General features: G+C 46.0%; 46 protein-coding genes (2 of these 46 running past the window's edge). 30 read left to right on the forward strand and 16 right to left on the reverse strand.

The window, feature by feature from the left end; translation table 11 throughout:
* The 4 genes from fliD to MH215_RS21485 all read left to right on the forward strand — a co-directional run.
* Positions 1–36: the 3' end of a flagellar filament capping protein FliD gene (gene fliD, locus MH215_RS21470; RefSeq protein WP_239293231.1), read on the forward strand. Its footprint begins 1,920 nt before the window's first position; the window shows 36 of its 1,956 coding nt (coding positions 1,921–1,956); its start codon lies off the left edge, out of view; it ends in the stop codon at positions 34–36.
* Between the two features lie 17 nt (positions 37–53).
* Positions 54–464 (forward strand): flagellar export chaperone FliS, encoded by a 411-nt coding sequence (gene fliS / locus MH215_RS21475; protein WP_239293232.1) that lies wholly within the window; start codon positions 54–56, stop codon positions 462–464.
* Positions 457–798, forward strand: coding sequence for a flagellar protein FliT (locus MH215_RS21480; RefSeq protein WP_239293233.1), 342 nt, complete (start codon positions 457–459; stop codon positions 796–798). The genes fliS and MH215_RS21480 overlap by 8 nt, the downstream gene beginning before the upstream one ends.
* A 175-nt stretch (positions 799–973) precedes the next feature.
* Complete coding sequence (locus MH215_RS21485) at positions 974–2,098, forward strand: hypothetical protein (protein ID WP_239293234.1); 1,125 nt, start codon at positions 974–976, stop codon at positions 2,096–2,098.
* Positions 2,099–2,219: 121 nt separating this feature from the next.
* Here MH215_RS21485 and MH215_RS21490 read toward each other — a convergent pair whose 3' ends face one another.
* Both MH215_RS21490 and MH215_RS21495 read right to left on the reverse strand, forming a co-directional pair.
* On the reverse strand, positions 2,220–2,531 hold the full coding sequence (locus MH215_RS21490) for a hypothetical protein (protein ID WP_239293235.1): 312 nt from the start codon (positions 2,529–2,531) through the stop codon (positions 2,220–2,222).
* Positions 2,531–3,688 carry a hypothetical protein gene (locus MH215_RS21495; RefSeq protein ID WP_239293236.1) on the reverse strand — a complete coding sequence of 386 codons (1,158 nt, stop codon included), beginning with the start codon at positions 3,686–3,688 and terminating at the stop codon, positions 2,531–2,533. The genes MH215_RS21490 and MH215_RS21495 overlap by 1 nt, the downstream gene beginning before the upstream one ends.
* A gap of 287 nt (positions 3,689–3,975) precedes the next feature.
* Between MH215_RS21495 and MH215_RS21500 the strand changes: the two genes are divergently transcribed.
* The 5 genes from MH215_RS21500 (at position 3,976) to MH215_RS21520 (ending at position 11,346) form a co-directional block, all read left to right on the forward strand.
* The gene (locus tag MH215_RS21500; protein WP_024631599.1) at positions 3,976–4,173 is read left to right on the forward strand and encodes a cold shock domain-containing protein; all 198 of its coding nucleotides are present in this window, start codon (positions 3,976–3,978) and stop codon (positions 4,171–4,173) included.
* 600 nt (positions 4,174–4,773) lie between these two features.
* Positions 4,774–5,337 (forward strand): ribosome hibernation-promoting factor, HPF/YfiA family, encoded by a 564-nt coding sequence (gene hpf, locus MH215_RS21505; RefSeq protein ID WP_056693699.1) that lies wholly within the window; start codon positions 4,774–4,776, stop codon positions 5,335–5,337.
* Between the two features lie 993 nt (positions 5,338–6,330).
* The gene (gene secA, locus MH215_RS21510; protein ID WP_239293237.1) at positions 6,331–8,835 is read left to right on the forward strand and encodes a preprotein translocase subunit SecA; all 2,505 of its coding nucleotides are present in this window, start codon (positions 6,331–6,333) and stop codon (positions 8,833–8,835) included.
* Positions 8,836–9,199: 364 nt separating this feature from the next.
* Positions 9,200–10,313 (forward strand): peptide chain release factor 2 gene (gene prfB / locus MH215_RS21515; protein ID WP_156395365.1). Its coding sequence is split into 2 segments (ribosomal slippage): positions 9,200–9,271 and positions 9,273–10,313, totalling 1,113 coding nucleotides; the frame shifts between segments, so codons are not numbered across the junction.
* 121 nt (positions 10,314–10,434) lie between these two features.
* A complete protein-coding gene (locus MH215_RS21520) occupies positions 10,435–11,346 on the forward strand; it encodes a YitT family protein (protein ID WP_239293238.1) in 912 nt (303 codons plus the stop codon).
* Between the two features lie 298 nt (positions 11,347–11,644).
* Here MH215_RS21520 and cls read toward each other — a convergent pair whose 3' ends face one another.
* On the reverse strand, positions 11,645–13,093 hold the full coding sequence (cls, locus tag MH215_RS21525; protein WP_239293239.1) for a cardiolipin synthase: 1,449 nt from the start codon (positions 13,091–13,093) through the stop codon (positions 11,645–11,647).
* Positions 13,094–13,476: 383 nt separating this feature from the next.
* Here cls and argC point away from each other — a divergent pair, with 383 nt between their 5' ends.
* The 7 genes from argC to argH all read left to right on the forward strand — a co-directional run bounded on the left by argC (position 13,477) and on the right by argH (position 22,546).
* A complete protein-coding gene (argC, locus tag MH215_RS21530) occupies positions 13,477–14,526 on the forward strand; it encodes an N-acetyl-gamma-glutamyl-phosphate reductase (RefSeq protein ID WP_239293240.1) in 1,050 nt (349 codons plus the stop codon).
* Between the two features lie 117 nt (positions 14,527–14,643).
* Positions 14,644–15,885 carry a bifunctional glutamate N-acetyltransferase/amino-acid acetyltransferase ArgJ gene (gene argJ, locus MH215_RS21535; RefSeq protein ID WP_239293241.1) on the forward strand — a complete coding sequence of 414 codons (1,242 nt, stop codon included), beginning with the start codon at positions 14,644–14,646 and terminating at the stop codon, positions 15,883–15,885.
* Between the two features lie 206 nt (positions 15,886–16,091).
* Positions 16,092–16,931 (forward strand): acetylglutamate kinase, encoded by an 840-nt coding sequence (gene argB / locus MH215_RS21540; protein ID WP_239293242.1) that lies wholly within the window; start codon positions 16,092–16,094, stop codon positions 16,929–16,931.
* A gap of 92 nt (positions 16,932–17,023) precedes the next feature.
* The gene (locus tag MH215_RS21545) at positions 17,024–18,286 is read left to right on the forward strand and encodes an acetylornithine transaminase (RefSeq protein ID WP_239293243.1); all 1,263 of its coding nucleotides are present in this window, start codon (positions 17,024–17,026) and stop codon (positions 18,284–18,286) included.
* Positions 18,287–18,507: 221 nt separating this feature from the next.
* On the forward strand, positions 18,508–19,476 hold the full coding sequence (gene argF / locus MH215_RS21550; RefSeq protein WP_239293244.1) for an ornithine carbamoyltransferase: 969 nt from the start codon (positions 18,508–18,510) through the stop codon (positions 19,474–19,476).
* Positions 19,477–19,578: 102 nt separating this feature from the next.
* Positions 19,579–20,817, forward strand: a complete 1,239-nt coding sequence (locus MH215_RS21555) for an argininosuccinate synthase (protein ID WP_145051390.1) — start codon at positions 19,579–19,581, stop codon at positions 20,815–20,817.
* A 325-nt stretch (positions 20,818–21,142) separates the two neighbouring features.
* A complete protein-coding gene (gene argH / locus MH215_RS21560; RefSeq protein WP_239293245.1) occupies positions 21,143–22,546 on the forward strand; it encodes an argininosuccinate lyase in 1,404 nt (467 codons plus the stop codon).
* A gap of 133 nt (positions 22,547–22,679) precedes the next feature.
* Here the strand turns inward: argH and MH215_RS21565 are convergent, their stop codons facing one another.
* The 7 genes from MH215_RS21565 to allC all read right to left on the reverse strand — a co-directional run bounded on the left by MH215_RS21565 (position 22,680) and on the right by allC (position 32,221).
* Positions 22,680–24,035 carry an allantoinase gene (locus tag MH215_RS21565; protein ID WP_239293246.1) on the reverse strand — a complete coding sequence of 452 codons (1,356 nt, stop codon included), beginning with the start codon at positions 24,033–24,035 and terminating at the stop codon, positions 22,680–22,682.
* Between the two features lie 103 nt (positions 24,036–24,138).
* Positions 24,139–25,533, reverse strand: coding sequence for an NCS1 family transporter (locus MH215_RS21570; protein ID WP_239293247.1), 1,395 nt, complete (start codon positions 25,531–25,533; stop codon positions 24,139–24,141).
* Between the two features lie 322 nt (positions 25,534–25,855).
* Positions 25,856–26,716: a fumarylacetoacetate hydrolase family protein gene (locus MH215_RS21575; RefSeq protein ID WP_239293248.1), complete on the reverse strand. Its 861-nt coding sequence runs from the start codon at positions 26,714–26,716 to the stop codon at positions 25,856–25,858.
* Positions 26,713–28,065, reverse strand: a complete 1,353-nt coding sequence (locus MH215_RS21580) for an amidase family protein (protein WP_239293249.1) — start codon at positions 28,063–28,065, stop codon at positions 26,713–26,715. Before MH215_RS21580 ends, MH215_RS21575 begins: the two co-directional genes overlap by 4 nt.
* On the reverse strand, positions 28,062–29,471 hold the full coding sequence (locus MH215_RS21585) for a uracil/xanthine transporter (protein ID WP_239293250.1): 1,410 nt from the start codon (positions 29,469–29,471) through the stop codon (positions 28,062–28,064). Before MH215_RS21585 ends, MH215_RS21580 begins: the two co-directional genes overlap by 4 nt.
* A 259-nt stretch (positions 29,472–29,730) precedes the next feature.
* Positions 29,731–30,951 (reverse strand): pyridoxal-phosphate-dependent aminotransferase family protein, encoded by a 1,221-nt coding sequence (locus tag MH215_RS21590; RefSeq protein ID WP_239293251.1) that lies wholly within the window; start codon positions 30,949–30,951, stop codon positions 29,731–29,733.
* A gap of 25 nt (positions 30,952–30,976) precedes the next feature.
* Positions 30,977–32,221 carry an allantoate deiminase gene (gene allC, locus MH215_RS21595; protein ID WP_239293281.1) on the reverse strand — a complete coding sequence of 415 codons (1,245 nt, stop codon included), beginning with the start codon at positions 32,219–32,221 and terminating at the stop codon, positions 30,977–30,979.
* Between the two features lie 171 nt (positions 32,222–32,392).
* Here allC and MH215_RS21600 point away from each other — a divergent pair, with 171 nt between their 5' ends.
* A complete protein-coding gene (locus tag MH215_RS21600) occupies positions 32,393–34,024 on the forward strand; it encodes a PucR family transcriptional regulator (protein ID WP_239293252.1) in 1,632 nt (543 codons plus the stop codon).
* Positions 34,025–34,195: 171 nt separating this feature from the next.
* Here the strand turns inward: MH215_RS21600 and MH215_RS21605 are convergent, their stop codons facing one another.
* On the reverse strand, positions 34,196–34,984 hold the full coding sequence (locus tag MH215_RS21605) for an alpha/beta hydrolase (RefSeq protein WP_239293253.1): 789 nt from the start codon (positions 34,982–34,984) through the stop codon (positions 34,196–34,198).
* A gap of 221 nt (positions 34,985–35,205) precedes the next feature.
* Between MH215_RS21605 and MH215_RS21610 the strand changes: the two genes are divergently transcribed.
* From MH215_RS21610 to MH215_RS21620, 3 genes are all read left to right on the forward strand, one after another.
* Positions 35,206–35,838, forward strand: a complete 633-nt coding sequence (locus tag MH215_RS21610) for a YhbD family protein (RefSeq protein ID WP_239293254.1) — start codon at positions 35,206–35,208, stop codon at positions 35,836–35,838.
* 13 nt (positions 35,839–35,851) lie between these two features.
* Positions 35,852–36,679 (forward strand): polymer-forming cytoskeletal protein, encoded by an 828-nt coding sequence (locus MH215_RS21615; RefSeq protein WP_239293255.1) that lies wholly within the window; start codon positions 35,852–35,854, stop codon positions 36,677–36,679.
* 143 nt (positions 36,680–36,822) lie between these two features.
* Positions 36,823–38,391, forward strand: coding sequence for an MDR family MFS transporter (locus MH215_RS21620; protein ID WP_239293256.1), 1,569 nt, complete (start codon positions 36,823–36,825; stop codon positions 38,389–38,391).
* 183 nt (positions 38,392–38,574) lie between these two features.
* Here the strand turns inward: MH215_RS21620 and MH215_RS21625 are convergent, their stop codons facing one another.
* Positions 38,575–40,008 (reverse strand): VanW family protein, encoded by a 1,434-nt coding sequence (locus MH215_RS21625; RefSeq protein WP_239293257.1) that lies wholly within the window; start codon positions 40,006–40,008, stop codon positions 38,575–38,577.
* 252 nt (positions 40,009–40,260) lie between these two features.
* On the opposite strand from MH215_RS21625, the gene ftsE reads away from it, so the two are divergent.
* From ftsE to MH215_RS21650, 5 genes are all read left to right on the forward strand, one after another.
* The gene (ftsE, locus tag MH215_RS21630) at positions 40,261–40,947 is read left to right on the forward strand and encodes a cell division ATP-binding protein FtsE (RefSeq protein WP_056693908.1); all 687 of its coding nucleotides are present in this window, start codon (positions 40,261–40,263) and stop codon (positions 40,945–40,947) included.
* Complete coding sequence (gene ftsX, locus MH215_RS21635; RefSeq protein WP_056693638.1) at positions 40,937–41,854, forward strand: permease-like cell division protein FtsX; 918 nt, start codon at positions 40,937–40,939, stop codon at positions 41,852–41,854. Before ftsE ends, ftsX begins: the two co-directional genes overlap by 11 nt.
* 189 nt (positions 41,855–42,043) lie before the next feature.
* Positions 42,044–43,336, forward strand: a complete 1,293-nt coding sequence (locus MH215_RS21640) for a murein hydrolase activator EnvC family protein (RefSeq protein ID WP_239293258.1) — start codon at positions 42,044–42,046, stop codon at positions 43,334–43,336.
* 136 nt (positions 43,337–43,472) lie between these two features.
* Entirely contained in the window at positions 43,473–44,945 is a 1,473-nt protein-coding gene (locus tag MH215_RS21645) for a S41 family peptidase (protein ID WP_239293259.1), read from the forward strand.
* Positions 44,946–45,009: 64 nt separating this feature from the next.
* On the forward strand, positions 45,010–46,335 hold the full coding sequence (locus MH215_RS21650; RefSeq protein ID WP_056693631.1) for a PDZ domain-containing protein: 1,326 nt from the start codon (positions 45,010–45,012) through the stop codon (positions 46,333–46,335).
* A gap of 133 nt (positions 46,336–46,468) precedes the next feature.
* Here the strand turns inward: MH215_RS21650 and MH215_RS21655 are convergent, their stop codons facing one another.
* Both MH215_RS21655 and MH215_RS21660 read right to left on the reverse strand, forming a co-directional pair.
* On the reverse strand, positions 46,469–47,170 hold the full coding sequence (locus MH215_RS21655) for a response regulator (RefSeq protein WP_082560318.1): 702 nt from the start codon (positions 47,168–47,170) through the stop codon (positions 46,469–46,471).
* Positions 47,171–47,189: 19 nt separating this feature from the next.
* Positions 47,190–48,488: a sensor histidine kinase gene (locus MH215_RS21660; RefSeq protein ID WP_239293260.1), complete on the reverse strand. Its 1,299-nt coding sequence runs from the start codon at positions 48,486–48,488 to the stop codon at positions 47,190–47,192.
* 248 nt (positions 48,489–48,736) lie between these two features.
* Here MH215_RS21660 and MH215_RS21665 point away from each other — a divergent pair, with 248 nt between their 5' ends.
* The 4 genes from MH215_RS21665 (at position 48,737) to MH215_RS21680 (ending at position 53,902) form a co-directional block, all read left to right on the forward strand.
* Entirely contained in the window at positions 48,737–49,672 is a 936-nt protein-coding gene (locus MH215_RS21665) for an ABC transporter ATP-binding protein (protein ID WP_056693626.1), read from the forward strand.
* A gap of 12 nt (positions 49,673–49,684) precedes the next feature.
* Positions 49,685–50,875: an ABC transporter permease gene (locus MH215_RS21670; protein WP_056693623.1), complete on the forward strand. Its 1,191-nt coding sequence runs from the start codon at positions 49,685–49,687 to the stop codon at positions 50,873–50,875.
* A complete protein-coding gene (locus MH215_RS21675; protein ID WP_056693619.1) occupies positions 50,868–52,046 on the forward strand; it encodes an ABC transporter permease in 1,179 nt (392 codons plus the stop codon). Before MH215_RS21670 ends, MH215_RS21675 begins: the two co-directional genes overlap by 8 nt.
* Positions 52,047–52,204: 158 nt before the next feature.
* Complete coding sequence (locus tag MH215_RS21680; protein WP_056693617.1) at positions 52,205–53,902, forward strand: molecular chaperone HscC; 1,698 nt, start codon at positions 52,205–52,207, stop codon at positions 53,900–53,902.
* A 161-nt stretch (positions 53,903–54,063) separates the two neighbouring features.
* Here the strand turns inward: MH215_RS21680 and MH215_RS21685 are convergent, their stop codons facing one another.
* Together MH215_RS21685 and MH215_RS21690 are read right to left on the reverse strand one after the other, a co-directional pair.
* Complete coding sequence (locus MH215_RS21685) at positions 54,064–54,882, reverse strand: flagellar motor protein MotB (RefSeq protein WP_056693614.1); 819 nt, start codon at positions 54,880–54,882, stop codon at positions 54,064–54,066.
* Positions 54,866–55,663 carry a flagellar motor protein gene (locus MH215_RS21690; RefSeq protein ID WP_056693610.1) on the reverse strand — a complete coding sequence of 266 codons (798 nt, stop codon included), beginning with the start codon at positions 55,661–55,663 and terminating at the stop codon, positions 54,866–54,868. Before MH215_RS21690 ends, MH215_RS21685 begins: the two co-directional genes overlap by 17 nt.
* 170 nt (positions 55,664–55,833) lie before the next feature.
* On the opposite strand from MH215_RS21690, the gene uvrB reads away from it, so the two are divergent.
* On the forward strand, positions 55,834–57,671 hold the 5' portion of the coding sequence (gene uvrB / locus MH215_RS21695; protein ID WP_239293261.1) for an excinuclease ABC subunit UvrB. The gene runs 154 nt beyond the window's last position; 1,838 of the gene's 1,992 nt are visible here — the first part of the coding sequence; its start codon is at positions 55,834–55,836; its stop codon lies beyond the right edge, outside the window.

Consider the following 57,671-nt stretch of genomic DNA (forward strand, 5'->3'; position numbering starts at 1 on the left):
TCGTCTAGCCTCTTTTCCAGTTTAGGACAATCTTAATATAAAGGGTGAGACTTTTGATTACATCTCCTTATGATAAATACCGTCAATCTTCAGTTCAGACTTCGAATCCGGCGCAATTGGTCATTATGTTGTATGATGGGGCAATTCGTTTTGTGAAGACAGCTATTGATGGATTGACGCACAAGGATAATGAGAAGACAAGTCTGAATTTGGGGAAAGCCCAGACAATCATTAGTGAATTAATGAGCACCTTGGATCGCTCATATGATGTTTCCAAGAATTTGTATTCATTATATGAATATACGAATTATTTGCTTGTAGAAGCAAATATCCGCAAAGATGTTGCCAAGGCCGAAGAGGCCGTAGGATATTTAACGGATCTTCGTGAAACATGGCTACAAGCTTCCAAGATTGCTGCAGGACAGGAAGTATCTCCTGTTTCTACTGAAAGTGCTCATGGATAGATTAACGTATATCGCTCAGCTAGAACAACTGACGAGCACAATCATGGATGTATTATATGAAGCGAATTATGAACAACTTGAAGCATTCGTTGATGAACGTCAGGTAATCGTTAATGGGCTTCTGGAGCAATTCTCTTTAGAGCCTGCAAGTGTGACAGAGAAGATAGAAATCGAACAGCTTTTAGGCAATGATCAAGAAATTGTGGCACGTATGAATGTTCTGCGACTGGAAGCGCAGGACTGGCTGCATAAGCGTGGGCAGGCTAAGACTCAGCGCAATGCATATGAGTCTGGTTATACGCCTGATAGTTTTTTGATGGACAAGAAGAAATAATAAGCTTACAAAGACCTTCATACATCACTTGATTAAGATGAGTATTTGCTTATTCAAGTGAGATGCGTGGAGGTTTTTTTTTTTTTGATGTAATAATTTGTTTTAAAAGGAGGAAATATGTAAAATGATGTGGAATTACTTATATGTATTAAAAATACATAAAAGGAGAATTGATATGAAAAAAGTAATTTTAGCAGCATCTAAGTGTTTACTTGGTTTTACACTAGTAAGTGGACTGTTAAGTGGAACAACGTGGGCGGAATCTGTAGGAGCAAACGAAGAGAATCTGAATGCAGTTCAAATTGAGCTACCTAACGATCTATCTCAATTAGAGATTCCTGATGTAGCGAGTTCTTCAACGAAAGGATTTGCCAGAGGGAAAAAGATAGATGTTAATCGTCCCGAAGTTTCTATCTTGTCGAATTTTAATGTGACAGGAGACCGCATTAGTTTTAGTGACAGCTTAACAGCAACTGATCCAGCAGATTTTTGGTTCTTTAATGTTCCAACTGATCGTACAATTTTGACTCAATTACGTTCCAATAATGCTAATTACAGAGTTGACTTATACTCCATTGATTGGAATACTGGTACAGCTACTCCAACACCATTCTGGGGCAAGGCTGGAGAAGTGAAATTTGCAACAGATTTAGCTGCAGGGGATTGGGGACTCCGAGTTACGTCTACGGGGACTGTAGGTGATGCGTACAGTATTCATGCCAATATGGCTAATCCTTCTGTCATCTCTGATCCGAGTAACCCGAACAAAGTTGCAAAACTTACTTCCTATTCTGAGAACTTAATCTCGGCAGTAATGGAGTATCCGAATGGCGATATCTTTGTTAACGGAGATAAAATCGGAAATACATCTGCTGTGAGCAATATTAATTCACATCTTACTTGGGCAAGAGAGTACACCTTTACAGATAGTGGTGCTCATTCATCCATTAATCATGATATTGATGATGTCAGAATCAAAGGTGTTACAATTCCATTTAAGTATACTTCTCAGTATGTACAATCTGATAATGCTGTTTTTATAACTTTAGACAAGGGAACGTTATTTACTTCATTCCGTTCTAACTTTGTCTCCGGGGTTCCTACTGCAAGCTGGAGCACTTTTGATGATGTACAAGGTAGAACAACACCTCGCAGACTAGATGAAATTGATATGTTTGGTGATCCAGACTTATTGGTTTATGATTTGGATAAGAAAAAAGTTATTGATTTTGCGAGCAGTCTAAACTATTGGTATGCAAAAGGAATTGAGCCTTTCCCTTCGGTTGTATATTATAGATAAGTTAATTCTTATGTAATCACATGGCCAAAAGTCGGTCCAAAGAATGATTGATTTAATACAAAGAGCTCATCGTAAACACTTTACGATGAGCTCTTTTCTCTAGCTGATGTTAGAGGTCAGATTATTCCATGCTCATATCGACAAGCAATTCCCCAGAAACCACTCGATCCAAATGCCACCACCACTCCTCCAGAGGCTTACTTGTATCATTGAAAGAGTATACTGGTTTCATATAGTTATAAAGATCTTCACTACGATTAAGTAACATTTGATCATATTTATGAAGTAATTGCTGATCAGTTTGCTCCAGTTCATCTCTATTTCTATGAAGATCACTACGAATGCCAAAAGTATCCAGGTATTCGAAAGGGCTCACTTCAAGCTCATCTTCCATATCAATTCCATAGAGTTGAATCAATTTTTTGTAATTCATTATTCCACATCCTTAATTTTACCTATAAATTTGGCATTGATTTCTTCCTCAAGATATTTAGTGTAACCCCGATCCGGAGGAAAGGCAGTTTCCATTTTACCATCTTCGCCTACCATAACAATCCATGTTTTATCACCAAAGATATAATACTTTTGTGGGAAATCGGGTTGTGAGTACTCATACAGATCATTCTCTTTATTGTTGATATTTTCAGTGATCTTGGAGTTATAGTCTTCAGTAGTCCAATCTTCGGGTATGTGTTCCTTTTTAATTCTTTTAGTTAAGTGTCTTTCAAGAAGTTCTTCTGATTTCCACGCAGGTCCGTGTTCCTCTATTTGACTAGTTATATTACTTACGTTCGCAGTTGTTTTTGGATCGATTTTGTTATATGGTTGTTCAGTTTTGTTTGATTCACCCGATGAACCACCGGATGAATCATCATGTTTGTTATGCTTTGGCATGCCTAACTTTCTTCCAACAAGAAACATCGCTGCTTGAGTAGTTAACCCGCCCGAATAATACTTCCAGCCCTGCTCGTCTAACTTCTCTTTCTGCTGATTATATGATTGTTCGGCTATTTCTCGCGCATCTCCGAAATTAAAGGTGAAGTTCCACCCGAACTTTATAACATTGCCAATATCAACAGCTGTTCCGATAGTATTGCTGTATAACATATTTGCGGCTGTTTCGAAAGGATGCTTGATAACATTCTCTCCAAATGCTGTCCATTCCTCTACTTTTGAACTGAATTGGTCTGAAGCACCTTGGGTAAAACTATCCTTAGTTGAATTCGGATCATAACCCAATCGATCCATTAAATTAGAGGCATTGGTTATGTGTTGTAATTGATACATTTGCTCAAGAGTTAAATTTCCGTATAATTCAACATTACCTGAATCAGTATTCTGGAATCTGTCCACAACGGTTTCTAGTGTCGTAGAGACATGCCCGATCGAATCTAGGATAGAATACATTACTTTCTCAGCACGAGCGTAATCAGATAATAATCTTTCCGAAGTAACCCCTTGAAAATCAGATTGGATCTGAATTAAAATGTTTCGGTGAGTTATTAATATATGTTCTAATTCATCTTTTCGTATTTTAAAATGGTGAATGGTCTCCTTCATTTGATCTATTGGAATTTTTATTCTGGTCATAACAAGTACTATTCTATTAAGACTAAAGATTTAATTTTTCTAATTTATAGACATGGAAAAATAAAATTTTGTATACCTTCCAGAGGGTAGAGTTATGTTTGAAAAAAGTGAGTTCGGGACATTATTACAGCATTCATCACAATCTCTGATTAATCTACAAAAAATACCAAGAAAACATTTTCTTTACCAATTGACAATGGATAACTTTGGATGGTATCATCTGAATTGTGGGCAGAGGTTAAGGCCGAAAGCTTCACTTCATTTGATGACGAAGGGAATGTTAGTGCATGCAAGGTAAAGTAAAATGGTTCAACGCAGAAAAAGGTTACGGTTTCATTGAAACTGAAGACGGCGGCGACGTATTCGTACATTTCTCCGCAATCCAATCCGAAGGCTTCAAAACTTTGGAAGAAGGTCAATCTGTTGAATTCGACATCGTCGAAGGCGCACGTGGACCGCAAGCAGCTAACGTAATCAAATTATAATCATCCGGTTAATCCGACCTACATATACGGTTAGATGGTTACCAATTGAATTATCGCTAGCATAAGGCTCTGGATGTCCAGAGTCTTTTTTTTGTTTTACTAGAATTGCGAACGATTACGGACTAGATTCGTTGACATTACTAAAATTTATTTGAAAACATGAAAGATTGGAAGCGGATTAATTTCTCTAGTTTCTCTATTTCTTTACCTATCAGCAGTTCCTAGAAAATAAGAATTCATAAATTCGGTGGTACTTCTATTAGGAGATTTTCTCTCGTCCTAGTGGTCAGCATATCTATTAGCTTATCTTTTTAAAACGTGGGGTTATTTTAGTAGATTCATGATGCCGAATTAACTTCATTTTACATATACGATTAAAGCGGCGCTAAATCGGTTAATAACATCATCAAGCGCCTAATAAGACTTTCCATGTAAATAAGCGATTATGGCTAAAAATGATGAAATATCGCGAAATATGGCGTTAAACCCATGTTGGTAGATGTGGCTGGAGTAGATGTCATTATTCGGTCACCGGGAGTTTTTACATGGCGCTTACATTCGTGTTATAATGAAGTGGCAAAGTAAAAGGAGGAGTGCCCTATGAATTTAAGTATTCGAGGTCAACAAATCGAGGTTACCGATGCTTTGAAAGATTATGTCGACAAAAAGTTGAGTAGACTCGAGAAGTATTTCGATGCACCCCTTAACTCTGACGGTGCTGTTACACTGAGCACGACTAGAGGCCTGCATACGGTAGAGGTGACGATCCCACTCAAAGGCATTGTACTCCGTGCAGAAGATGAGAGCGATGATATGTATGCTTCCATTGACGCAGTGGTGGACAAGCTGGAACGTCAGATCCGCAAACATAAAACAAAAGTCAATCGTAAGTACCGTCAAGAAGGCAGCCTGAAAACTCTCTTTGTCGAAGACCCATCAGGTACAGTGGCTACCGCTGAACTGGATGCAGAACCCGACGATGATGATTATGAAGTGGTAAGAACCAAACGGTTTATGTTAAAACCGATGGACGTGGAAGAGGCAATCCTCCAAATGAACATGGTTGGCCACAATTTCTTCGTTTTCTCTAACATCGATAATGAAGAGGTCAGCGTTGTATATAAACGGAACGATGGCAAATACGGTTTGATTGAGCAAGGCTAATCTTACCTTCCATATGAAGTTTTACGAATGAGTGAATAATGAATGATTCGAATAACATGTGAATGAAGAAATATCCGATAAATGAATATAACGAGGAACAGACTGGAACAACGTAGTTCCGGTGCTGGACTGAAAAAGAGCCTCCATCCTTACGGGATGGGGCTCTTTTGTGTCTAAAGAGATCATAGAGATCGCGTAAGCGCACTGCTTAGGCTTAGGGAAGAAAAAGGTTCGTGAAACTATTTGTCATGTTGTTGCGTTTAATAGATTATACGTGATTTAGTGCAATCCATCTTTAGGTGTCTCAATTAAGGCTGGGAATAGAACCAAAAGATTCATTGATTAAAAAAGTTCAATTTGTGGATTCACGAATGTTTTGATTTATTGAACACAGTGATGGAACATCAGACGGTGAACTTATGGAAGCCGATACTACTGTTCAGATCCAACGTGTTTAATCGACGATGCTTCAAAGTGGAATGAATATCTAAGATTTCCAGTAAAAAATGGGATTATGGCGGTTATTCGCAAAAAATAGAATAGGTGAAGAGTCCGCTTCCGCTAACGGCTATGATTTTTGGCACTTTTTGTCCACGGTTATGTGGCTAGAACTTCAAAGAAGTGTGCTGTGGCGTGTTGCGGCGTCCCTTACAAACTGTTACAATTTATACAAAGAGAATCATTGTCCTGATGAAGAATTGTCAACGAATGATCGCTAATCATAATCAATGACAGGCACAGCACCATGAACATGATTCGCAAGGCTCGGAATCCAGCTTATCTCATAATCTGGTTCCTGGTTGAACACCGAATCACTTCATGAGAACGCTTGGCAAGCCTGGAGTTGATTCAACTAATATTATTTTCACTCTTATAATTTGAAAACAAATTATATCGTTTGTCACCCCCGGGCAAGTGGATGCAATATCCATCCGATGGTGTCGCACGGCGGCAGCAGGGGGTCTATTCTGTTTTGCACGAAAGGGGTATACCATGCTAGGACTTGTCAAAAAGATCTTCGGCGACATGAACGAACGTGATGTTAAACGTCTGATGAAGACGGTCGATGTGATCAATAAACTGGAACCACAATTTCAGGCATTGTCTGATGAACAACTGAAATCCAAAACGGAGGAATTCCGTGCCCGCATTGAGAAGGGTGAAACAACGGATCAGCTTCTCCCAGAAGCATTTGCAACCGTGCGTGAAGCATCCCGTCGAGTTCTCGGTAAACGTCACTATGACGTACAGATGCTGGGTGGTATTGCTCTGCATGAAGGCCGGATTTCCGAGATGAAAACGGGTGAAGGTAAAACATTGGTAGGAACACTGCCTGTATACCTGAACGCGCTCATGTCCAAAGGGGTTCACGTGGTTACAGTCAATGACTACTTGGCACAGCGGGATAGCGAAGAGATGGGACAGATCTATGAGTATATGGGCATGACTGTAGGTATTAACCTGAGTGGTATGGATCATGCGTTGAAGCAGCATGCGTATGCATGTGATATTACGTACGGAACGAATAACGAATTTGGCTTTGACTATTTGCGTGACAACATGGTGCTCTACAAAGAACAAATGGTACAGCGTCCATTGTTCTTCTGTATCATCGATGAAGTGGACTCCATTTTGGTCGATGAGGCGCGTACGCCACTGATCATCTCCGGACAAGCACAGAAGTCTACAGACTTGTATTATGCAGCAGATCGCTTTGTGAAACGTCTCGTTCCTGAAGAAGACTTCACAGTAGATATTAAAGTGAAATCCGTAGCCTTGACTGAGGCGGGTGTGGCAAAAGCAGAAAAAGCCTTTGGCATTGAGAACTTGTATGACCACGCCAACGTAACGCTCAACCATCATATCGTACAAGGTCTGAAAGCGAACGTGATCATGCGTCGTGACGTGGACTATGTCGTGAGTGACGAAGAAGTCATGATCGTCGATGAATTCACAGGACGTTTGATGTCTGGACGTCGTTACAGCGATGGATTGCACCAAGCAATCGAAGCGAAGGAAGGCATCGAAGTACAGAACGAGAGCATGACACTTGCGACGATTACATTCCAGAACTATTTCCGTATGTATCGTAAGCTTGCTGGGATGACAGGTACAGCGAAAACCGAGGAAGAAGAGTTCAAGAAAATCTACGGCCTCGAAGTATTGCAAATTCCAACAAACCGTCCTAACAAACGTGATGATATGGCGGATGTTGTTTATAAGAGCATTGATGGTAAGTTTAAAGCGGTTGTAGAAGAGATCGTAGAACGTCACAGCAAAAACCAGCCAGTGCTGGTGGGTACCGTGTCGATCGAGAACTCAGAGCGCCTCTCGGATATGCTGAAACGCCGTGGTGTACGCCACCAAGTACTGAATGCCAAGTACCATGCGGAAGAAGCAGAGATTATCTCAGGAGCTGGACAAGCCGGTGCAGTAACGATTGCAACCAATATGGCTGGTCGTGGTACGGACATTATCTTGGGTCAAGGTGTGGCTGAGGTTGGCGGTCTTCATATCATTGGTACAGAGCGTCATGAATCACGCCGGATTGATAACCAACTTCGTGGACGTGCAGGACGTCAAGGTGACCCGGGTTCAACACAGTTCTATCTGTCACTGGGTGATGAACTGATGAGACGTTTCGGTGCAGACAATGTATTGAACATGATGGAGCGCCTGGGCTTCGAAGAGGATCAACCGATCGAGAGCCGGATGATTACACGTGCAGTGGAGTCGGCACAGAAGCGGGTTGAAGGTAATAACTTTGACGTACGTAAAGTCGTTCTCCAATATGATGATGTCATGAACCAACAGCGTGAAATTATATATAAACAGCGTCGTGAGGTGCTGGAATCCGAGAATATTAAACAAATCGTTATGGATATGATCAAGCCATCCATTGAACGTATTGTAGAAGCTCACTGTAGCGACGATATTCCGGAGAACTGGGAACTGCAAGAAGTTGCGGATTATATGAACAGCAAATTGCTCGACGATGGCTCTGTTACCAAAGATGACCTGTGGGGCAAGGAAGCTGAAGAGATCATTGAGTACCTGTTCGAGAAAGTACAGGACAAGTACAACGGCCGCGAAGAGCGTATAGGTGAAGAGATGGTTCGTGAGTTCGAGAAAGTGGTTGTGCTTCGTGCAGTAGACAGCAAGTGGATGGATCACATTGATGCCATGGATCAATTGCGTCAAGGTATTCACCTTCGTGCATACGGTGGTACAGACCCACTGCGCGAATATCAATTTGAAGGCTTCGAGATGTTCCATCAGATGATTGCTTCGATTCAAGAAGAAGTAGCGACATATGTGATGAAAGCACAAATCGAGAGCAACCAAGAACGTCAAGCTGTTGTTGAGGAAAGTCAGATCTCGACCAGCGGCGAACCTGCTGAGAAGCGCCCGGTGAAAGTGTCCGACCAGATCGGACGTAACGATCCGTGTCCTTGCGGCAGCGGCAAAAAGTTCAAACATTGCCACGGTCAAGAATAGTATGTAAAAATATATAGGTTTAAAATAATTTTTTTACATGAGAAACGAAGAGGACAGAGAAAACCTGAAGAAGCAGAGCGTTCGGCTGAAAGCTTTCTGCAAGAAAGCTACATCGGAAGCATAAGCTATCACCGGATTTCCCCTTTTAGAAAAGGGATCAAAGAAATCTGGGGATAACAGCGATCGGAAGGTTGTTCTGTCATTGAAGTGACTAATGTAAATAGGATTTAGTTTGAACCTAAATCAACGAATGTCCTATGGCTCCTTGCAGTCAGGTATACTTTTGAATTGGAGCACATGATGCTCGGTTCAATCGAATATTCTGATAGCGAGGAGCTTATCTTAATGAAAAGAGGAATCCGATATGATCGATCCAAGCGTGAAGCAAGATCTGCGTGAAATAGGCAAAAAACTAACAAACCTTAGGGGGTCTCTTTGACTTAGATCTGAAGCAAGAGATGATTGAGAACTTTGAGGTGAAGATGTCCGCTCCTGATTTTTGGGATGACAATGAGAAGGCACAAGCAGTCATTGCTGAAATGAATGCGGTGAAGGGGTCTGTTGATCAATACACCAAACTGCAGCAGGATTACGATGATGCTCTAATGATGGTGGAACTCGCTGATGAAGAAGGCGATGAGGATCTAGCCGCAGAGGTTGGCAATAGCGTAACAGCCATCGTAAGCAAGCTTGATGAGTTCGAGCTTCAACTATTACTGAACCAGCCATATGACAAGATGAATGCTATCCTAGAGCTTCATCCAGGCGCAGGTGGAACAGAGTCGCAGGACTGGGGACAGATGTTGCTTCGTATGTACACCCGTTGGGCTGAGAAGCGCGGCTTCAAGGTCGAGGTTCTCGATTACCTTCCTGGAGAGGAAGCTGGGATCAAGAGTGTTACACTGTCCATTAAGGGGCACAACGCCTACGGTTATTTAAAAGCCGAGAAGGGTGTGCACCGACTGGTGCGAATCTCACCATTTGACTCATCCGGACGTAGACATACCTCGTTTGTCTCCTGTGATGTGGTTCCTGAGATTGATGATACGATTGAATTGGATATCCGAACAGAAGACCTCAAGATTGATACGTATCGTGCGAGTGGTGCGGGTGGACAGCATATCAATACCACCGACTCTGCCGTGCGGATTACTCACCTTCCAACAGGTGTGGTTGTAACGTGTCAGAACGAACGTTCACAGATCAAGAACCGTGAGCGTGCAATGACGATGCTCCGTTCGAAATTGTATGAGCGTAAAATTGAAGAGCAAAAACAACAGCTGGATGAAATCCGAGGAGATCAGTCGGATATTGCTTGGGGCAGCCAGATTCGCTCCTATGTGTTCCATCCCTATAGTATGGTAAAGGATCACCGTACGAGCGTAGAAACAGGGAACACAGGAGCAGTAATGGACGGCGACCTCGATGCATTCATCGATGGTTATTTGCGCAGCCAGATTAAAGTGGAAACCGATTAAACAAAGTTCCTGTATGGACTGGATACGTGTAGGCGTATGCTGGTGTATACAGGGGCTTTTTTTTGAACGTGCACAAGTCATTTTACATTAATTGATGAGACAAAAGGAGAACATGATCACCATGCAACAGCAACAACCATCACATCAATACCCCCATCGCAAGAAGAGGCTAGCAACCTTGATTCCTCTGAATGGGCCATGGCGGAACGTTGTGGATACAGCATCTATTATTTTGGGTTCGTTTCTTATTGCGGTAGCATTTAATTTATTTTTATTACCGAACCAGATCGCATCAGGCGGGGTATCCGGTCTTTCGATTTTGGGAGATGAGTGGCTCGGGCTTGAACCAGCATATACACAGTGGGCTATTAATATTCCACTTCTAATTGCAGGCTTCCTCTTAATCGGTAAGCAGTATGGTATCCGGTCTGTACTGGGCAGTATCGTTCTACCGCTGTTTGTTTATCTGACGAAAGACTGGTCGATACCCACGGCGAACCCATTGCTAGGCTCTCTGTATGGAGGGATCGGGGTTGGACTCGGTATTGGGATCGTCTATCGGGGTAGAGGGTCAACGGGTGGTATGAGCATACTGGCAAGGATCGTGCAAAAATATAGCGGACTGAGTTATTCTATTTGCGTTGTGATTATGGACGCTACGGTCATTATTATGGCTGCCTTTGTACTGTCATTAGAACAATCCTTATATGCACTAATTGGCTTGTACGTCACGGGGAAAGTTATTGATGCTGTTGAAATGGGACTCGGCTACTCCAAGGTGGCTTACATTATCTCTAACCAGATCGAACCGATTACTAAAGTCATTCTTGAAGATCTAGATCGTGGATTGACGAAGCTGGAGGCTAAAGGCGGGTATACCGACGATCAGCGGACTGTATTAATGGTTGTAGTTGGGCAAAATGAAGTGCCAAGACTCAAAACATTGATCCGGTCGGTGGATCCATCGGCTTTTGTCATTATTAGCAATGCACATGAAGTTCTTGGTGAAGGTTTTAAGAGAGAAGAGACGTGAGCCAACTGGCGAACGGTTCAGCGATCTATGTTGAGTGAATTATGAATTCGAATACTGATATCGCACAAACTAATATCGCATATAAAAAGGGACATCCTGCACCAGTTTGACTGGGGTGGAATGTCCCTTTCTTCAATCTTAAGCGTTTCACACATTACCTATAGAGCGTACAATCGGTGTATGAGCTATTTTTTTACATTTACACACACTATAGATTGCACACCACACCACATCACATCACATCACATCGAATCCGATATTAAGCACCATACACATGATAGATGCTTGCTGCCACTTGCTACAGAATAGGTGACAGAAGACGAGATATCGCTTCTTTGAAGCGGATTTTGATGCTCCGTTTGTTGTACTCTTCCATCGTCAGCTCACGGGATACAAGAAGATCATGCTCGAAGGTTTGCACAAGAGCAGTTGCAATCGTCTCATCATACATAAAGGCGTTCACTTCAAAGTTCAACCGGAAACTACGATAATCAATGTTCGCTGTACCAACGGACGCCACCATGCTGTCTATGATCAGTGTTTTGGCATGAATGAAGCCGTTATCGTAGACAAAAGCCTTCGCTCCGACCTTCAACAGCTCACCGATATATGAAAGTGTGGCCCAATATACGAAGGCGTGATCCGGTTTGTTCGGAATCATAATACGTACATCTATGCCAGATAGGCAGGCAAGCCTTATAGCCTCGAAGACACTCGCATCAGGGATAAAATAAGGTGTCTGAATGAGGATGGAATGTTTCGCTCCATTGATCATTTTCAGATAACTGTTCTTGATATGCTCCGTTTCAGCATCAGGGCCGCTGGAGACAATCTGCATTGCGATCGTTCCTGTTCCCTCGATATGAGGAAAGTGTGCCGGAACATAAGGTGTATCATGCTGCTTCGATGCCTCATTCCAATCGAGAAGGAACCGTGTTTGCAATGCATGAACCGCATTACCCGTAATTCTGAGATGTGTGTCACGCCAATATCCAAACTTGGAGTTCAAGCCTAGATACTCATCACCTACGTTAAAACCGCCAGTATAACCAAGGTTCCCGTCAATAATGACCATTTTTCGATGATTCCGATAGTTCATACGCAGATTAATCAAGCTGAATTTGGATGGGAAAAAGACCTCCACTAGACCGCCCGCTTCGCGCAGCTCTTTGAAAAATCGATTCGATACACGCCGCGATCCAAGCGCATCATACAGCAATCGAACCTTGATGCCTTCTTTCGCTTTGCGAATGAGCGTATCACGAATACGTTTACCCAGGCGATCCCCCCGGTAGATGTAATACTGCACATGCACATGATCCTGTGCAGCTTCGATATCATCCAGTAATCGTTGAAATTTATCCGTGCCATCGGTGATAATCTCGACCTCGTTATCCTCGGTTAACAAAGCGCCATTTTGCTTCAGGTTCATGTAGATCATATCCTGGCTGTTCTCGGTCACTTTGTTGTGAAAAGGTGTTCGATTGCTCTGCAATTGGTCAAGCTGTGCCTGAATACGTTCCTCCAGCCCAAGCTTCTTGCGATCTTTCCACTGGAAGAGGCGGTAACGAGTCAGGTTCTGCCCTGTCAAAAGATAAAGTACAAACCCGAGCACGGGAATAAAATTCAGGACGAGCAGCCAGGCCCAGGACGAACTCGCATCCTTACGCTCGAAGAATACGACCGCTGCCGCAAAAATAATATTCAAACCCAGGAGTACAATAAGTAAGATGGATTCAATATGCACTATAGACCCCCATGTCTCCAAAATGTCTTGTCAGAACTCATTACAGGAAGACCTTCATTATGAATGAGGTTCTGTATGTAATCTTCCTATATAAGAGGTTGTTCAAAAAGTCCCTTTTTGATGCCGGAAACAGGCGCTCATGAACCCCCACTACTACGTATTTTAGCAGAAGTATTCAGGTTCGTCCCCTGCTACTCTAAAGATATGTTCGGGATTGATGAAAATCCATGTAAAATTGATGGTAGAGTGTTGTATTTATATAACTAGAGTCGTATAATAATACACAAATATGCATAGAAGCGACGGAAATATCATGTGTGTGCCTTACCTTAGGGCATGAGCATGGTTGAAGTAGCGCATACAACGGGATTGGGGGAGCGAGAGTGAATAACAAATTAAGAGTGGCAATCGTCGGTTCCACCGGCTACGGCGGGGTGGAACTGATTCGTTTTTTACAGCATCATCCGCATGTTGAAATTACTTCGGTAATCTCTTCATCCAGCAGTGGGGAGTCTATTGCAGATGGATTTCCGCATTTGACGGGTGTGATTAACAGGCCACTTGATGGCGTGGATCCAGTGGAGATCGCAGGACGTGCAGACCTTGTATTCACAGCGACTCCGTCCGGTGTAAGTGCGAAGCTTGTTCCTGGCCTGCTGGAAGCAGGGCTGAAGGTCATAGATCTGTCTGGTGATTTCAGAATCAAGGATGGAGCGGTGTACGAAGAGTGGTATAAACATCCGGCTCCTTCAGACGAACTATTACAACAAGCGGTATATGGTATGTGCGAATTGTACGGTGAAGAAGTGAAAGAGAAAGCATTCATTTCGAACCCGGGCTGTTACCCAACAGCGACATTGCTCGGATTAGTCCCTGCGGTGCAAGCTGGTTGGATTGATCCTTCAAGCATCATTATTGATGCGAAGTCGGGGGTATCTGGGGCGGGACGGGGAACGAATCTGGCATACCATTATGCAGAGATGAATGAGAATTTTAAAGCCTATAAATTAAATAAACATCAACATATCCCAGAGATTGAACAAGTGTTAGGTCATGTTGCTGGATCGCCAGTAACCGTTACGTTTACGACACAGCTTGTGCCAATGACACGCGGGATTATGAGCACCATGTATGCAAGTTTAGTTGGAGAACATACAGATAGAGAACTGGTAGATCTTTACAGTCAGTTTTATGAAAATAGACCTTTTGTGCGTGTACGTGAGCCAGGAATTTGGCCATCAACGAAAGAGGTCACTGGATCGAACTACTGTGATATCGGATTCTCCGTTGATCCACGTACAGGCCGCTTGACGATTGTTTCTGTCATTGACAACCTGGTAAAAGGTGCATCCGGCCAAGCGATTCAAAATTTGAACCTGATGATGGGATGGGAGGAAAACCTCGGGCTGAACATGACACCAGTATATCCATAAGATGAAGGTGTATTAGAGAGCGGTAAGCTGCTCTTTTGACACGCATCCAGTGGGAATACGGAGTTATGTTAAGGCGGACAATCGGTCTATGGCCGAACGCGAGACGGGGGATAATATATGGGAACAAACGTAGGGCAACAGTCATTTACAATAATTGAGAACGGAACGATTGTAACTCCGAGCGGATTCACTGCCGGCGGACTGCACTGTGGATTGAAAAAAACATCACGTAACGACATCGGAGCTATTCGCTGCGAAGTGCCAGCAACTGCTGCTGCAGTATACACAACGAATGTGTTCCAAGCCGCTCCGCTGAAAGTAACACGTGAGAGCTTGAGCAATGGACGCCTTCAAGCAGTTATCGTTAATAGCGGCAATGCGAATGCATGTACAGGTCAGCAAGGTGAAGAAGATGCGTATGCAATGCGTTCGGCGGCTGCGCGCGAACTTGGTGTAGCGGAGGAAGATGTGGCTGTTGCTTCTACAGGGGTCATTGGTGAGTTGCTGAAGATGGACGCGGTTCATTCGGGCATTACGGCACTTCCGGCACAACTGGGTAGTGAAGCCAATGAAGCGGAGCAATTTTCACAAGCGATTCTAACGACGGATTTGGTGAAAAAAGAAGCCTGCGTCTCCGTTGTTGTGAACGGTAAGACGGTTACGATTGCAGGAGCAGCCAAAGGATCAGGTATGATTCATCCGAATATGGCTACCATGCTGGCATTCATGACCTCTGACGCGGTCATTGGTGCTGAAGCGTTGCAGCGCTTGCTGCGCCAAGCAACGAACCACACGTTCAATATGATTACGGTAGATGGAGACACCAGCACGAATGATATGCTCGTGGCGATGTCCAGCGGATATGCAGGGAACGAAGAGCTTACAATGGATCACCCGGATTGGGATGCGTTTGCGGCTGGCTTTACGTATGTGTGCGAAGTGCTGGCTAAGGCCATTGCACGAGACGGTGAAGGTGCAACGAAGCTGGTTGAGGTTCAAGTTACAGGTGCAGTAAGCGATGAATCTGCACAGACGATTGCGAAAACTGTTATTGGTTCAAGCTTGGTAAAATCGGCTATGTTTGGCGCGGATGCAAACTGGGGGCGGATCATTGCAGCAGTGGGACGTGCGGGACAACCGGTTAACCCGGATACGGTGGATATTCGTCTCGGAGACATCTCCGTACTTGAGCAGTCTCGTCCAGTCGCATTTGACGAAGAAGCAGCATTAGCGTACTTACAGACGGAAGCCACGGTTCGCATTATTGTTGATCTGAACCACGGCGAAGGAACAGCGATCGCGTGGGGTTGTGATCTGACATATGACTATGTACGAATTAACGCAGCATACCGCACGTAAAAGCAACAACTAACCTTTACATGGTAACGGAGAATGCAGAACCAATCTGTAGAAGCGAAGCGTTCCCCTTTGTCTCCGGATTTTCCCCTTAGGAAGGGGATCAGAAAAATCTGGAGACAACAGCGATCGAAGGATGGTCTGCAGTCGAAGTGGTCGAGTGTAACAGTTATATAGTTCATTTACAGAATTAGAAAGGAGCCATGCTCATGAACTCGACATTACAGAATGAAGAGACTGGAATCGAAGCTGGAGCCGAGAAGCAGATGTTCGTTATGAAATGCGGAGGCAGCACACTTGCGGCGTTGCCTGAATCCTTTTTTGCTGATCTACGTGATCTTCAATCTCAAGGAACTCAGCCTGTGATCGTACATGGTGGAGGTCCTGCAATCTCAGAGAACCTGGCGAAGCTGGGCATTGATACGGAATTTGTAAACGGCTTGCGTAAGACGACGGAGCCTGTACTGGATGTCGTAGAGATGGTGCTGGCAGGTAGCATCAACAAACAAATTGTACGTTTAATCCAACGTGTGGGTGGGCGTGCACTCGGATTATCAGGAGTAGACGGTGGCTTGATTCAAGCAAAACCTGTCATCAACCATGCAGAGATTGGTTGGGTTGGCGATGTGACTAGTGTTCAAGCGGAGATTATCCAAGGTGTTGTGCAGATGGGCTATATGCCTGTCATCGCGCCGGTGGGCGTGGATGCCTCGGGTCAACGCTATAACATCAATGCCGATACAGCGGCAGGTGCAGTAGCTTCTCACTTGGGTGTCAGCAGAATGATCGTAGTCACTGACGTTCCGGGGATTATGAAGAGTGTGAACGGGGAGAAAAAAGTATTACCATCCGTCTCCGTACAGGAGATTGAAGATATGATTCAAACCGGTGAAATATACGGCGGTATGATTCCTAAAGTGCGAGCGGCTATCGCTTGTATTCATGGGGACGTGCGTGAGGTTGTCATCGTAGACGGTAGCGAGCCGCAGATTTTGAGCCGTGTGTTACAAGGAGAAACGATCGGAACACGAATTATCCGGATGCAGTAAGGTGTTTATATATATGCTTGTCAAAAAAGATCCTTCGTAATCCAAAGTGGACTTTTTGAAAACCTCTATAAGGAATGGGAGTGTGAAAGGTGATGGCAAATAACAAAGAACAGGCAGGCACCGGCACAGCAGTAGCGGGCACGTCTGCAACAGGAGCGGCATCAGCGGCTCAGACAGAAAGCTCTCTTTTTCAAACCTATGCACGTTATCCTATTAGCTTAGTTAAGGGAAAAGGTAGCTGGCTGTGGGATGATCAGGGCAACCGTTATCTCGACTTCATGTGCGGATTGGCTGTAACGAGCCTGGGTCATGCACCAGAGAAGGTTGGCGCTAAGCTCAAAGCACAGATTGATGAACTATGGCATGTATCTAATCTGTTCCAGATTCCAGGTCAAGAACGTGCAGCAGCTATATTGACAGCGAATACGTGTGCAGATGCAGTGTTCTTCTGCAACAGTGGTGCCGAGGCGAACGAAGCAGCGATTAAACTAGCTCGTCGTTATCACCAAAAGGTGAAAGGCGCAGACCGTTACGAGGTCATTACCTTTGCGCAATCCTTCCACGGACGGACACTAGCTACATTAACAGCGACAGGACAGGATAAGGTAAAAGAGGGCTTTTTGCCATTGCCAGCGGGATTTGTTACTGTTCCATTCCATGACAATGCAGCACTTGAAGCTGCGATTGGGCCACACACGGCTGCGATTATGCTGGAAATGGTGCAAGCTGAGGGTGGTGTGCATCCAGTTAAACCTGAATTCTTGCAGTTTGTAAAACAGCTGTGCGAGAAGCATGGATTGTTATTGATTGTGGATGAGGTACAGACAGGAATGGGGCGTACCGGTAAATTGTTCGCACATGAACATTACGGCATCGAACCAGATATTTTCACTGTAGCTAAAGGCATCGGTAGTGGTTTCCCTGTGGGGGCAATGCTGGGTAAAGGTTATCTGAAAGATGCCTTTACCGCTGGCAGTCACGCGACCACATTTGGGGGTACGCCGCTGGCTTCCTCGGTTGTCATTGCAACCATCGAAACGATGCTGGAAGATAAATTGCCTGAACGTGCAGCTGAGATGGGCGAATATCTGATGAGCTCACTGAGAGAGCGTTTGGCGGGCAATTCTTTTGTTAAAGAAGTTCGTGGATTAGGCTTATTGGTCGGCATTGAATGTGAAGAGGCTGTAGGCGATATCGTTATTGCTGGACAGAAGCGTGGTATCTTGTTTGTATCTGCAGGACCTAACGTTATTCGTTTACTTCCGAACTTGTATGTGAGCAAAGAAGAGATCGATGAGGCTGTTTCCTTGGTGGCAACACTCATTGAAGAGCATGTAGCAGCGAAGAACGCCTAATCCATACGGATAGGTTCAGATATCATTGATACTTTCAGAAAAATTCCTACTCCGGGGTCATGAACGGCTCCGGTGTAGTATTCAGATGATGAATTTCCTGTAGCCGCGTGTTCATGCAGCATAAGTAGGTCGTTAGCGGTCATGATGGGAAATAATCAGGCTATCATTAACTTCTGCACACGCGGGTGCAGGGAACCGGAAATAAGGAGGATGTTATTAACATGACACAAGTTCAATCAACTGAGAAGATCCAGAAGATCGATCTAAGAGGTCGGGACTTTATTGAGTTCACCGATTATACGGCAGAAGAAATTCGTTATTTACTCGACCTTGCAATTGAGATCAAAGGCAAGCAAAAAAACGGTGTGCCTTTTCAGCCTTTGAAAGGTAAAACAATCGGACTGATTTTTGAAAAATCATCTACACGTACACGTGTATCTTTTGAAGTGGGTATGTTCCAGCTAGGTGGGCATGCACTCTTCCTGAGCAAAAATGATATCCAACTGGGTCGCGGCGAAACGACGCATGATACGGCTAAAGTATTGTCCCGGTATCTTGACGGCATTATGATCCGTACCTTTGGGCACCATAATGTAACTGAGTTGGCAGAGCATGCAGATATTCCAGTCATCAATGGATTGAGCGATGCGGCGCATCCATGCCAAGTGCTGGCGGATTTCCAAACGGTGCTGGAGCACAAGGGTAAGCTTGCAGGTCTCAAAATGGCTTACGTCGGAGACGGCAATAACATGGCTCACTCCCTGATGCTTGGCGCAGCTAAGATGGGGATGCATGTAGCTGTAGCGACTCCTGAAGGTTATGAGGCTGACAGTGCGATCGTAGAACAAGCACGCAGCATTGCACAGGAGAGCGGATCACAGGTTGTGGTGACGTATAGTGCCGAAGAAGCGGTCAAAGATGCGGATATCGTGTACACGGATGTGTGGGCGAGCATGGGCTTTGAGGAAGAGCAGAAGATTCGTGAGCAAGCATTTGCTGCGTATCAGGTGAACGAAGAATTGATGAAGGTTGCGAAGCCGGACTACATGTTCCTGCACTGCCTCCCGGCTCACCGTGGAGAGGAAGTAAGCGCAGGCGTAATCGATGGGCCGAACTCCTTGATCTTCGATCAAGCAGAGAATCGTCTGCATGCACAGAAAGCGTTAATGGCTGCGTTAATGAGCGAATAGCCGAGATTTGCGTGAATGGGTTGATTTTAGACGCGGATTTCGCGATGATAGATTAAATATTATTTTTAGTGAGTAACTGAACTTGGGGAGGACCTATTAGACATGGCTAAGGAAAAAATCGTACTCGCCTATTCCGGCGGGTTGGACACATCTGTAATTTTGAAATGGTTGAAAGAGACTTATGACGCTGAGATCATTGCATTTACAGCAGATATCGGTCAAAAGGATGAATTGGACGGCTTGGAGGAAAAAGCACTGGCAACAGGTGCTTCCAAAGTATACATCGATGACCTGCGCGACGAGTTCGCAAAAGACTTCATTTACCCTATGTTCCAAGCGGGCGCGCTGTATGAAGGGCAATATTTGCTCGGTACAAGTATCGCACGTCCTTTGATTGCTAAACGTATGGTGGACATCGCTCGTGCAGAAGGTGCTACAGCGATTGCTCACGGTGCGACAGGTAAAGGGAATGACCAAGTTCGCTTTGAATTGAACGCGGCTGCACTGACACCGGATATTGCAGTCATCGCACCTTGGCGTCTGGAAGAATTCCGTAACCAATTCCCAGGACGTGCAGAGATGATTGCATATGCTGAGAAACACGGCATTCCAGTAACGGCATCTGCGGCTAAACCTTACTCTACAGACCGTAACCTCTTGCATATCAGCTATGAGAGCGGTGTGCTCGAGGATCCTTGGTTCGATCCAAGTACGGACGAGAACAAAGACATGTTCCTGCTCAGCAGTGCGCCTGAAGATGCGCCAGATCAAGCAGAATATGTTGAACTGGAATTCGAACAAGGCGACTGTGTAGCTCTGAACGGTGAGCGTCTCAGCCCACTGCAAGTCATGGAGCAACTGAACGAGCTGGGTGGCAAACATGGTATTGGCCGTGTGGATATGGTCGAGAACCGTTTTGTCGGAATGAAGAGCCGTGGCGTGTACGAAACACCAGGCGGAACCATTCTGTTCACTGCACACCGCAAAATGGAATCCATCACGATGGATCGCGAAGTCATGAACCTGCGTGATAGTTTGATTACACGCTACAGCACGCTCGTATACAACGGCTTCTGGTTCGCACCAGAGCGTCTGGCGTTGCAAGCACTCGTGAGCGAAAGTCAGAAAAACGTAACGGGTACAGTACGTGTGAAACTGTACAAAGGTAACATTATCGGCGCTGGCGTGAAAAGCCCTGTCAGCTTGTACAACCCAGACATCGCAACGATGGAAGCTGATCCTACGCAAGCATACGATCAAGGCGATGCAACAGGCTTTATCCGCCTGAACGCACTGCGATTGAAAGTGAACTCCGGCGTGGAACAAAACAAAAACAACTAATTCATTCTATATATTGAATTAAACATTTACACGAAAACGGAGAGGACAGAAATAACCGGATGAAGCGAAGCGTTCGCTACAAGCTTTCTGTAAGAAAGCTACATCGGAAGCATAAGCTATCCCCGGATTTTCCCTTTAGAAAAGGGAATCAAAAAAATCTGGGGGTAACAGCGATCAGGAGGTTGTTCTGTCATTGGAGTGGTGAGTAGTAAGAGGTGTTTTAGTTCAATGTATAGAGCCATCCAAATATAACTGACAAAGGCAGGCCGTTCTTGCATATCTGGCAGGAGCGGCTTTGTCCATGAGCGAAAGGGGAGTACTCACCGTGAGCAAGCTTTGGGGAGGACGTTTTACCAAACAAACGAATCATCTAGTTGAGGAATACACCGCATCGATTAATTTTGATAAAGCATTGGCTGAGGAAGACATTCAAGGTAGCTTGGCTCATGTCACGATGCTGGGCAAATGCGGCATTCTGCCTGCGGAAGACGTGGAAACGATCAAAGAAGGCTTGATTACCGTTTTGCATAAAATCCGTGCCGGCGAAGTGGAATTCTCCGTATCTGATGAAGACATCCACATGAACATTGAGAAAAATCTAATTGAGACCATTGGCCCTGTAGGCGGCAAATTACACACAGGCCGTAGCCGGAATGACCAAGTGGCAACGGATATGCACTTGTACCTGCGTGAGCGCGTGGTTGGTTTTGTAGGGATGTTGCATGCCTTGCAGGAAGCGCTGATCGGACAAGCGAAAGATAACCTCGATACGATCGTACCGGGTTATACGCATCTTCAGCGGGCACAGCCTATTCTGTTTGCCCACCACCTGATGGCGTACGTGTCGATGTTCCAACGGGATGCTGAACGTCTGATGGATAGCTATAAACGCATTAACGTTCTGCCACTTGGAGCGGGTGCGCTTGCTGGAACAACGTTCCCGATTGACCGTCATTTTGTAGCTGAACAACTGGGCTTTGATGGTGTATATGAAAATAGTTTGGATGCCGTGAGTGATCGTGACTTTATTGTTGAGTTCCTGGCAGCCGCATCACTCATCATGACTCACTTGTCCCGACTGAGTGAGGAATTGGTACTGTGGAGCAGCACGGAGTTTGGTTTCGTTGAACTGGATGATGCGTTCTGCACAGGTAGTAGCATCATGCCACAGAAGAAAAACCCAGACGTTCCTGAACTCGTTCGTGGGAAAACTGGACGTGTCTACGGTAACCTGATCGGGTTGCTGACTGTACTTAAATCTCTTCCGCTTGCCTACAACAAGGATATGCAGGAAGACAAAGAAGGCATGTTTGATACAGTGGCTACACTAGAAGGTGCATTGCAATTGTTCGCACCGATGATCGCTACGATGAAGGTAAACAAGGATCGCATGCGTCAGGCTGTGAACCAGGACTTCTCGAACGCAACGGATATTGCAGATTTCCTCGTAGGCGAGGGTTTGCCATTCCGTCAAGCGCATGAAGTCATTGGTAAGACAGTATTGTACTGCATCCAAAACGGCAAGTATTTGCTGGATCTGACGATTGATGAATTCCGTCAATTCTCCGAGCTGTTCGATGAGCGCATCTACGATGTGCTGCAGCCAGAAGCGGTAGTTAACGCGCGTAACGTTTACGGCGGTACAGCATCAGGTCAAGTAGCTGAAGCCATTGGACGCAGTGAGAAGGTACTAGAGATCACGGAGCAATGGATTAAGAACCGTGGTTAATGCCGGAAGCTGATAGAGCGGGTGTGGATGATTCCGATTCGTTTTTTTTAAAATATGGCTAAAAAAGAAGCAGGTTCAAGAGATAAATCTCTCTGACCTGCTTCTTTTTGTGATTCATAATGGATTTTTTCAATTATGATTTCTGCCAGCTGCCTTCATTCACCTCGGTGAGTACCTCGCCGTCGCGAACGACGACATGTCCGCGGACAACCGTACCTACCACGCTACAAGGGAACGAGTGGCCGATATACAGGCTTTCTTTATGTTTGGCATAATAGTTTTCTTTGGTGACAGTAAACGCTTGATCCAGATTGACAATCGCAAGATCTGCATCCATCCCGGTGACGATGCTGCCTTTGCGCTCCGCAAGACCGAAGCGCTCCGCTGGATTGGACGCCGTCCAAGCGGCAACTTGCTCCAACGGAATGTTGTTTGCTAATGCGAGTTCCAATGCTGACAGTAGGGTGAATTGTCCACCACTAATCCCACCCCATGCTTGGAAGAGATTGAAATCTTTCGGATCTTTCATATCATACGGACAGGGCGAGTGGTCCGAGGATAACATGTCGAATTTCCCTTCGGCCAGCAGGGAAATGAGTCGTTGCTGTTCGTCTGCTTCTCGTAGCGGAGGAGCACACTTGGCAATGCTTCCTTTTTCCCGCAGGCTATCATGGTTGAAGAGAAGATAATGTGGGCAAGTCTCGACCGTGACGTTCATGCCACGAGCTTTGGCAGCTTCAATACTGGCTACTGCTGCAGCGGAGCTGATATGCACGAAATGCAGTGCGCAGCCTGTAATTTCTGAATAGTACAACGCACGTTCTACAGCTTCGACTTCGGCGAGAATCGGGCGCGTCTCCAAATAATCATCGGCGCTGAAGAGTCCAGCTGCTTCTTTTTCTTCTTTTAGCCAGTTCGTGATCGCCGCACTCTCCGAATGTAGCGCGAGCACCTTGCCAAGAGCTGCAATTTTTTTCATGCCCGTTAGCAGTGTCATATCATCCACCGCTTCGAATTCTTTATTACCCGTTGTAGAGAGGAATGCTTTGAATCCAATGACCCCTGACTCTGCCAGCGGCTGCAGGTCGTCTTCATTTCCTGGCACAAGACCGCCCCAGAGTCCGAAATCGACAAGTGATTTTTCATTTCCGATTCGAGCTTTCTCCAGCAGTGCCTCTTCATTCACTGTTGATGGAATGCCATTCAGTGGCATGTCGAAGAACGTGGTGCAACCGCCTGCGGCCATCATAGCCGATCCGCTCGTAAAACCTTCCCAGTGCTCTCGTCCTGGTTCGCTGAAATGGACGTGTACGTCGATCATACCTGGAAACACATGAGATCCGTCTGCATCATAAGTATGCTCGGCTTCACCCTCCAGGTTGGTGGCAATTGCCGCGATTTTTCCATCTTTGATACCAACATCGACTTTCTTGACGCCGTCCGGCAGCACTACGCTGCCGCCGCGTACAATCAGATCGTAACGTTCCATACACAACTCTCCTCTTCAATGATCTTGAATTTTTTCAAATGAAATAGTCTAGTTCAACCTGTAAGTTTGTGTTCAAAGGCGGATTTTTTGAAAACTTCTGTGTTTATTCGTAAATGGTACCTTTTTTGAATGATGATCCTTTGAATGCGAATTTGCTGAGCAGTAGGTATGCAATGCCTGCTACGACAAATCCAATGATCCAGCCGATGTCTACCAGTAGGAACGCAGCCCCAGCTCCAATTAGCATGGCTAGTAAAGCGCTCGGATTGTAGCCTTTGAATGAACCGTTGTCCAGATACAACTCGGTGGTGTCTACCTTTTGCTTACGCAGGATGTAGTACTCTACGAGCATGATGGCTACGATTGGACCAAGGAAAGCTGAGTAGATCAGGATGAATGTGTTTAACCCTTGAGCGGAAGAATCCTGCACGAGTACCCATGGGAAGGAGCAGAGCGCAAGTAATCCAGTAATAATGACAGATGTTTTGTATTTCAGCTTAGTAACAAGCGAGATGACATAAGCTGGTGGCACGATATTGGCGACCATGTTAACAGCGACTACACCAATGACGATGAATGCAGATACAGCGACAGTGATATATGGATTGTCAACGATAACAGCGAATGCTTTAACGGGATTCGAAATCCCTGTTGCTGCAGCCATCATTGCTCCAATTGTGAGGACGAAGCCATACGCGATAACGATAGGGAGGAAGTAGAGCATGCTACGCTTTTTGTCACTGATGCCGCTCTTGAGTTCACGTGAATAGTCACCAGCACTCAGGAAGATTGCTGCATAGTTGCCCAGGAATACCATGATGAAAGCGAAGAATGGAAGTCCCCATGTGCCTTGCGCATTTACCCAATTTTCGGTAATCGCCGTGCTATGAGAATTGAGCAATATACTGAACACGTAGACGAGTGCTAGCATAATAACAACGGAGGCGAGAGTCTCCACCCACTTGATCGCATGAAAGCCATAAAGTGAAAGGATAATCTGAACGGCCTGCAATACGACGAAACAGATGACAACACTGTCGAAGCTACCGCCACTGAGCACTTTGACAATTTCGTTCAGTGCGGTTCCCCCGACCCAGCTCTGGAAGCCATACCAAACGATGGCAGGCACGCCGCGTAAGAATGAGGATATAATAGAACCTTTGATGCCGAATGACATACGCAATTGAACAACGTAAGGGATTCCCGTTCGATAACCGAATCGGTCGTTAATGGCAAAGATCACAGAGATGATGCCGATCGCAATCATAGCTGCCACAAATGTCTGAAATACATTGAGTGTAGCGACACCAGCGACAATGAGACTTGCTCCAAGTGTCATGTTCCCGAGGTTCACGCCATCCCCGATCCACATAAACATGTAAGCGATCGATCCAATCGTTCTTTCGCTCTCCTGCTTCGGTTTCAGGGAGTCGTCCACATTAATATTTTCTTGCAAGTGTGACTCTTCCAGCACTCGACCTGCTAAATTCGTAGACATATTCCGCCCCACTCCTCTTCGTATTGGGTAAGCAAGGCTGATCGTATCCATATAAGTATACGAACCGTTCCGATCAGTCCTTTGCCCACACCACAGATGATTAAAATACTGTAAGGTAACATCACTCTGTTATGTAATGTAATCTCACTTTGGATTTGTTATCCTTATTTTATCACCTTGTACCCACAATTCATTGACAAAAACGTAGATTATGATCGTGTTTTCTGTTCAAATTAAACAAAAAAAATATTACGTTTAATGTCATGTTATGTAGGAGGCATAGATACGAAAGTTCATGCAGACGATTTTTAATAATAAGAGATCAGTTTTCCACTGAATTGCTCAATGTTTTCAGCCCGGTAATTCGGCATTCCACCTCATCACCAGCATCAATCACGACTGAACCTGGTGTGCCTGTTAAAATGATATCTCCCGGATGTAATGTCATCACATGTGAAAGGAAAGAGATCAAGTGTGCGGGCGAGAAGATCATCTGGCTAACGGTATTGTAGTGTATGACTTCGCCATTCAATACAGTTTCGACCTTGAGATTAGGCAGATCAATGTATTCGTCAGGAGTGGATAGGCTGGAGCCTAGGCTTAGGAACGTGTCGAAGCTTTTGGCTCTTTGCATGAATCGAGGATTACGCGCATGAATCTCCTTAGCCGTCATATCGAGAGAGGTGGTATAACCGGCTACGTAATTCATAGCATCGTCCTCGCTAACATTTCTGCATGTCTGTCCAATGACGATCGCTAGCTCTGCCTCTGCAGTGACCTGTCCAGCTCCATCCGGTAGACGGATCGCTTCGCCAGAGCCAATTAGTGACGTATCGGGTTTGAGAAAGATGACAGGCTCATCCTCAGGAGGGCGTCCAGACAGCTCGATGGCTTTTGCTAGATAATTCATGCCAACCCCAATCATCTTACCTGGTTGGCGGTATAACACACGGTGAGATACATCGTTGACCGACAGAGCAGAGAGAGCGGAGAGGATCTCCTGTCCGCCACTAGCGTACCAGTCTCGCAGATTTTTCAGTTGTTTGTTTTGCAGTAGTGTAAAGAGATCTGTATCCCAATAGGTGTTTGCTTCCTCATTCAGCTGAGTCAGGGGAATCACGCCATGATCTGTTAGGAACGCTGCTTGCTCCTGTCCGTCATGTTCAACCGTTACAAGTTTCATCCGCGCACCTCTTTCATGAAATGTTCTGCCATCCAGCGTAGTAGTCTAAGATCGGTATTCGCACCGCCGATAAAGGATAATCCGATGGGCAGTCCATCCTCACGAATTACGGGCACGGTAACCTGAGGTAGACCAGAGAGTCCTGCGATACAGGAGAGTTGCATCGTTTTTGCTCGATATGCTTCGGCCTCTGCACCCTGTAGTCCGAGCAGTGGAGCTGGGCCGGGTGCTGTCGGGATCGCTAGAAGTCCGTCTTCACCCAGCAAGTCAATAAGGCTACTCCGGATACGAGTGCGTAGGTCACTCTCAGTGGTGTGTGCAGACGCCTCCAGTGTACAAGCCCATTCAAATCGTTCTGCAATGCCAGGGCCGAATGTTGGACGTTCCTTTATCAACCAATCGCTATGTTCATGGGCGATTTCTAACCCTTGAAGAACGCGGAACGCTGCCGACCAGTCCGCTAGGCTCTCCGTAGGTGTTGTTAATTGGACTGAAGTGCTATCCTGCTTCCAGTTGGGAAGTTCGTACAGCTTCGAGAGTAAGAGCGAACGATTGTTTTCTTCTGGCAGACTCCAGGTTTCATCTGCTAAGAAGAAGCGCGCGAATGGGCTGTTGATGTCGAATTCGTTGTGAACATCGTGTTGAACATGGTGTGCGTTACTGCTTGATTTGAGGTTCGCTTCCTCATGAAGCGTTCCGAGGTTTTTTTGCAATAGAACCTTGCCCACATCTAACAAAATCTTCGGAGACTGGCTCATCCAGCCAACCGTATCGAAGCTGCGTGCCAGTGGAATGACTCCTTCTGTAGATACAGCTCCATGTGTTGGCCGGAAGCCATACAGACCGCAGTACGAAGATGGAATGCGAACGGAACCACCTGTGTCTGTGCCTATAGCGAAATCAACCAGACCCGTCGCAGCCGCAACGGCTGAACCACTTGATGATCCGCCTGGTATTCGATCTGGTGCGAGTGGGTTGATGGGTGTGCCATAGTGGGCATTTTCCCCATTCAAACTGTACATCAATTCGTCTGTCTGTGTTGTGCCTGTGAGTCTTGCGCCGCTGGTTAGTAAGGATAGCAGAGCGGGAGCGGTAGAGCCCGCAGCTTCATGCGTCCGAAGCCAATCTGGATTACCGGCTCCACTGATTACGCCTTGAATATCGAAGACGTCTTTTACTGCGAACGTCAGCCCATTGAGTTCGCCTGTCCCAGTAGGAGGGAGCTGGACTGTGGCATCTACAAATGCTCCCCATTGATCCTGGTTCACCGAAGCGATCTCTGTCTCTGCTTTCTCAGTTTCTGTGCCCAGCTTGAATTTCTCCGATTGATTCGTATTTATCCTTCTCATGACTGTTCTCCTTTCGGATTCAAATTAGAATTGAGTGTGCGTCTTGAGTGGTCAGATGTTGGAGCTACAGGCCCTTGAACCTTGTTCGAAGCTAGTGTCTGATCCTGTTGGGATGAACCGGAGCGAAGTCGATCTAACACTAGTGCGAGTAAAATGCCAACGAGCAGACCATTTGCGAGTAGCGGACGTAGCAGTGGGGGCAAGGAGGCGAAATATTCGGATGGCAATCCCATCACGATGACTCCCACGAAAAGAGGTGCTGCTGTCCGGTACACGTTTGCTGCATCCATTCGAATCTGGCCGAAATATTGTAGTGATGAACCGAGTAGTCGCAGATATGTTACTAATAATACAGCGCTCCCGATGCTGAGCGGCAGTTGTGTCAGCACACTGCTGACTGCCGGAATCAGACCAATTCCCGCGAACAGTAGACCGCCAATGACAAACGGAAGCTGCTCTCGTATACGGGTCTGCTGCAGAAAACCTACGGATGAAACGTAAGGCGCGTAAGGTACAAGCCCTAGTAATCCTGACAGAACCGCAAGTATACCGCTGATGGTAAATGAACGTTTGTACTGCTTGGCAGAGGCTTCTTGTTCGTAAATACGATCTGTTCCCTTGAGTGCGCCGAATGTGTTCGAGGCATTGACCAGACCGGCGATAATTGCAATCATGACAACACCTATGTTCAGGCCATGCCATGGATTACCGAGAGGGAACCAACCCATGTCGATTGTTCCTGCGCTGGAGGTTCCGCTGTCTCTGCCGAAGATGAGTGTATATAGCACCCATCCGCCCAGAATTCCAATCAGTAACGCATACTGACCAATTGCAGGTCGGGCTTTTACGGATAAGACTGCGACGAAAACAGCTACGGTTGCCGATAATAGAAAAACGGTGGGTTGAATTGTTGTTGCTTCCGTCGAAGATCCCGAGGAGATCCCGAGCATTCCTTCCAGAAAAATCATGTTCAGCCGGCAACCGAGGAGAAACATAAAAACAGCCATCACCCCTGGCGTAAACAACTTCGACAACGGGGCGGCAAGTCCGCAGACACCGATTAGAATGGTGATGACACCTGAGATCACGATACCCACGGCCAGACTGCCGCCCAGCTCCGTCAGTGAAATGCCCAGTGAAGGCGCAGCCGCGCTGAGGCTCAGAATGACACCCCACCACAATCCTGACTGTCCCTCCATGACCGATCTTTGATGCCCAAGTGCTGCTTGTACGACACAGGCGAGCCCTGTAAGGACAAACGAGCATTGAATTAAGAATTGGATTTTGTCTTGCGGTAATGCAAATGCCGCCCCGACCGTGATTGGAATGACGACTGTATTTGTAAATAAGAAAAAGAGCCACTGCAGCCCAGCGAGTCCGGAGCGCAGTTTGATGATATTGTTCATGTGTCACCTTCCGCTTGGAGTTTCGCCGAAACGGTCTTCGAGCAGTACAATGATGTGCCCGGCGTTCCTATAGCGAAGTCTTATTTATGCAAAAGGATTCCGGACATGCCGGAACCCCATTTCTCTGTAACGTTTAAATGTATGCAGTTGAATCTTCGTGTTGTACCTCTGGGCTAAATCGCGATTATATTTCTAGCTGTGTTGCACTAGATGAAGATTCGGCACCTTGAATGTACTTGCTCATACACCTGGATATATTTTACTCATACACGTTAAGTGCTTCCTGTACTCCGCGCCCGATGACAATCGGAGCGTTATGTCGAATCAGCACGGCTTCCAGTGCGGATAGTACGAATAATACATTTTCCTTGCGGCAGCTATAACCCATCGTACCGATACGCCAGATCTGTCCATGTAGCGGGCCGAAGGAGCTGGCAATCTCGATGCCAAACTGATGAAGTAGCATGTTCCGTACAGACTCACCATCGACGCCTTGTGGAATCTTCACGCAAGTTACCACAGGTAGCTTCCAAGCGACATCGTTAAATAATTCTAGCCCCATGCCGCGGATGCCTGCCATCAGTGCTTTTTCATGTAACTTATGACGCTCAAAGCGCTCTTCGAGTCCTTCGTCTAGCAGGATACGTAGCCCCTCGCGTAACGCGTATAGCATCGACGTTGCTTCGGTATGATGGTTCAGACGACGTGGTCCCCAGTAGTCCTGCAACTGACTCAGATCAAAGTAGTTGCTGCGAATCGGATGTGCAACGTCTCGACGGTCGCTGTCTAGTGCGACGCCTCGCTCTACCTTTTTCCGACTTGCCAGAATCTGTTCTACCCGCTCGTTGTACGTAACTGGTGCCATACCAGAAGGTACGGAAATGCACTTTTGTGTGCCCCCGATAACCGCATCAAGCTGCCACTCATCTACTTTGACTGGCGCGCCACCAATGGAGGCAACGGCATCGACGACTGTCAACACGCCAAGCTCGCGGCAAGCAGGGCCAATTAGATCCAATGGCTGCATGCAGCCTGTTGAAGTCTCGCCGTGTACAATGGCTACAATTTTCGGTTGTACTCGTTTAACCTCATCAATCACGGCCTGTTGGTCGAACACCTCTCCCCAAGGACACTCCATCAGATGCAGCACAGCCCCGTGGCGCTCAGCGATTTCTGTCAGCAGGTGACCGAAACGACCGAAGATGGGTACGAGAACTTTGTCACCAGGCTCGATTAGGCTGCACAATACTGCTTCCAGTCCTGAGCGAGAAGTGCCGTCAACCGGGAAAGCCCATTGGTTCTTCGTTTGAAACGTTTGTCTTAACATATCCATCGTCTCGTTCATCATTTGCGTGAATGCCGGATCAAACTGACCCAGAATCGGTGTTGCCATTGCTCGCAGGACTCTCGGATCTACTTCGACCGGTCCTGGTGTCATGATTGTTCTCAAAGGTGCGTGGATTTCCCGGTACTTCGTCATCTCTTAACCGCCTCCTGAATGTATATTAATAAGCCAATTGATGTAGTAGGTCGATTAGCAGGCGTACGCCGCGCTGCAAATCTTCTGTGTCGGTAAACTCCGCGGGGGAGTGGCTAATGCCGCCTCGACTTGGTACAAATAGCAGTGCTGTTGGACAGTGCGTTCCGAATACTTGTGAATCATGTCCCGCACCGCTGGTCATCATTTGGTATGAAATACCTTCACGCTTTAAAATGCTCTCAGTCGCTGCGTTCATAGCCGAATCCATCGCAACCGGAGGTTCATCCATCCACTTACGGTAAGTGATGCGTGTTCCATGTTGGGCTGCGATAGACTCGAATTCATTGAAGCATTCTTCGCAGAATGTTCGAATGGTCTCTGTATCACTGTGGCGTACATCTAGGCTGAAAGTGACTTCACGTGCAATGACATTACCTACATTGGGCTTGGCGTCCAATCGCCCAACCGTGGCTACCAATCCGTCTTCATTCGTATTGGCTCGGTGCATCAATATCCGAATCAACTCAGCTGCGGTAAACATGGCATCATGTCGCCACTTCATCGGGGTTGTACCTGCGTGATTGCTCTCTCCATGCACTGTGATATCGTAGCGGCGTTGTCCAACGATGTGACTGACAACACCGATTGATTTCTGTTCTCGTTCTAATACTTGGCCTTGCTCAATATGCAATTCAATAAAACATTCTAGGTCACTGCGTTGTGGTTGTGGATGCTGCCCTAATCCGAACCCGACATTGTACATCGCCTGTTCAAACAGCATACCACTCGCATCTTTTAGATTACGAATAGCTTCGCGGCTTTTGGTGCCAGTAATATTACCTGAACCCCAATAGGTCATCGGGAAGCGGCTTCCCTCTTCTTCACAGAGTGAGACAACTTCAATTGGTTTGAGCGGCTGACCGTATTGCGTTAGTAAATGTTCCACGGCAATGAGTGCGGCGATGATTCCGTAGGCTCCGTCGTATTTTCCGCCCCCTATCACTGTATCAACATGAGATCCAGTCAGTACAACCCGAGCCTCGGGGTCACGTCCAGCGGCACGCCCGAACAAATTACCAACATCGTCATAGTGCACCTGTAGCCCAAGGTCGTTCATCTTAGCTTCAATTGCCCGTTGAGCCGCGATCCAAGCTGGGTCATAGAGCAGCCGGCTTACGCCATTACGTTCGTCTTTACCGTGCGAAGCCAGCCATTCAATCATGTTTTCGACCTGCTCGGATAAGGCAGACGGCTTCGGTTGTTTGATTATCAATGCAATCTCCCCCATTCCGGCAGCATAAGCTTTCCAACCGGTGTTATATTAATTAACTTGGAATTGTGATTAATTAATCGTAGAATAAAACAAAAGGGAAATCATTCACGAAAATGTAGAAGAATAACAGGATTCATTGGACATGTTAACCAAAGGGGCGCAAGAACGATGAAAATGAATGAGCTACTGAAGCTGCCGGTGTTTGACGGAACAATTATTGTCGCAGGAGCAACGGGTTTGAACAGGGAAGTTCATACAGTCAACATGATGGATGCCCCCGATATCATTCCGTACTTGAAGAAGAATGAATTACTCATTACGACGGCTTTTCACTTTAAGGACGATCTGCCAGCTCTGCTTGAGCTAATTGGGGAGATGAGTCGCCAAGACTGTACTGGGATTGGTATCAAAAGCAAACGTTACCTCGGTAATATCCCTGAATCAGCAATTCAGCTAGCTAACGAGCTGCATCTTCCTTTGATGGAGTTGCCTGTCGATCCTTCACTCGGCGATATTGTTAACAAATCGCTCAGTCATATCCTCGATGTACAAACTACCGAGCTGCATAATGCCATACAGACTCACCGACAGTTCACCCAGCAGATTATGAGCGGCCAAGGCATCCCGAAGTTGCTGGATCAGTTGTCCTCTTTACTTCGCTTGCCGGTTCTTCTGCTAGGTCCTTACCTTCAGCCCATCTATGGTCGATTCTCCGCGACCACCGCAGCACATATTGAAGCATTGTTGTCTGGGGGCGGGCGTTTTCACGTAGCACCATCCGTTTTCTCAGCGTTCTCTCTATTAAGTGAGAAACATGAAACACTGACATTATTTCCGGTTTATACCCATAGACAATTACATTTTCTTTGTATAGAAGGCTTGGTTACGCCGTCTGAACGTTCGAATATTTTGACTATAGAACAGGCAACTAACGTGATTGCGTTTGAATTAATGAAGGATAATGCGCTCAAGCAGAATCGCCGCCGCATCCAGAACGAATTTTTTGCTAATTTTATCGGTGGAGCATTCTCTAGTAGTGAGGAAATTACGAGTCGGGGGCGTGAATTTGGACTATCCAGTGACCAGCGTTATCTATGTGCTGTTGGTAAGTTCGATGGTACAGATCGAACCACCTCATTCATGCAGTATAAGGCTGAACAGGATCGGATTGCCGAACATCTTGAAGGGGAACTGACCCATTTTCGATATCCATTACATTTGTTCACTCATGATCGCGCCTACGTTCTATTGATGCCGCTGGTTGAGGAGTGGAAGACGGTTAAACCTACCTTTGTCGCACTGCTAGAGCGTCTTCAGGGTAAAATTGCTATCCATTATGGATCGGAGTTATCGTTTGGCTTCAGTAGCTATGCTCAGCCGCTTGCTCAGATCCCTGTTTCTTACAAAGAGGCCAATGAAGCTCTATACTTCGGTGGAATTGCGGGCAAAACGCGTTTTATCGAGATGTATCAGCCGAAGGAAGTCCCTGAGATTTTGCGTATGATCCCCCATGAGCATCTACTTAAATTTTATGCCGATACGATGCAGGGATTCGAGGATGAGACGATTAAGGATCATCATATGCTGCTTCATACGTTGTCTGTTTATCTGGAAACGCATTGTCATCTGGCTGAAACAGCGAAACGACTTTACATCCATCGCAACACAGTGATTTATCGGTTAGAGAAATGTGAGGAAATTATCGGTCGCAGTCTGAAAGATCCAGAAGAAACGTTGCGTCTACGTATGGCATTCCGAATCAAGGCATTATTGCCAACGGAAGGGATCGCAGAGAGGTGAAGCGGAGCGTTCGGCTGAAAGCTTTCTTAAGAAAGCTATATCGGAAGCATAAGCTATCCCCGGATTTTCCCCTTTGGAGAAGGGAATCAGAAAAAATCTGGGGATAACAGCGATCGGAGGGTTGTTCTGTCAGCGGAGTAGTCAGTGCAAATCTTTTTTAATTCAATCTCCCTAGTCTCGTTTAGACAAAGGAAGCCATTTCAATACGTCTTGAATCTTCGTATCCCAATAACCCCATTCATGTGCACCTGCTTCTTCCTCATATGTCAGCTCGAAGTCTGACTGCTCGCAGGCCTTTCTGAAGGTCTGATTATCTTCGTAGAGGAAGTCTTCCGTTCCACAACACTGATAGAGTAACGGTCTTAAGCCTTGACCTTGCTCGCTCTCTTGCAGCAAATGAAGTAGATCGTTCTCTGATCCTGCCATAGTTGACCCGAAAATCCGTTGCATTTCTGCCTGCTGCAATGCAGATCCTTCCGTGTTTTTCAGGTGAGCGGCCATATCGAGTGCACCGGATAAGCTAGCAGCAGCCGCATATTGCTCTGGTTTACGAAGTGCAAGCTTGAACGCACCGTAGCCACCCATGGATAGACCCGCAACAAAGTTGTCCTCACGTTGATGGGATAGTGGGAAGAAGGAACGGGCAAGTGTTGGCAGTTCTTCGCTAATAAATGTCCAGTAATGTCCGCCTTCAGCCATGTCCGTGTAGAAACTGCGGTGAACCTGTGGCATAACAACGGCAATACCGAGGTTAGCAACATAACGTTCAATGGATGTTCTACGTAGCCAGATGGAATCATCATCCGAAAGACCATGTAACAAGTAGAGCGTAGGGTGTAATCCTTGTCCAGTTACATTTTGCATACCAATCTGAGTATGCGTCTGCTGAGGCAAAATGACATGCATACTCGTGCTTAGTCCAAGTGTGTCCGAATAAAAATCACATTTAATAAGTGCCATCTAATAAAGTAACCCCTTTCATAAGTCCGATATGTAACCGTTCCATCTCCCGTTTGGAAAGCGAGGGATAGTAATTCCTAATGAAGCGTAGTATCTATTACACAGGTTATACTCAAAGCTCCCACGATGCAATGACGAGAATAATACACGGTTGAAAACAACTTCCTTCACAACGTAACAATGTTATGTTACACTGTCTTCAATGACAAGGGGGTTCAACGATGACGGATGATTTGATCTCCAAAAAAGAATTGCTAGACCTGACAGGCATTTCATATGGGCAGCTCTATCGCTGGAAACGCAAAAATCTCATTCCGGAAGAATGGTTTATCCGGAAGTCCTCTTATACAGGACAGGAGACCTTTTTTCCGAAACAGCAGATTTTGCCGCGCATTGATAAGATTATCCATATGAAGGACGGATTGTCGCTGGATGAGTTAGCAGATGTGTTCTCGCCATCTTTAGGCGAAGTAGAGATGATGTCTGTCCAGCAATTATTAGATCGAAACATTGTTTCATTATCATCTCTGGAATTGCTGACCGAAGCAGGTCGGGAACAACCGTTGTATGGTTTAGAGCAGATCATGATGCTCTATGTACTTGAGAAACTGTTGATGAGTGGAGATATTACAAGACAAGAAGGTACCTTGTTGATCGAAGTAATGTCAGATCATTATTACCGGTTCAGAGACAGGGCGAGTGAATTGCTGCTTATTCGCAAAATGGGTGTACCGACGTTCATGCTGGTTGGCGCAGGAGCGGAGCTTTATTTTGATAAAGGTGTAAAAGTGGTGCTGAAAATTACGTTGGCAACGTTCATGGAAGAACTGAAACTTAAATTAGGGAGTGTCTGAGGGGGAGAAAGGCATGGAAGAGCGTCACATGAGAAATGACCTGAATGTAACGGGATCTCGCAAAACGACAGGCGGGCACTATAACCGGGTGAATATTGATGGCATGGCCAAATTGGACGGAGACTTGGATTGTACTTCGCTCAATGTGAATGGAACACTGAAAATCTATGGTGCATTGTACACTGAGAGCGTAACCGTGAATGGTATGGCTAAAGTGGAAGGAGAACTGCAAACTACTTCACTGGATGTAAATGGAACAATGGGCGTACATGGCCCGGCTCGCGCGGAGACGACAACGATCAATGGCATGTGTACGATTAACGGCCCGCTGGTTAGTTCTCGTGTGCGTGTGGATGGTATGACAACGATTAATGGAGCTTTGGCTACACCGGAGTTGACGGTGAACGGGAAATGCAACGTACGCGGAAGAGTGGACAGTGAGCGCATCGATATCGGCGGTATGGCCACAATTGATGGAGATGTGCAGGGCGAGACGATTAGTGTTCAAGGCAACCTCAAAGTAGGGGGGCTGTTGAACGCAGACACCGTGGAGATTCGTCTATATACGTCTTCTTCGGCTAGGGAAGTTGGCGGTGAACGTATTGATATTCGGCGTAGAGAGCGCAGTGGATTTTGGAAAGCACTTGGTTTGGGCGGGGCTCCTTCTTTTAGAGCAGAACTGATTGAGGGAGATGAGATTATGCTTGAAGATACAGAGGCCGATACTGTTCGAGGTACACGAGTTCATATTGGGCGTGGATGTAACATTAGGTTGGTCGAATATTCGGGTGACTTGTCAGTAGATCCAGAAGCAAGGATAGGTCGTGTTGAACAAATCTGATGCGATTTATGATGCGAATGGCTCGTTCACGATATATTGTTTTGGCGTAAAGCAATCGGTCCTTGGACTGATTAATGATTGCAACATTTCGGATATACTAATGCAGTCATATGAATAGATCGTGAATGGAGAGATTAAGAACGATGGCTGCAAGTAAAAACAAAATTGGATTTGTGCTGGCAGGGCTACTGCTCAGCATACTCATGGCTTCAATGGATAACACCATTGTGGCTACGGCGATGGGTGATATCGTCGGCAAACTCGGCGGACTCGACAAGTTCGTTTGGGTGACCTCTGCATATATGGTTGCAGAGATGGCAGGAATGCCGATCTTCGGTAAACTATCTGATATGTACGGGCGGAAGAAGTTCTTTGTATTTGGCATCATTGTATTCATGATTGGTTCGGCGCTGTGCGGAACCGCCACATCTATCGTGGAATTAACGATGTATAGAGCAATCCAAGGGATTGGAGCAGGCGCACTGGTACCTATTGCGTTTACGATTATGTTTGACGTTGTTGCTCCAGAGGCACGGGGCAAGCTGGGTGGATTGTTTGGTGCGGTATTTGGTCTATCCAGTGTATTTGGCCCGTTGCTTGGTGCTTACATTACGCAGTACGCGACATGGGAATGGGTATTCTATATTAACCTGCCACTCGGTTTAATTGCGTTTCTGTTTATTACCATTTGTTATAAGGAATCACATCAACATCAATCCCAGCAGATTGACTGGCTAGGTGCTGTAACACTGATTGGCGCAGTTGTCTGCCTGATCTTCGGCTTGGAATTAGGCGGCAAGACGTATGCTTGGAATTCAGGACAGATTATCGGCTTGTTTGCCGGATTTATCGTGCTCGCTCTGTTGTTCCTCTATGCAGAGACACGAGCCAAGGAACCGATTATTTCCTTTAATATGTTCCGCAATCGCGTGTATTGGTCCAGTAACTTGATTGCAATGTTTAGTGGGGCGGCGTTCATTACAGCTTCCGTGTACATACCGATTTTCATTCAAGGTGTACTGGGAGGCAAAGCGACTAACTCAGGTCTAGTTTTACTGCCAATGATGCTGGGTTCGGTCGTAACAGCTTCCCTGGGCGGGGTATTAATGACCAAAATCAAGTACCGTAACATTATGATTCCTACACTTGCACTGCTTGTTCTTGGGCTTGGATTGCTTACAACGCTAGATGAGGGATCATCACTCTGGACGATTCGCATATTCATGGTCATGGTCGGACTGGGCGTTGGTGCATCATTCTCAGTGCTTAGCAATGCGGCTATGAATGCGTTTGAACCGCGTAGACGCGGAGCAGCTAGTTCTACCCTTAACTTCTTGCGATCTCTCGGCATGACGATGGGGATCACGATCTTTGGTATCGTACAGAGCCAAGTGTTTACACGTAAAATGACCGAGTCGCTTGGATCAGCGGCTGAAGCTGGCGGAGCAGGTGCTGGTGAGGCTGCAGCCGGTGGGGGTATACCGGACGGACTGAATTTGACAGATCCACATGCGCTGTTATCACCGGAATTAAGACAGGGTATTCCACCACAGATTCTGGAGACCATTACGCATGCGCTGTCCACATCTATTGTGCAGTTGTTTGCTTGGGCTGCCATTCCAGCTGCGCTCGCTCTAATCGCATCGTTCTTCATGGGCAATGAGAAGATGGTTGTGGGTGAAGAGCAGGGCGAATATACAGGCGGTCATTAATTTGTAAATAAATGATGTGAACTGATGAGAATGCTACTACCTCTCACGTATTGTTCTAATGAAAGGTGCAGCTATCCTATCGCATAAGAAAAGACACACTTCACACGTAACCGAAAGGGAGACGAGAGGTGTGTCTTTTTTTGATATTCTTCTATGTTTAGAAGGTATAACAATAAGCTTGAATTAAGGTTGTTTGGTATCCGAGATCCCATCTTCAACAATGGAAGGCTCTTGTTCATCAGGTACACTACTGTTTCCCGGGCGAGCAATTAAGCGATTCTGTGCTTTGTACGTATCTCGTGAAATGGTTTTGGATTCGACAACTTTCCCATCTATCCGTTTCGTTCGTACAGTCTCAACAATATATCCAGGCTGTCCATTTTGCAGCACCTGCTGGGCTCCATCGGGGAGAACGTTACTGGAAACATATTTGACTGGAACACTTAACGTTTCAATCGTGCGTGATTCAAGGGCATAACTGACATTCTCCGGGAATGTACCAAAAAACTTCACCACTAATTGATGGTTGTTGACTTCAGCATGAATGAGCAGTGATTTGCCAGTGTTATTTTTGAAACGGAAGTTAATAGCCCCTGAAGCAAAGGTGGCATCCAGTCCTTTAGGCAAATATTTGACCGGCAGGGAGTGATTGCGGCGTTCGACGATATCAAGACCTGTAAGCAAGGCTGCATTATATATCGTGCTGGATACCTGGCAGATACCCCCGCCGATTCCGGGCGTCAATCGACCATTCACAATGACCGGCGCTTCGCGGAAGCCGAATTCCTTCTCGGCTTTTTGAACAATTTTCTCATAATCAAAAGTGCCTCCTGGCTCCAAAATCATACCGTGAATGGCTTCAGCTGCTGCGCTCACATTATGTACCCGCCCCTCACTGCTATTGCCGAGTCCTGTCGAGAACTGAATGATTTTCCGCTCAATGCCCTCTGAGCGCAAGGAGTCCACCGTAACTTCGGGTTTCATCATAAACAGGGGGAGCTGAAGGCGGATCGGATCAGGTTTGCCCTCCAAATCTAATGCGCCAAAATCATGAGGGAGCTTGACCTGTAATTGACGGGTGAGTTCGTCCCAAGCGATGCGCCGCACGCCTTTCTCCGGGATGTATTGAACCTTGTCGTTAGGCGTGATTCTCCGAACGGCATTAGAAGGAGAGCCGAAGGTGTCTTTTTCCCAAGCAGGGCTCAGTTGTTTCTTTAATGAAGTCGCATCATACGTCAATTCCAGTGGAAAAGCTTCGGCCAGATGATACCGTGCATAGGCACGTTCCCACAGGTTTCCTTCCTCCAGTTGCTTCATGGCAACTCGGAAGCTGTCTGCATCGTAATGTGCGCCTGTTTGCGCAGCTGTTAAGGTTAGTGTTTTCGCTAAGGGTTCGTCCAGTTCCAAAATGACAGGCCATTCTGCCAGCTGTTGTAACCGTTCATCCAGTTCAAGCATGACATCGGCTCGATTCATTCCTCCGATCTGCCATCCGCCTACCTGTACCTTCTGGGGTAACGGCGATTGGTTCACATACATATAGATCATTCCATAGGATGCGGAACCGAATAAGAGGATCGAGAACATTGCAATGACTGCCACGTGTATTTTTTTCATAACCGTACGCTCCTTTTTACTTCTGTTGTTCCGCACTTTGTAACACTTTCTATATATATGATCCAATGTAGGAAAACTTTCGGGTACTCAATAGGTAACAAATTTGTTACAATAAACTTCATATGAATCCATGCTTCACCATCAAAAAAGGTCGAAGTGGACTTCTCCTGATGAAATTCAGGTCTTTTTAAAGGAAATGCCGGGATTGTGTCGAAATGATAATGGCTAACTATGCGAGCAGGAAGTGATGATGTGATAGAAATGCAGGACGTGTGGAAGACCTACGCCAATGGTACCCACGCTTTACAAGGGGTGTCGGTGAAGATCGACCGCAATGAATTTGTCTATATCGTCGGTCCGTCTGGCGCAGGCAAATCGACATTTATGAAATTGATGTACAGAGAAGAAGTTCCGACTAAAGGACAAATATCCATTAACGGATTTAATATCGGTAAGCTGAAACCAAGGAAAATTCCTTATGTACGCCGTAATATCGGTGTTGTATTCCAGGACTTCCGACTGCTGCCTAAGATGACGGCGTTCGAGAATGTTGCCTTTGCTATGGAAGTTATTGAAGCACCGAAGCGTCATATCAAGAAACGAGTGATGGAAGTACTTGATCTGGTGGGACTGCGTAGCAAAGCCAATCGTGAGCCTTCGCAACTCTCAGGTGGGGAACAGCAGCGTATTGCCATCGCACGGGCGATTGTGAATAATCCGTCGGTTATTATCGCGGACGAGCCTACAGGTAACCTTGATCCAGAGACGTCATGGGGAATTATGCAACTGCTGGATGAGATCAATTTTCGAGGAACAACAATCGTCATGGCAACCCATAACAAAGACATCGTAAATACGATGCGTAAACGGGTTATTGCCATTGAACGTGGACAGATCGTACGGGATCAGATGAGAGGAGAATACGGTTATGAATTTTAGTACTCTCTTGCGCCATTTGCGGGAGGGATTCAAAAACGTATTCCGCAACGGCTGGATGTCTGTGGCCTCCATCATGTCCATCATCGTATCACTGCTTATTCTTGGTGTATTTATGCTATTGGTATTGAATGTGAATTCTATGGCAAACCAAGTGGACAGTCAGGTGGAGATCAGCACGTTTCTTGAACTGAATGTGGACGAGCAGTTACGCAACACACTCGAACAAGAAATCAGCGCCATGCCTGAAGTAAGTGAGATTCGCTTTGTCTCCAAGGAAGATGGGCTAAAAGAGTTCCGTGAACGTCTCGGAGACAGCGCAGATAATGTACTTAGCGGTTTCGATGTGGATAATAACCCACTGCCGGAGACCATTGAAGTTGAGGTCATTGAACCGGAAACCGTTACTTTTGTAGCGCAAAAAATCGAAGCATTGAACGAGAAACACCCGGAGAAGCCGATCATGAAAGTGAATTACGGCAAAGAAACGGTGGAGGTATTGTTCAAATTTACGAAGTTGGTTCGTAACATCGGATTTATCTTCGTTGGAGGACTGGGTCTGATGTCCATGTTCCTGATCTCGAATACGATTCGCGTAACGATTCTAGCCCGTCGCCGAGAGATCGGCATCATGAAGCTGGTTGGGGCAACCAATACGTTCATTCGTTGGCCGTTCTTCATTGAAGGCGCGCTGATCGGACTGATTGGTTCAGCGGTTACAGTAGCCGTACTCTTCTTTGGGTACAGTCGTCTTATGGCGACCATTGGTCAGGATGTATTTATGCAGATGCTTAACCTTGTTCCGCTTGGAGATATCTGGGTGCTCTTCGCAACCTTATTGATCGGGCTAGGGGTATTGGTAGGCATACTGGGCAGTACGCTGTCCATCCGTAAGTCCCTTAACGTTTAGGCCTACGTATCCACGTAGAATGTTGAACGTTCGCAAACTAGAATGGCATAGCAGGTTCACAAAATGAAGCTGTTTGACGATATGTAGGAGAGACCGAATTTCTTAAGATGAAAGAAAGCAGAGAACATGTTTGTTCACCGCCTGTGCAGGTTGCTTTCTTGTGAATTCATAGGATGGGAGATCGACATTTTGAAAAAAACCGCTTCGCTGCTAGCTTTTACATTGTTAGCTAGCTTAACGTTTCAACCTTCGGACGGATATGCTAAGAGTAGCATCAGTGACATCGATCAGCAGATTCAACAACTAGAGAACAAGGCGGCCACAGCCAAACAAGAGCAGAAAAAGGCCGCTGCCAACAAAAAGGAAGCTCAGCATTACAAAAACAAAACGAATGCTTACCTGAAGGTTGTTATGGAGCAGATTAATGTCGTTAGTGATGAGCTCGCAAACGTATCATTGCAGATTGAGAATACGGAAGAAGATCTACGTACCACGAAGAAAGATCTTCAAGCTGCAGAGGAACGGATCGTAGCCAGAGAGAAATTGCTGGAATCTCGTGTACGTCTCATGTATACCGATGGTGCTGTATCCTATCTGGACGTATTATTGTCTTCCACAAGCTTCTCTGATTTCTTAACTCGTGCGGACTCGCTGAAAACGATCGTGGATCAGGATCAGCATCTGCTTGATGAGCATAAGAAGGACAAGCAGCTCGTTGTAGACAAAAAGGCAGAATTGGATCAGCAGTATGCTGAAGCCAAGAGCCTTTATGCTCAGAAGAAACAGCGTAAATCGCAATTGAATGAGAAAGAGCAAGAGAAGCAAGTGCTTTTGGCTTCCTATGATGCTAAAATTGAAGAGTCCGAGGAATTAACACAAGAGCAGGAAGATGTGCTGATGCAGATTGCTAGCAAACGTTCGGCTCTGTTGCAGGAGAAAAATAAATTGCGTGAAGAGCAGGCCGCAGCCGCAGCTAAAGCCAGAGCAGAGGCTGCCGCTCGTGCAGCGGCAGCAGCCAAAGCAGCAGCCAAGAATCCAACTAGAGTTAGCATGGATAGTAGCAGTGAGGTTACGTATTCATCAGGTAATGGGATTTTCTCTAGACCGGTATCGGGAGGACGTATTTCTTCCCCGTTTGGCCCTCGTACCCATCCGATTACGGGTGTAGTGGGTAAAATGCATAATGGTGTGGATTTTGCTGTTCCAGTGGGTAGCTCTGTTCATGCAGCTTCAGGCGGAATTGTCATCATGGCTGAATGGTACAGTGGTTATGGATATACCGTTATTGTGGATCATGGTGGTGGACTATGGACACTCTATGGTCACTTACGCGAAGGTGGATTCAAAGTGAGCAAGGGTGACACGGTGAGCAAAGGTGATGTTATTGCAGAGTCAGGAAATACAGGGAACTCGACAGGACCTCACTTGCACTTTGAAGTACGAGATAATGGTACTGCAGTCAATCCGATGAACTATTTGTAATAACATGACGCATTGACCGAATGGAATAAACATATTCCGTACAAGCTAGACATATACTAAGTTGGCATGTTCAGGAATTGGACTTCGATGATCCATGAACTTAGAATGGTTCATAACTAAAGGCGGTGACAAACGGATGATGAAGAAAAGATCGGCGCTGCTGCTTGTCATTGGAGCTCTACTCGGAGGAAGCTTACTCACATTGGTGTTAATGAGTTTTCCCGGTATGGCTAGTCCAACGACACCAGGTGAAGGCCTGTTAGCCAGTGTGACAGGTAATACGCAGCAGAAGAACGAGCTGAAGAAGATTGAAACCGCGATGGATTTGATCTCCAAAAACTATTATAAAGACGTGGATCGAACCAAACTGATCGATGGTGCGATCAACGGAATGATGGAATCGCTCGGAGATCCATACTCCAATTATATGGGGCAGGAAACAGCAGCTCAGTTCGAGGAATCCATTGAGGGTTCATTTACTGGAATTGGTGCAGAGGTTTCGTCTCAGGACGGAAACGTGGTTGTTGTATCTCCTATTAAAGGATCACCCGCAGAGAAGGCTGGTATTCGAGCAAAAGATATCATCATGTCTGTCAACGGTGAAACCTTACAAGGTCTAGAGCTAAATAAGGCCGTTAACAAAATCAGAGGCCCAAAAGGTAGTGAAGCAAAGGTACAGGTTAAACGTGCCGGATCTACCGAGCTGATTGAATTTGTTATTGTTCGGGACGACATTGACTTGGAGACGATCTATGCCCACATGGAGGACAATGGGGTGGGGGTTATTACCATCACTCAATTCTCATTAAATACGGGTGAACGCTTCAAGGAAGAGTTAGCTAAGCTGGAGAAGCAGAACATGAAGGGTCTGATCATTGACGTACGAAATGATCCAGGCGGTGTGCTGCAAGTCGTAATCGAGATTGCCGAGCAGTTTGTTCCAAAAGGTAAAGTTATCGTTCAGGTTGAAGACAAGAACGGTAAGAAGGAACAAAGTAAGTCGAATGGCTCTGGTAAGTCTTATCCGATCACTGTCTTGATGAACAAAGGTAGTGCGAGTGCATCAGAGATCTTGGCTGGAGCATTGCAACAGTCTGCAGGCGCAACCTTGATCGGTGAGAACTCCTTCGGTAAAGGTACAGTACAGACGAGTTATGACAAGCAAATGGGTGACGGCAGCTTGCTGAAGATCACCATTGCAAAATGGCTCACGCCGAACGGAGATTGGATTCATGAGAAAGGCATCAAACCGGATATTGCGGTGAATCAACCGGATTACTTCTCGGTAGCACCGATAAATAAAGAAAGATTACCGCTGAAATATGACAGCAATAGCACGGATGTGAAAAGTGCGCAGACGATGCTGAGAGGACTTGAATTCAAGCCAGATCGTGTGGATGGATACTATGACCAGAAGACAGAAGAAGCGGTCAAAGCATTCCAGAAACAAAAAGGCATTCAGGCAACAGGCGAGATTGATGAAAAAACCGCGGAATCTCTAGAAGCGGCTCTGATTGAACGCATTGCCAATCCTCAATATGATGCACAGCTGAAGCGCGCGATCGAAAATGTCTCAAAGGATATTTCGGCTGCTGTGTCGAAGCCATAAAGAAGGCTGATTTTCAGCCTTCTTTTTTTCTGAACCGGCTGAAGGAGAGGAGTGACCGTCCACAATGGAATGGGCTTGGCCATGGTTAACTACATTAGGGGAAGCATTGTTGCAGTTGTTTATTCAGCCGTTTTATTATATTGCGGTAATCTTGGTTGCACTCGTCTATCATCGTCAATTGTTACAAGAGCGTAAGTTATTTCACGTTCGTCTACAAAGTTCAATTACTCAGACGATCCGAACCGTGCTGGGAGGGATCCTACTCGGTGTAATCGTCTCGATCATTTCTTTGTTCCTTGGAGCGCATCTTACGCTGGGTAGTGTAATATGCATATGGGTAGCTACTATACTCTTAGCATTATTCCGGATTCGGTACTTATGCTTCGCGTACGCGGCTGGATTACTCGGTGTGGTACAGTTTGGCTTGAGCCTGGCTTCTAACTGGCAACCATCTGGATGGCTGGGCAGTTCTACGGATGCAATTAGAGCATTAGATATGCCTGCACTCCTTGTGTTGGCTGCGCTTCTACATCTCGGGGAAGCAATGTTGTTAAGGATGCAGGGTGTTGCAATGGCATCACCACTACTCTTTGAAGGTAAACGAGGCAAGCTGGTCGGCGGGTATCAGTTGCTACATTTTTGGCCTATTCCGCTGCTAATCCTTGTACCGGTGACGGGGAGTGGTGCAGAGCTAGCATGGAATCCGCTCATGAACGCAGGGAATGGATACATGCTGGCGGCTCTACCTATCATGCTGGGATTCGGCGAAGTGACCCAGAGCATGCTGCCGGGACAGAAAGTGCAGATCTCTGCCAAAAGGCTTCTGATCTACGGGACAAGCCTTCTAGGACTAAGCCTTCTGGCTGCATGGTGGTCAACATTCATGGTCGTTGCAGCTTTGGCTGCGTTTATTGGACATGAATTGTTGGTATGGTATAGCAGTTTTGAAGAACAGCATCGGAGTCCAGTGTTTGTACACCCTGAACATGGTCTGAAAGTGCTCGGCGTTATTCCGGATAGCCCAGCTGCTGAACTAGGTATTGAAGCAGGGGAGACCATCTATAAGGCGAATGGGGTAATGGTTCATTCCCCTGAGGAATTACACCGTGCCTTGCGTATGAACTCAGCCTTCTGTAAGCTGGAGGTTCGTAATCACCAAGGAGAGAGCAAGTTCATGCAACGTGCCATCTATGAAGGCGAGCATCATCAGCTTGGAATCATTATGGCTCCAGATAATCATGAGGCCTGGGCAGTTCAACTTCGGCAGCATTCTCTGTTCCATATTGTAAGTCTTAAGATTTTCGCTCGTCGCAAAGCTCAGCGCAGCGAAGGGGCACCACTTGCTCTGCCTGCTCCTACGACAGGAGAATCTAGTTCTGTAGAGATGTAATTGATAACAAGGGTATTTCCACAGCCTTCATAGGTCTGGTGTGGAAATACCCTTTTTGATTTTTCTCCGAAAACTCATCTGTTTCTGTGTTGCTGAAGATCATACTTTTGAGATGAAAATGGTTTAATTCCTCTTATTTCTTCAAGATATAGATAGCAATTTGGGTTCGATCACGTAGGCTAAGCTTGCCAAGAATATCTGTCACATAGTTTTTGACCGTACCTTCGCTTAGAAACAGCTTGGCGGCTATTTCTTTGTTGGACAGACCCTCTGAGATGGCTTGTGCCACGGACAGTTCCATTCGTGTTAGACCAGAGGATTCCAGTGGATCATGTGTAGAAGAAGTGGGTGCGGGGCGAAGTAGCCCAGCGAGTTTGCGTGCAATATCGGGATGAATTAACATGTCCCCGTTGTGGACGGTCTTAATCCCTTGAATAATCCGATCAGGCGGCACATTTTTGAGCAGATAACCACTTGCCCCGTTTTGCAGCGCTTGAATAATATATTCATCATCATCGAACGTTGTCAGCATTAAAATACGAATGTCTGGGTAACGCGTTTTAATAACCTTCGTACCTTCTACCCCGTCACATTCTGGCATGCGAATATCCATAAGGATAACGTCTGCATCTGCGCCTGAATCCAGTAAAGCGAGTGCCTCAAGCCCGTTTCCCGCTGTTCCTGTCACTGTGATCGAAGGATCGAGTCCAATAAGTACTTTGAGACTTTCGCGAATGAAGGGATCATCGTCAACAAGAATAAGCTGAATGGACGAGGATTGTGTTGGTTCAGAATGAGGTGCTGGAATATTTTCGTTTGGTTTTGGTTTAATCATGGGAACAATCACTTCCTTTTCAGATCATATCAGCTTGGCGTGGGAGGGGAAGACGCGTGATTACGGTGTAGGGATAGGCGGACTGAATCTCCAATACACCGCCAACCAGTTGTGTGCGCAGACGCATACTCTCATGTCCCATGCCTAGTCCGGCAGTCGTTGTTGCCTGTGTTGATTGGTTCGTATTGTGACCCGTGTTGTGCTTTTCGGCTTCATCTGTGAACACCGTGGATACTCCGCTAATAGGTTCTACATTGATCTGCCCGTCATTACTAACGGTCAATTGAATTTCATTCTCCCGGAACTGCAGTTCGATTCGAATACTTTTGGCATTCCCATGTCGCAGCGCATTGGTTACGGCCTCTTTGGCATTTTTGTATAAAACGATCTGTATGCTGGGATACAGGATGTGTGAATTCCCTAGTTCCCGATAACTTGTCTTCACACCCGTCTCACGGCCCACCTCTTCGAGTAAGCGATCCAGCGCATATGTATCCGGTTGATAGGATTCGGGCTTCAGCTTATGAAGCGTTGTACGCATATCATCCATACTCGCCGCGAGTTGATCCCGAATTTGCTTTACCATTTCCGTCCCTTGTTCTGAATCCAACGGTAGGGTCAGAAGCGCAGCTTCGGACATCATCTTGGTGCGAATCAAACGGTGCCCGATATCATCGTGGAGCTGCCGTGAAATTCGCGTGCGTTCTTCGGCCTGAGCGGCATCCTCCAGTTGCTTCGTGAATTGTACCATCTGTGCACGCGCATCCTGAAGCTCATAGTGTTTGTTGCGAAGCTCGTCATATACCTGTTCTAGCTGTCCACGGCTACTTGCAGTCCTTGAGCCTTGCCAGGAGATCACTGCAACGGTAACCAACAGCAGATTGCCGATAACCCACCCTGTAGTTTCTGGAGAGAGTGGGGAGTCCGCATTCATTTGAAATGAGAACAGAAGAGGAGACGAGCCCATAGACGTTGTGTAATATTCATGTAATGCGATATTGCTGGCGATGAGTTGTGCTCCGAGTATCAACCACCGCCGTACTCCATCCAGTCGATAAATGTATACATAGAGCATGGATATTGAAAGGAACAGCATAAATGGACCATATTGAGTGATGAGCCAGCAGTTCCATAAGATCTCAATGATCAGGAGCAATACCCTTGATAGATCCGCACGAGTGAAATCTTTCCCCACAGCGATCCCAATAGCAATAAGAATATGAAGCGTATAGATTCCATCTTGTTCTTGCGGTAGTGCGAGGATGTACAAGAGCGCTGGAACTAGAATAAGACCGTATTGAAGTGCTCGTATCGGCATATGTCGTGACATCCTTTAATTTTGAGATAAGAGTAGCAATAAAGAGAACATTTTTGTGTACTTTTTTGAACAAGTACCTACCTGGTAATCCATCCCTGATTATATCATACGCACCTTCTAGATCAGGAGATGACTTAAGTCACCTTCGATGTATGACTTTTCGTACCTTCGCGCAAGGCAACAATTCGCTACAATACAGTTATAACATCCGATGAAGGAAGCTAGAACGGGAGAAGGAGTGTGGGGATATGCCAATACTTGAAGTCGATCAGGTCGTCAAACGTTACGGTAACAAGCTGTCGGTGGATCATCTGAATCTTAGCGTGAATAAAGGTGAGATTTTTGGATTATTAGGTCCGAATGGTGCGGGGAAAAGCACAACCATCAGTATGATCGCTGGGTTACTAAAAATGGATCAAGGTGAAATTCGCCTGGATGGCATCTCGGTCAAGGAACGCCCGCTCGAGGTGAAGCGCAAGATCGGTCTGGTACCACAGGATCTGGCATTGTATGAAACGATGACTGCGGCGGATAATGTCACTTTTTTTGCTAGATTGTATGGATTACGCGGCAAGTTACTGAAGGAGAGAGTACAGGAATCACTTGAGTTTGTAGGTTTGCAGGACAAAGCCAAAGAAGTACCCTCCACCTTCTCAGGTGGAATGAAACGTAGATTGAACATTGCATGTGCGATTATGCATCGACCAGATCTCATTATTATGGATGAACCGACGGTCGGCATAGATCCGCAATCACGCAATCATATTTTGGAGTCAGTACGAACGCTCAACAATATGGGATCTACCATTATCTATACAAGTCATTACATGGAGGAAGTGGCTGCGATCAGTCACCGGGTGGCCATTATGGATCAGGGACATATCATCGCTTGTGGTACCGAGAAGGAATTGAGAGAACGCGTAGCATCAACGGAAAAAATTGTACTTACTACCTCGGTCATTAATCCTAGTGCCATTGAAGAGATGAAACTTCATCCCCGCGTGAAGAATGTGGAAGTTGCTGACGATACCATTACCATTACAGTGCCTTCGGCGCAGCAGGATATGCAGGATATGCTTTTTATCTGTAACAAACATGACTTAGCTATTCAGTCCCTTCAAGTCGAAGAGCCTGATCTGGAAACATTGTTCCTTAATCTGACCGGACGTACGCTTCGAGACTAAGGAGGATTTCAGATGAATATGTGGCATATATGTGGTTTTGAGCTTAGACGTATTTTGAAAATACGAACCGTATTACTGAATCTATTTATACTCCCATTAGTCCTGATTTTTATATTAGGTACAGCTCTTTCGGGAACGATGGGATCGGGTGAAGATGCTGTTATTAAACCTGTTCGAGTTGGTATCATTCAGTCTACAGAAGCAACGGAAGCTTCCGTTGTAAATGAGGCTCTGCAGGCCTTCTTGACCTCGCCAGCGGTATCAGACATGTTGAAAGTAAGGAATTTGGCTACAGAAAAAGATGCCGTTAGTGCTCTCAGGCAGGGTGAATTGGATTTTGCTGTAATCCTACCGAATGGCCTACAAGAGCAGCTTGTAGCAGGTAAAGCCGCGGAATTACAGTGGATACTGGGCAAAGACAACACGCTAAATATTGTGGGGCAGACTGTATTTACAAGGTTCACGGATGAGCTGAACAGACAGGTCGCCATTGCAAAAGTGCTTGGCCCAGAAGTGATCGCAGCGATGGCATCTGTGCCAGATAATGATCTGACAGAGCGTACCTATATCACCACGAGCAGTCCGGGTAAGGTGGGCAATTCTTATAGTGCATCTCAATATTACGCGGCCTCGATGCTGGCTATGTTTATGCTCTACTCTGGCATGACGACGATTAATAGCTTGTTCTCAGAAAAGGATAAAAAGACCTTGATCCGGCTTCAGGCGGCTCCAGTAGGGAATGGTATCATCTTTGCCGGGAAAATCGCCGGGAACAGCCTGCTTGCCTTCCTGCAAGCCATTATTATTATCGTGATGACCTATTGGTTGTACGGAGTGAACTGGGGAAGCCATCCTTGGTTGATCATTCTGATCTGTGTGTTGATTACAATCGCTTCGATGACGATTGGGATTATCGTTGCATTAGTTAGCAAAAATGCGACATCAGCAAGTGGGATGATGCAAGCCATTATTATTGCAATGACGTTCATCAGCGGTGGTTTTACACCGATTGCCGTTGACTTAGTACATCGCATAAGCGAATTTACAGTCAATCACTGGGCCTTACAGAGCTTCTTGCGAATGATGCTGGATTCTCCTGTGAGCGACATTGTGCATAATATCGTCATGCTTGGTGTCGTTTGCGCCGTTCTGATTCTAATCGCAGGTGTAATCTACAGAAAGGTAGGGTACCGCTATGAATAGTCTACATATCGCCTGGCTTATGATTAGACGAACGTTGGGGCGTAAACGAGGGGTCATTACGTTTCTGCTACTGCCTTGTTTAGTTGTGACGGGTACGGTATTTCTATTTGGCAATGAGCAGGCGAATCGATCGATCATTCCGTATGTCAATGAGGATCAAGGTGTAGCTGGTGAATGGATCATAAGCGAACTTGGTCATAAAGAGGAGTACTTACTCAAGCCGATGGGCACAGAAGCAGAGGTGAAGGAAGCTATTGCTCGGCAAGAGGGAAGCACAGGTCTTGTTATTCCGGCGCAGTATACAGAGAATCTGTTGCAAGGGAAGCAAGCTCCATTGGAACTGATCGAAATGCGTGTGAGTGAAGAATCCTACACGTTCAGAGCTGCCGTAGACGGGATGACCGTGGGGTTGAATCAATTGGCATCAGCTGTACACGCCGGAACAGGTGCAGTTTCGAATATAGCTTCAGATCAACAGATGAATCAAGAGAAATTGGAACAACTACTACAGGAAACAGATAAATCGGCTATTACAGGCACAGCTGTTGACCTACAGATTTATCCGAAGCCGGGTCTAAATAATGTGACTGGATTTACGATCATGTTTATGATGGGTTTATTGACAAGCGCTGTATCCGTTATTCTGGAAGATCGCAGACAGTTAACGATGGCACGGGTATATACAGCTCCAGTACGATCTTATGAAATTGCAGTCGGCAATTTCCTAGGGAGTTTTATCATCGGTATCATTCAAATTGTTCTAGTATTAGGCATTAGTCGATGGGTGCTGCACTATGACGCTGGCATTTCATTTGGTGTACATTTCCTCATTCTGGCTGCATTTATGTTAGTCTCTATGGGAATTGCGAGTACCGTTGCTGGGTTGATCCGTGAGTCCAAAAATGCAAACATGTTGAATTCGCTTATTATCACACCAACTTGTATGATTGGTGGGTGCTTCTGGCCGATCTCGATTATGCCTGAATATATGCAGAAGATCGCCAACTTTGTTCCGCAAAAGTGGACGATTCAAGCTGTGGAGACGATCTCCGCTGGTGGCTCGTTGTCTGATATCCAGCTCCCTCTACTGATTTTGTTTGGTATGGCAGCTATTTTACTTGCTGTAGGTTCAGTCATCTTGCGCCCTAGCGAGCGCGGTATGGATGCATAATAACATTAAGTGTCGTAGAAACCGGATGTGTAAGTGAGCATTCGGTTTTTTTATTTTCATGGACGAATGAAGTTATGCCTATGCTCTAGCTATCGATTATGATAGATTGTTCGATAGAGTCACAAGTAGAAGTTGAGAAGAAAGAAGGTACAAGCATCATGACAATCATAGGTATTGATCTAGGAACAACGAATAGTTTAGTATCTTGCTGGGTTCATGGGGAGCCTCAGATTATCCCGAATGCGCTTGGCAATCGTTTGACACCTTCGGTGGTAAGTGTGGATGAGAATGAGGAGATTGTAGTAGGTGAGATTGCTAGAGAACGTTTGATTACACATCCGGAGAGAACTGCTTCTGTATTCAAAAGATACATGGGTACCGGACGGACGTTTGAACTGGGTACATATCAATTTTTGCCGGAAGAACTATCTGCGTTCATCTTGAAATCACTCAAGGCAGATGCGGAGGCGTATCTTGGGGAGACGGTAACTGAGGCTGTGATTAGTGTACCGGCTTACTTCAACGATGCACAGCGTAAGGCGACGAAGCGTGCAGGTCAATTAGCGGGGCTACAAGTGGAACGTTTGCTTAGCGAACCAACCGCCGCAGCTATTGCTTATGGTTTGCATCAACATGAACCTGAAACCAAGTTTCTGGTATTTGATCTAGGAGGCGGTACGTTTGATGTATCCGTACTGGAATTATTTGATCAGATCATGGAAGTGAAATCTGTCGCTGGAGATAACTTTCTTGGGGGTGAAGATTTTACACGTTTGCTCGCAGACTTGTTTACGGAAAACCACCAAATAGAGCAAGATCGCTTATCTGCAAAAGAACAATCAGCGCTCTGGAAGCAAGCGGAACGTTGCAAACAGGACTTGAGTCATGTTCGTGAAGGCAAGATGATGCTAACCCTTGAAGAGGGATTGAAGGAGCTGTTCGTGGATCGTGCGCGTTTTGATCTGGCAGCCAAGCCACTGTTAGCCCGTTTACAGAAACCTGTCGAACGTGCATTACGTGATGCATCCGTTAAACTGAGTGAACTGGATGCTGTGATCCTTGTTGGGGGAGCAACGCGTATGCCGCTGATCTATTCGTTTACAGGCAAACTGTTCGGCAGACTGCCTGCTAACCATTTACATCCAGATGAAGCGGTAGCGCTGGGTGTCGGTATTCAGGCTGCGATGAAGGAACGACATCAAGACCTGGAGGAAGTTATTTTAACAGATGTATGTCCCTATACGTTGGGAGTTTCCGTTTCTGTACGAATGGACAATGGACAGTTTGAATCTGGGATGTTCTCGCCGATCATAGAACGTAACACGGTTATCCCTGTAAGCAAAATGGAACGTTATTATACGCTGCATCATAATCAGACATCCATCAACGTTGACATTTATCAAGGGGAGAGCCGGCTAGCTAAAAATAATGTAAAGTTAGGCGAGCTACCCATAAACGTGCCACCAGCTCCAGCGGGGGAACAAGCAATAGACATTCGTTTTACATATGACATCAACGGAATTCTAGAAGTGGAGGTCTCCTCCGTTGAGACTGGGGAGAAAAAGGTTGCCATCATCCAAGGTAAGGACAATGATCTGTCCCAAGAGGAAATTGCCGAGCGTTTCAAAGCATTGGAAGCAATCAAAATTCACCCACGTGATCGGATGGAGAACCGTCTGTTGTTAGCTCGCGGCGAGCGCATGTATGAAGAATCGTTAGCTGAACAGCGATTGATGATTGCCGAGGTCATGCTGTGGTTCGAAGAGACACTTAAGCGTCAGGATGATCGTGAAATTAAGAAAGAAGCGCAGAAACTCAAGGAAGTTTTGGATCAAATCGAACGTGTTCGAGAGTGATACGGAAGTTAAATGAAATAGCCAATATAAGGTTGATTGAATCTTAATCCATACGAATAAGGCACGTCCAGTTTGAATGATTTCAACTTGGACGTGCCTTATTTAATGTTTTTCTACGAATAATCGTCGTATTTAAGGAATGAATAGTGCAATGAAGAGAGTTACGGTTGTAATTGTCGTAGCACCGTAATTTCTACGCGGCGATTCTTCTGACGGCCAGCCTCGGTGGAGTTATCTCCAGTAGGTCGTGTGTCTGCATATCCAGCATATTGGAAGCCGTCGGGATCCAGCTTTTCTTGGTCTAGGAAAAATCGGAGGATGGATAATGCGCGTTCGCCGGATAGCTGCCAGTTATCTTTATAGGAAGAGTTGGCTCCAATAGGCACGTTATCAGTATGACCTTCGATGCTAACAACAGTGTTCAGGTTACGGAATAGACTTGCAAGTTTGCTAAGTATAGGTGCAGCATTATCTTTCAGTGCGGCCTGTCCTTGATCAAACAGAAAACGATCGCTTAGCGTAATGGAGATGCCTTGCGGTTTGTCCGCCACAAAGATCTGATCATTGAGACTGTTGTCCTCGATATATTGTGTAATCGTATTAAATAGATTTTGCAGTTCTTCTTCCTGTGATCTGAATTGCTTCTCCCTCTCAGTGAGCGGCTGGTTATCATCATCGGTAGCATCCGGTTCCGTATCTGAATCTGTAGGATTCTGTTCTTCATTGTCGGGTGGAGTAGGTTTCGTAATTGTTTCGCCTACAATGCCACTACCACCTTCAAGTATGGAGTTCGATTGATTAAACGTATTTTGCAGCGATTGTGTCACAACGTTATATTTACCGGAATCCGGATTACTCATCGCGTACATAATGACAAAGAAGATCAGCAGAAGGGTGATGAGATCAGCATAAGTAATCATCCAACGATCCCGATGTTCACCAGGCTCACGTTTAGCGCGCCGTTTACTGCGCCGACTCATCAAATCCCTCCTTTAGTACAGGTTGAGTGATCTGACGATGTGTTAATGTAAATGATTCCAGGCGTTTGCGGACAAGTTGAGGATTCTCCCCATTTTGGATAGCAAGTACACCTTCAAGTATCATTTCCATGAGTTGTATGTCTTCCGCACCGCGGGATTTAATCTTGGAAGCGATGGGTAAAAAGATTAGATTGGCACTAGCTACACCATATAAAGTAGCTGTGAAGGCAACAGCGATGGCAGGGCCAAGTCCTGTCGGATCAGTTAGACTTCCTAGTACTTGAATTAGACCCATTACGGTACCTATGATCCCCATGGTCGGTGCATAACCACCAGCAGCTTCAAAAATTTTGGCATACCCATCATGTTTTTGTTCAACAGAATCAATCTCCATCTCCATGATCTGCCGAATGACATCTTGATCGGTACCGTCCACAACCATTTGAATGCCGTCTCTTAAAAAAGGATGAGGGTGATCCGTTACTCTACGTTCTAATGCGAGCACGCCTGAGCGGCGGGCGATGGTTGACATGTCCACCAGTTCTTCGACCCACTGGCTTGATTCGTTGTTTTTGCGTCCAAAGGCCATGCGCAGTGCAGCCGGAATTGTACGTAACCGGTTTGCAGGGAAGCTGGCAACGACCGCAGCGATTGTTCCACCAAATACAATTAATGCAGCTGTTTTTTGTAACAACCCAGAAACTTGGCCGCCTTCCCACAAAAAACCGCCGATGACTGCGGCAATCCCGGCAATGATGCCGATAAGTGTCGCAATATCCATAAATTAACCCACTCCTGTCTTCACTTCACGTTTGCATCACTTGAACGAACGAGGTATAATCTAACGGGAACAAATATTCCTATGCCTATAAGTTTTCCCATATGAAAATTCGGGGAACTTCGACAATATATAAGTGACTATTATTTTAGACGATAGGGTGAGATACGGCAATGAGCGATATTGTAATGAGCGACAAAACGTTCGAAATCGAGTCTGAGTTTTCTCCCCAAGGTGACCAGCCTGTAGCCATTGAACAATTGGTTCAGGGTGTTCGGGAAGGAAAGAGGTATCAGACACTACTGGGTGCAACCGGTACAGGTAAGACATTTACCATTGCACAGACCATTGCGAAGCTTCAACGTCCAACGCTGATTATTGCCCACAATAAAACGTTGGCAGCTCAGCTTGCGAGTGAATTCAAAGATTTCTTTCCTAATAATATGGTTGAGTACTTCGTCAGCTATTATGACTACTTCCAGCCGGAGGCGTATATTCCGTCCTCGGATACGTATATCGAGAAGGATTCCAGCATCAATGAAGAGATTGACAAACTGCGTCACGCAGCGACGAGTTCATTATTTGAACGTAGAGATGTCATCATTGTAGCCAGCGTGTCCTGCATTTATGGTTTGGGTTCGCCGTCTGCATACTCCAGCATGTTATTGTCACTGCGGGTAGGTATGGAGAAGCCACGGAATCAGATTTTGTCCCGTTTGGTAGAAATACAGTATCAGCGGAATGATATCAACTTTGTAAGGGGTACGTTCCGAGTACGTGGTGATGTCATTGAGATCTTCCCAGCCTCCAAGGGTGAACATGCGATTCGGGTCGAGTTGTTTGGGGATGAGATTGAGAAGATTACCGAGATTGATGTATTGACCGGAGAACTAGTAGGAGAACGTGAACATATTGCGATCTTCCCAGCATCTCACTTCGTAACCCAAGAAGAGACGATGCGGGTCGCTTTGGTCAACATCGAACGTGAGCTTGAAGAACGTCTTGAAGTGCTCCGTGAACAAGGAAAGTTGTTGGAAGCACAGCGACTGGAACAACGTACACGTTATGATATTGAAATGATGAAGGAAGTTGGCTTCTGTTCAGGAATCGAGAACTATTCCGGACCATTGACCTTCCGTGAACGTGGAGATACACCATATACACTGATGGATTATTTTCCAGATGACATGCTGATCGTGGTGGATGAGTCTCACGTAACGTTGCCACAGATTCGCGCAATGTATAACGGTGACCAAGCGAGGAAAACGGTTCTGGTTGAACACGGATTCCGACTGCCATCTGCGCTTGATAACCGTCCACTCAAATTCGATGAGTTTGAAGAGAAGATGAATCAGATTATCTATGTATCGGCTACGCCAGGGCCATATGAGATTGAGCATACCGATACGATGGTACAGCAGATTATTCGTCCTACCGGTCTACTTGATCCAATTATCGAGCTGCGCCCAACGAAGGGACAGATCGATGATCTGATTGCAGAGATCAATGACCGCATTGCCAAAGACGAACGTGTGTTAATCACGACGTTGACGAAGAAGATGTCAGAGGATCTAACCGACTATCTGAAAGAGATTGGGATTAAGGTGCGATATCTTCACTCCGAGATTAAGACACTAGAGCGGATGTCGATTCTGCGTGATCTAAGGCTTGGTACGTTCCATGTCTTAATCGGGATCAACTTGCTGCGGGAAGGTCTGGATCTACCTGAGGTATCGTTGGTTGCGATTCTGGATGCGGATAAAGAAGGATTCCTTCGTTCAGAGCGTTCACTGATTCAAACCATTGGACGCGCAGCGCGGAACAGTGATGGTCGAGTTATTCTCTATGGTGATAAAGTGACGGATTCTATGGATAAGGCGATCAAGGAGACGGAACGTCGTCGTGAAATCCAGATGGCCTACAATGAGAAACATGGCATTACACCACAGACGATTCGCAAAAAGGTACGTGATGTGATTGAGGCAACGAAGGTTGCCGAATCGAAGAACGA

It is taken from the genome of Paenibacillus sp. ACRSA (assembly GCF_022346845.1).
GTDB lineage: Bacteria > Bacillota > Bacilli > Paenibacillales > Paenibacillaceae > Paenibacillus.

Excerpts from the sequence above, each read along its gene's own strand:
- MH215_RS21610 (WP_239293254.1), top strand. The coding sequence starts at position 35,206 with ATGACGGATGATTTGATCTCCAAAAAAGAATTGCTAGACCTGACAGGC.
- MH215_RS21645 (WP_239293259.1), top strand. The coding sequence starts at position 43,473 with ATGATGAAGAAAAGATCGGCGCTGCTGCTTGTCATTGGAGCTCTACTC.
- argB (WP_239293242.1), top strand. The coding sequence starts at position 16,092 with ATGAACTCGACATTACAGAATGAAGAGACTGGAATCGAAGCTGGAGCC.
- MH215_RS21555 (WP_145051390.1), top strand. The coding sequence starts at position 19,579 with ATGGCTAAGGAAAAAATCGTACTCGCCTATTCCGGCGGGTTGGACACA.
- MH215_RS21545 (WP_239293243.1), top strand. The coding sequence starts at position 17,024 with ATGGCAAATAACAAAGAACAGGCAGGCACCGGCACAGCAGTAGCGGGC.
- MH215_RS21690 (WP_056693610.1), bottom strand. The coding sequence starts at position 55,663 with ATGGATATTGCGACACTTATCGGCATCATTGCCGGGATTGCCGCAGTC.
- MH215_RS21675 (WP_056693619.1), top strand. The coding sequence starts at position 50,868 with ATGAATAGTCTACATATCGCCTGGCTTATGATTAGACGAACGTTGGGG.
- MH215_RS21620 (WP_239293256.1), top strand. The coding sequence starts at position 36,823 with ATGGCTGCAAGTAAAAACAAAATTGGATTTGTGCTGGCAGGGCTACTG.
- MH215_RS21480 (WP_239293233.1), top strand. The coding sequence starts at position 457 with ATGGATAGATTAACGTATATCGCTCAGCTAGAACAACTGACGAGCACA.
- MH215_RS21670 (WP_056693623.1), top strand. The coding sequence starts at position 49,685 with ATGAATATGTGGCATATATGTGGTTTTGAGCTTAGACGTATTTTGAAA.
- MH215_RS21650 (WP_056693631.1), top strand. The coding sequence starts at position 45,010 with ATGGAATGGGCTTGGCCATGGTTAACTACATTAGGGGAAGCATTGTTG.
- MH215_RS21495 (WP_239293236.1), bottom strand. The coding sequence starts at position 3,688 with ATGACCAGAATAAAAATTCCAATAGATCAAATGAAGGAGACCATTCAC.
- secA (WP_239293237.1), top strand. The coding sequence starts at position 6,331 with ATGCTAGGACTTGTCAAAAAGATCTTCGGCGACATGAACGAACGTGAT.
- MH215_RS21605 (WP_239293253.1), bottom strand. The coding sequence starts at position 34,984 with ATGGCACTTATTAAATGTGATTTTTATTCGGACACACTTGGACTAAGC.
- MH215_RS21570 (WP_239293247.1), bottom strand. The coding sequence starts at position 25,533 with ATGTCTACGAATTTAGCAGGTCGAGTGCTGGAAGAGTCACACTTGCAA.
- ftsX (WP_056693638.1), top strand. The coding sequence starts at position 40,937 with ATGAATTTTAGTACTCTCTTGCGCCATTTGCGGGAGGGATTCAAAAAC.
- MH215_RS21615 (WP_239293255.1), top strand. The coding sequence starts at position 35,852 with ATGGAAGAGCGTCACATGAGAAATGACCTGAATGTAACGGGATCTCGC.
- MH215_RS21655 (WP_082560318.1), bottom strand. The coding sequence starts at position 47,170 with ATGATTAAACCAAAACCAAACGAAAATATTCCAGCACCTCATTCTGAA.
- MH215_RS21490 (WP_239293235.1), bottom strand. The coding sequence starts at position 2,531 with ATGAATTACAAAAAATTGATTCAACTCTATGGAATTGATATGGAAGAT.
- argJ (WP_239293241.1), top strand. The coding sequence starts at position 14,644 with ATGGGAACAAACGTAGGGCAACAGTCATTTACAATAATTGAGAACGGA.
- hpf (WP_056693699.1), top strand. The coding sequence starts at position 4,774 with ATGAATTTAAGTATTCGAGGTCAACAAATCGAGGTTACCGATGCTTTG.
- MH215_RS21600 (WP_239293252.1), top strand. The coding sequence starts at position 32,393 with ATGAAAATGAATGAGCTACTGAAGCTGCCGGTGTTTGACGGAACAATT.
- MH215_RS21520 (WP_239293238.1), top strand. The coding sequence starts at position 10,435 with ATGCAACAGCAACAACCATCACATCAATACCCCCATCGCAAGAAGAGG.
- MH215_RS21585 (WP_239293250.1), bottom strand. The coding sequence starts at position 29,471 with ATGAACAATATCATCAAACTGCGCTCCGGACTCGCTGGGCTGCAGTGG.
- MH215_RS21685 (WP_056693614.1), bottom strand. The coding sequence starts at position 54,882 with ATGAGTCGGCGCAGTAAACGGCGCGCTAAACGTGAGCCTGGTGAACAT.
- MH215_RS21500 (WP_024631599.1), top strand. The coding sequence starts at position 3,976 with ATGCAAGGTAAAGTAAAATGGTTCAACGCAGAAAAAGGTTACGGTTTC.
- MH215_RS21660 (WP_239293260.1), bottom strand. The coding sequence starts at position 48,488 with ATGCCGATACGAGCACTTCAATACGGTCTTATTCTAGTTCCAGCGCTC.
- MH215_RS21565 (WP_239293246.1), bottom strand. The coding sequence starts at position 24,035 with ATGGAACGTTACGATCTGATTGTACGCGGCGGCAGCGTAGTGCTGCCG.
- MH215_RS21665 (WP_056693626.1), top strand. The coding sequence starts at position 48,737 with ATGCCAATACTTGAAGTCGATCAGGTCGTCAAACGTTACGGTAACAAG.
- MH215_RS21680 (WP_056693617.1), top strand. The coding sequence starts at position 52,205 with ATGACAATCATAGGTATTGATCTAGGAACAACGAATAGTTTAGTATCT.
- MH215_RS21580 (WP_239293249.1), bottom strand. The coding sequence starts at position 28,065 with ATGAGAAGGATAAATACGAATCAATCGGAGAAATTCAAGCTGGGCACA.
- MH215_RS21625 (WP_239293257.1), bottom strand. The coding sequence starts at position 40,008 with ATGAAAAAAATACACGTGGCAGTCATTGCAATGTTCTCGATCCTCTTA.
- MH215_RS21590 (WP_239293251.1), bottom strand. The coding sequence starts at position 30,951 with ATGACGAAGTACCGGGAAATCCACGCACCTTTGAGAACAATCATGACA.
- MH215_RS21575 (WP_239293248.1), bottom strand. The coding sequence starts at position 26,716 with ATGAAACTTGTAACGGTTGAACATGACGGACAGGAGCAAGCAGCGTTC.
- MH215_RS21485 (WP_239293234.1), top strand. The coding sequence starts at position 974 with ATGAAAAAAGTAATTTTAGCAGCATCTAAGTGTTTACTTGGTTTTACA.
- argF (WP_239293244.1), top strand. The coding sequence starts at position 18,508 with ATGACACAAGTTCAATCAACTGAGAAGATCCAGAAGATCGATCTAAGA.